The 57,671-nt window shown below is 28.1% G+C and carries 64 protein-coding genes, 1 pseudogene and 1 riboswitch (2 of these 66 cut by a window edge); of the genes and pseudogenes, 55 read left to right on the top strand and 10 right to left on the bottom strand.

Annotated elements, in window-relative coordinates:
* The 4 genes from GOQ27_RS16800 to GOQ27_RS16785 form a co-directional block, all read right to left on the bottom strand.
* A protein-coding gene (locus GOQ27_RS16800; protein WP_203368026.1) for a 2-oxoacid:acceptor oxidoreductase subunit alpha crosses the window boundary here: on the bottom strand, nucleotides 1–403 show its start. Its footprint begins 1,274 nt before the window's first position; 403 of the gene's 1,677 nt are visible here — the first part of the coding sequence; the start codon lies at nucleotides 401–403; the stop codon falls past the left edge of the window.
* A gap of 196 nt (nucleotides 404–599) precedes the next feature.
* Nucleotides 600–1,178, bottom strand: a complete 579-nt coding sequence (locus GOQ27_RS16795; RefSeq protein WP_203368025.1) for an accessory gene regulator ArgB-like protein — start codon at nucleotides 1,176–1,178, stop codon at nucleotides 600–602.
* A complete protein-coding gene (locus tag GOQ27_RS16790) occupies nucleotides 1,141–2,514 on the bottom strand; it encodes a sensor histidine kinase (protein WP_203368024.1) in 1,374 nt (457 codons plus the stop codon). Before GOQ27_RS16790 ends, GOQ27_RS16795 begins: the two co-directional genes overlap by 38 nt.
* Nucleotides 2,515–2,538: 24 nt before the next feature.
* Nucleotides 2,539–2,676 (bottom strand): hypothetical protein, encoded by a 138-nt coding sequence (locus tag GOQ27_RS16785; protein WP_203368023.1) that lies wholly within the window; start codon nucleotides 2,674–2,676, stop codon nucleotides 2,539–2,541.
* 216 nt (nucleotides 2,677–2,892) lie between these two features.
* On the opposite strand from GOQ27_RS16785, the gene rnhA reads away from it, so the two are divergent.
* The 4 genes from rnhA to GOQ27_RS16765 all read left to right on the top strand — a co-directional run bounded on the left by rnhA (nucleotide 2,893) and on the right by GOQ27_RS16765 (nucleotide 6,361).
* Nucleotides 2,893–3,342, top strand: coding sequence for a ribonuclease HI (gene rnhA / locus GOQ27_RS16780; RefSeq protein WP_203368022.1), 450 nt, complete (start codon nucleotides 2,893–2,895; stop codon nucleotides 3,340–3,342).
* Between the two features lie 61 nt (nucleotides 3,343–3,403).
* Complete coding sequence (locus tag GOQ27_RS16775; protein ID WP_203368021.1) at nucleotides 3,404–4,303, top strand: nitroreductase family protein; 900 nt, start codon at nucleotides 3,404–3,406, stop codon at nucleotides 4,301–4,303.
* 160 nt (nucleotides 4,304–4,463) lie between these two features.
* The gene (gene rpsD / locus GOQ27_RS16770) at nucleotides 4,464–5,060 is read left to right on the top strand and encodes a 30S ribosomal protein S4 (RefSeq protein WP_203368020.1); all 597 of its coding nucleotides are present in this window, start codon (nucleotides 4,464–4,466) and stop codon (nucleotides 5,058–5,060) included.
* A 146-nt stretch (nucleotides 5,061–5,206) separates the two neighbouring features.
* Entirely contained in the window at nucleotides 5,207–6,361 is a 1,155-nt protein-coding gene (locus GOQ27_RS16765; protein WP_203368019.1) for a CD0519/CD1768 family membrane protein, read from the top strand.
* 16 nt (nucleotides 6,362–6,377) lie between these two features.
* Here the strand turns inward: GOQ27_RS16765 and GOQ27_RS16760 are convergent, their stop codons facing one another.
* On the bottom strand, nucleotides 6,378–7,760 hold the full coding sequence (locus GOQ27_RS16760) for an MATE family efflux transporter (protein WP_203368018.1): 1,383 nt from the start codon (nucleotides 7,758–7,760) through the stop codon (nucleotides 6,378–6,380).
* 118 nt (nucleotides 7,761–7,878) lie between these two features.
* On the opposite strand from GOQ27_RS16760, the gene GOQ27_RS16755 reads away from it, so the two are divergent.
* The 4 genes from GOQ27_RS16755 to uvsE are packed head-to-tail and all read left to right on the top strand — an operon-like array spanning nucleotide 7,879 to nucleotide 10,819.
* Complete coding sequence (locus tag GOQ27_RS16755) at nucleotides 7,879–8,325, top strand: hypothetical protein (protein WP_203368017.1); 447 nt, start codon at nucleotides 7,879–7,881, stop codon at nucleotides 8,323–8,325.
* A gap of 8 nt (nucleotides 8,326–8,333) precedes the next feature.
* Nucleotides 8,334–8,864 (top strand): DUF2284 domain-containing protein, encoded by a 531-nt coding sequence (locus GOQ27_RS16750; RefSeq protein ID WP_203368016.1) that lies wholly within the window; start codon nucleotides 8,334–8,336, stop codon nucleotides 8,862–8,864.
* Between the two features lie 6 nt (nucleotides 8,865–8,870).
* Complete coding sequence (locus GOQ27_RS16745) at nucleotides 8,871–9,581, top strand: class I SAM-dependent methyltransferase (RefSeq protein WP_203368015.1); 711 nt, start codon at nucleotides 8,871–8,873, stop codon at nucleotides 9,579–9,581.
* Nucleotides 9,575–10,819, top strand: a complete 1,245-nt coding sequence (gene uvsE, locus GOQ27_RS17570) for a UV DNA damage repair endonuclease UvsE (protein WP_350445940.1) — start codon at nucleotides 9,575–9,577, stop codon at nucleotides 10,817–10,819. The genes GOQ27_RS16745 and uvsE overlap by 7 nt, the downstream gene beginning before the upstream one ends.
* Before the next feature lie 19 nt (nucleotides 10,820–10,838).
* Here uvsE and GOQ27_RS17385 read toward each other — a convergent pair.
* A pseudogene (locus GOQ27_RS17385) lies at nucleotides 10,839–11,024 on the bottom strand (Rdx family protein); the annotation flags it as partial.
* A gap of 185 nt (nucleotides 11,025–11,209) precedes the next feature.
* On the opposite strand from GOQ27_RS17385, the gene GOQ27_RS16730 reads away from it, so the two are divergent.
* Nucleotides 11,210–12,337, top strand: a complete 1,128-nt coding sequence (locus GOQ27_RS16730; RefSeq protein WP_203368012.1) for an aldo/keto reductase — start codon at nucleotides 11,210–11,212, stop codon at nucleotides 12,335–12,337.
* 37 nt (nucleotides 12,338–12,374) lie between these two features.
* On the opposite strand, the gene arcA is transcribed toward GOQ27_RS16730, so the two are convergent.
* Entirely contained in the window at nucleotides 12,375–13,598 is a 1,224-nt protein-coding gene (gene arcA / locus GOQ27_RS16725; RefSeq protein WP_203368011.1) for an arginine deiminase, read from the bottom strand.
* A 156-nt stretch (nucleotides 13,599–13,754) separates the two neighbouring features.
* Between arcA and GOQ27_RS16720 the strand changes: the two genes are divergently transcribed.
* From GOQ27_RS16720 to aroA, 8 genes are all read left to right on the top strand, one after another.
* A complete protein-coding gene (locus tag GOQ27_RS16720; protein WP_203368010.1) occupies nucleotides 13,755–13,922 on the top strand; it encodes a hypothetical protein in 168 nt (55 codons plus the stop codon).
* A gap of 169 nt (nucleotides 13,923–14,091) precedes the next feature.
* Nucleotides 14,092–14,712 carry a DedA family protein gene (locus GOQ27_RS16715; RefSeq protein WP_203368009.1) on the top strand — a complete coding sequence of 207 codons (621 nt, stop codon included), beginning with the start codon at nucleotides 14,092–14,094 and terminating at the stop codon, nucleotides 14,710–14,712.
* A 13-nt stretch (nucleotides 14,713–14,725) separates the two neighbouring features.
* A complete protein-coding gene (locus GOQ27_RS16710) occupies nucleotides 14,726–15,394 on the top strand; it encodes a TIGR01906 family membrane protein (RefSeq protein ID WP_203368008.1) in 669 nt (222 codons plus the stop codon).
* A 43-nt stretch (nucleotides 15,395–15,437) separates the two neighbouring features.
* Nucleotides 15,438–16,430: a restriction endonuclease gene (locus GOQ27_RS16705; RefSeq protein ID WP_203368007.1), complete on the top strand. Its 993-nt coding sequence runs from the start codon at nucleotides 15,438–15,440 to the stop codon at nucleotides 16,428–16,430.
* Nucleotides 16,431–16,456: 26 nt separating this feature from the next.
* Nucleotides 16,457–16,548, top strand: a riboswitch (THF riboswitch).
* A gap of 69 nt (nucleotides 16,549–16,617) precedes the next feature.
* A complete protein-coding gene (locus tag GOQ27_RS16700) occupies nucleotides 16,618–17,334 on the top strand; it encodes a folate family ECF transporter S component (protein ID WP_203368006.1) in 717 nt (238 codons plus the stop codon).
* A gap of 49 nt (nucleotides 17,335–17,383) precedes the next feature.
* On the top strand, nucleotides 17,384–18,526 hold the full coding sequence (gene aroC, locus GOQ27_RS16695; RefSeq protein WP_203368005.1) for a chorismate synthase: 1,143 nt from the start codon (nucleotides 17,384–17,386) through the stop codon (nucleotides 18,524–18,526).
* Nucleotides 18,527–18,532: 6 nt separating this feature from the next.
* Nucleotides 18,533–19,606: a 3-dehydroquinate synthase gene (gene aroB / locus GOQ27_RS16690; protein WP_203368004.1), complete on the top strand. Its 1,074-nt coding sequence runs from the start codon at nucleotides 18,533–18,535 to the stop codon at nucleotides 19,604–19,606.
* Between the two features lie 3 nt (nucleotides 19,607–19,609).
* On the top strand, nucleotides 19,610–20,890 hold the full coding sequence (aroA, locus tag GOQ27_RS16685; RefSeq protein WP_203368003.1) for a 3-phosphoshikimate 1-carboxyvinyltransferase: 1,281 nt from the start codon (nucleotides 19,610–19,612) through the stop codon (nucleotides 20,888–20,890).
* 17 nt (nucleotides 20,891–20,907) lie between these two features.
* On the opposite strand, the gene GOQ27_RS17565 is transcribed toward aroA, so the two are convergent.
* Both GOQ27_RS17565 and GOQ27_RS16675 read right to left on the bottom strand, forming a co-directional pair.
* Nucleotides 20,908–21,090 carry a thioredoxin family protein gene (locus GOQ27_RS17565; RefSeq protein ID WP_350445939.1) on the bottom strand — a complete coding sequence of 61 codons (183 nt, stop codon included), beginning with the start codon at nucleotides 21,088–21,090 and terminating at the stop codon, nucleotides 20,908–20,910.
* Nucleotides 21,091–21,157: 67 nt separating this feature from the next.
* Entirely contained in the window at nucleotides 21,158–21,388 is a 231-nt protein-coding gene (locus tag GOQ27_RS16675; RefSeq protein ID WP_203368002.1) for a thioredoxin family protein, read from the bottom strand.
* A gap of 260 nt (nucleotides 21,389–21,648) precedes the next feature.
* Between GOQ27_RS16675 and pduL the strand changes: the two genes are divergently transcribed.
* The 5 genes from pduL (at nucleotide 21,649) to GOQ27_RS16650 (ending at nucleotide 25,621) form a co-directional block, all read left to right on the top strand.
* On the top strand, nucleotides 21,649–22,221 hold the full coding sequence (pduL, locus tag GOQ27_RS16670) for a phosphate propanoyltransferase (RefSeq protein WP_203368001.1): 573 nt from the start codon (nucleotides 21,649–21,651) through the stop codon (nucleotides 22,219–22,221).
* Between the two features lie 13 nt (nucleotides 22,222–22,234).
* Nucleotides 22,235–22,900 (top strand): deoxyribose-phosphate aldolase, encoded by a 666-nt coding sequence (deoC, locus tag GOQ27_RS16665; RefSeq protein WP_203368000.1) that lies wholly within the window; start codon nucleotides 22,235–22,237, stop codon nucleotides 22,898–22,900.
* Nucleotides 22,901–23,005: 105 nt separating this feature from the next.
* Nucleotides 23,006–24,892, top strand: a complete 1,887-nt coding sequence (locus GOQ27_RS16660) for a transcriptional regulator (protein ID WP_203367999.1) — start codon at nucleotides 23,006–23,008, stop codon at nucleotides 24,890–24,892.
* Complete coding sequence (locus tag GOQ27_RS16655; protein ID WP_203367998.1) at nucleotides 24,889–25,179, top strand: EscU/YscU/HrcU family type III secretion system export apparatus switch protein; 291 nt, start codon at nucleotides 24,889–24,891, stop codon at nucleotides 25,177–25,179. Before GOQ27_RS16660 ends, GOQ27_RS16655 begins: the two co-directional genes overlap by 4 nt.
* A 10-nt stretch (nucleotides 25,180–25,189) precedes the next feature.
* The gene (locus GOQ27_RS16650) at nucleotides 25,190–25,621 is read left to right on the top strand and encodes a YaaR family protein (protein ID WP_203367997.1); all 432 of its coding nucleotides are present in this window, start codon (nucleotides 25,190–25,192) and stop codon (nucleotides 25,619–25,621) included.
* A gap of 38 nt (nucleotides 25,622–25,659) precedes the next feature.
* Here the strand turns inward: GOQ27_RS16650 and ychF are convergent, their stop codons facing one another.
* Nucleotides 25,660–26,751: a redox-regulated ATPase YchF gene (gene ychF / locus GOQ27_RS16645; protein ID WP_203367996.1), complete on the bottom strand. Its 1,092-nt coding sequence runs from the start codon at nucleotides 26,749–26,751 to the stop codon at nucleotides 25,660–25,662.
* A gap of 206 nt (nucleotides 26,752–26,957) precedes the next feature.
* Here ychF and GOQ27_RS16640 point away from each other — a divergent pair, with 206 nt between their 5' ends.
* The 33 genes from GOQ27_RS16640 to GOQ27_RS16480 all read left to right on the top strand — a co-directional run.
* The gene (locus GOQ27_RS16640; RefSeq protein ID WP_203367995.1) at nucleotides 26,958–27,932 is read left to right on the top strand and encodes a PstS family phosphate ABC transporter substrate-binding protein; all 975 of its coding nucleotides are present in this window, start codon (nucleotides 26,958–26,960) and stop codon (nucleotides 27,930–27,932) included.
* 257 nt (nucleotides 27,933–28,189) lie between these two features.
* Complete coding sequence (pstC, locus tag GOQ27_RS16635; protein WP_425475021.1) at nucleotides 28,190–29,116, top strand: phosphate ABC transporter permease subunit PstC; 927 nt, start codon at nucleotides 28,190–28,192, stop codon at nucleotides 29,114–29,116.
* Nucleotides 29,116–29,976: a phosphate ABC transporter permease PstA gene (gene pstA, locus GOQ27_RS16630; protein WP_203367994.1), complete on the top strand. Its 861-nt coding sequence runs from the start codon at nucleotides 29,116–29,118 to the stop codon at nucleotides 29,974–29,976. Before pstC ends, pstA begins: the two co-directional genes overlap by 1 nt.
* Before the next feature lie 16 nt (nucleotides 29,977–29,992).
* Nucleotides 29,993–30,748: a phosphate ABC transporter ATP-binding protein PstB gene (gene pstB / locus GOQ27_RS16625; protein WP_203367993.1), complete on the top strand. Its 756-nt coding sequence runs from the start codon at nucleotides 29,993–29,995 to the stop codon at nucleotides 30,746–30,748.
* Nucleotides 30,749–30,759: 11 nt separating this feature from the next.
* Nucleotides 30,760–31,407 (top strand): phosphate signaling complex protein PhoU, encoded by a 648-nt coding sequence (gene phoU / locus GOQ27_RS16620; RefSeq protein WP_203367992.1) that lies wholly within the window; start codon nucleotides 30,760–30,762, stop codon nucleotides 31,405–31,407.
* 98 nt (nucleotides 31,408–31,505) lie between these two features.
* Nucleotides 31,506–32,063, top strand: coding sequence for a YhcN/YlaJ family sporulation lipoprotein (locus tag GOQ27_RS16615; protein ID WP_203367991.1), 558 nt, complete (start codon nucleotides 31,506–31,508; stop codon nucleotides 32,061–32,063).
* Nucleotides 32,064–32,184: 121 nt separating this feature from the next.
* Nucleotides 32,185–33,366 carry a hypothetical protein gene (locus GOQ27_RS16610; RefSeq protein ID WP_203367990.1) on the top strand — a complete coding sequence of 394 codons (1,182 nt, stop codon included), beginning with the start codon at nucleotides 32,185–32,187 and terminating at the stop codon, nucleotides 33,364–33,366.
* Between the two features lie 15 nt (nucleotides 33,367–33,381).
* On the top strand, nucleotides 33,382–34,647 hold the full coding sequence (gene yfmF, locus GOQ27_RS16605) for an EF-P 5-aminopentanol modification-associated protein YfmF (RefSeq protein WP_203367989.1): 1,266 nt from the start codon (nucleotides 33,382–33,384) through the stop codon (nucleotides 34,645–34,647).
* 22 nt (nucleotides 34,648–34,669) lie between these two features.
* The gene (yfmH, locus tag GOQ27_RS16600) at nucleotides 34,670–35,962 is read left to right on the top strand and encodes an EF-P 5-aminopentanol modification-associated protein YfmH (protein WP_207751333.1); all 1,293 of its coding nucleotides are present in this window, start codon (nucleotides 34,670–34,672) and stop codon (nucleotides 35,960–35,962) included.
* A gap of 90 nt (nucleotides 35,963–36,052) precedes the next feature.
* Nucleotides 36,053–36,784 (top strand): prolipoprotein diacylglyceryl transferase, encoded by a 732-nt coding sequence (gene lgt, locus GOQ27_RS16595; RefSeq protein WP_203367988.1) that lies wholly within the window; start codon nucleotides 36,053–36,055, stop codon nucleotides 36,782–36,784.
* Nucleotides 36,785–36,974: 190 nt separating this feature from the next.
* Nucleotides 36,975–37,133: a Spo0E family sporulation regulatory protein-aspartic acid phosphatase gene (locus tag GOQ27_RS16590; RefSeq protein ID WP_207751332.1), complete on the top strand. Its 159-nt coding sequence runs from the start codon at nucleotides 36,975–36,977 to the stop codon at nucleotides 37,131–37,133.
* A 240-nt stretch (nucleotides 37,134–37,373) separates the two neighbouring features.
* Entirely contained in the window at nucleotides 37,374–37,805 is a 432-nt protein-coding gene (gene mraZ / locus GOQ27_RS16585; protein WP_203367987.1) for a division/cell wall cluster transcriptional repressor MraZ, read from the top strand.
* Between the two features lie 38 nt (nucleotides 37,806–37,843).
* Nucleotides 37,844–38,776 (top strand): 16S rRNA (cytosine(1402)-N(4))-methyltransferase RsmH, encoded by a 933-nt coding sequence (gene rsmH, locus GOQ27_RS16580; protein WP_203367986.1) that lies wholly within the window; start codon nucleotides 37,844–37,846, stop codon nucleotides 38,774–38,776.
* 30 nt (nucleotides 38,777–38,806) lie between these two features.
* Nucleotides 38,807–39,271, top strand: coding sequence for a cell division protein FtsL (locus tag GOQ27_RS16575; RefSeq protein WP_203367985.1), 465 nt, complete (start codon nucleotides 38,807–38,809; stop codon nucleotides 39,269–39,271).
* Between the two features lie 18 nt (nucleotides 39,272–39,289).
* Nucleotides 39,290–41,497, top strand: coding sequence for a stage V sporulation protein D (locus GOQ27_RS16570; RefSeq protein ID WP_203367984.1), 2,208 nt, complete (start codon nucleotides 39,290–39,292; stop codon nucleotides 41,495–41,497).
* A 154-nt stretch (nucleotides 41,498–41,651) separates the two neighbouring features.
* A complete protein-coding gene (locus GOQ27_RS16565; protein ID WP_203367983.1) occupies nucleotides 41,652–43,112 on the top strand; it encodes a UDP-N-acetylmuramoyl-L-alanyl-D-glutamate--2,6-diaminopimelate ligase in 1,461 nt (486 codons plus the stop codon).
* Between the two features lie 40 nt (nucleotides 43,113–43,152).
* Nucleotides 43,153–44,127: a phospho-N-acetylmuramoyl-pentapeptide-transferase gene (mraY, locus tag GOQ27_RS16560; RefSeq protein WP_203367982.1), complete on the top strand. Its 975-nt coding sequence runs from the start codon at nucleotides 43,153–43,155 to the stop codon at nucleotides 44,125–44,127.
* A gap of 13 nt (nucleotides 44,128–44,140) precedes the next feature.
* Entirely contained in the window at nucleotides 44,141–45,517 is a 1,377-nt protein-coding gene (murD, locus tag GOQ27_RS16555) for a UDP-N-acetylmuramoyl-L-alanine--D-glutamate ligase (RefSeq protein ID WP_203367981.1), read from the top strand.
* Nucleotides 45,501–46,601, top strand: a complete 1,101-nt coding sequence (gene ftsW / locus GOQ27_RS16550) for a putative lipid II flippase FtsW (protein ID WP_203367980.1) — start codon at nucleotides 45,501–45,503, stop codon at nucleotides 46,599–46,601. Before murD ends, ftsW begins: the two co-directional genes overlap by 17 nt.
* A gap of 6 nt (nucleotides 46,602–46,607) precedes the next feature.
* Nucleotides 46,608–47,711: an undecaprenyldiphospho-muramoylpentapeptide beta-N-acetylglucosaminyltransferase gene (gene murG / locus GOQ27_RS16545; protein WP_203367979.1), complete on the top strand. Its 1,104-nt coding sequence runs from the start codon at nucleotides 46,608–46,610 to the stop codon at nucleotides 47,709–47,711.
* Between the two features lie 81 nt (nucleotides 47,712–47,792).
* A complete protein-coding gene (gene murA / locus GOQ27_RS16540; RefSeq protein WP_203367978.1) occupies nucleotides 47,793–49,046 on the top strand; it encodes a UDP-N-acetylglucosamine 1-carboxyvinyltransferase in 1,254 nt (417 codons plus the stop codon).
* 51 nt (nucleotides 49,047–49,097) lie between these two features.
* Nucleotides 49,098–49,850, top strand: a complete 753-nt coding sequence (locus GOQ27_RS16535; protein ID WP_203367977.1) for a cell division protein FtsQ/DivIB — start codon at nucleotides 49,098–49,100, stop codon at nucleotides 49,848–49,850.
* Nucleotides 49,851–49,866: 16 nt separating this feature from the next.
* Complete coding sequence (locus GOQ27_RS16530; RefSeq protein WP_203367976.1) at nucleotides 49,867–50,592, top strand: DUF881 domain-containing protein; 726 nt, start codon at nucleotides 49,867–49,869, stop codon at nucleotides 50,590–50,592.
* Nucleotides 50,593–50,611: 19 nt separating this feature from the next.
* Nucleotides 50,612–51,328 carry a DUF881 domain-containing protein gene (locus tag GOQ27_RS16525; RefSeq protein WP_203367975.1) on the top strand — a complete coding sequence of 239 codons (717 nt, stop codon included), beginning with the start codon at nucleotides 50,612–50,614 and terminating at the stop codon, nucleotides 51,326–51,328.
* A gap of 1 nt (nucleotide 51,329) precedes the next feature.
* The gene (locus GOQ27_RS16520; RefSeq protein ID WP_207751331.1) at nucleotides 51,330–51,674 is read left to right on the top strand and encodes a small basic family protein; all 345 of its coding nucleotides are present in this window, start codon (nucleotides 51,330–51,332) and stop codon (nucleotides 51,672–51,674) included.
* Nucleotides 51,675–51,925: 251 nt separating this feature from the next.
* Complete coding sequence (gene ftsZ / locus GOQ27_RS16515) at nucleotides 51,926–53,029, top strand: cell division protein FtsZ (RefSeq protein WP_203367974.1); 1,104 nt, start codon at nucleotides 51,926–51,928, stop codon at nucleotides 53,027–53,029.
* 178 nt (nucleotides 53,030–53,207) lie between these two features.
* Nucleotides 53,208–54,107: a sigma-E processing peptidase SpoIIGA gene (spoIIGA, locus tag GOQ27_RS16510; RefSeq protein ID WP_207751330.1), complete on the top strand. Its 900-nt coding sequence runs from the start codon at nucleotides 53,208–53,210 to the stop codon at nucleotides 54,105–54,107.
* A gap of 15 nt (nucleotides 54,108–54,122) precedes the next feature.
* The gene (sigE, locus tag GOQ27_RS16505) at nucleotides 54,123–54,857 is read left to right on the top strand and encodes an RNA polymerase sporulation sigma factor SigE (RefSeq protein ID WP_203367973.1); all 735 of its coding nucleotides are present in this window, start codon (nucleotides 54,123–54,125) and stop codon (nucleotides 54,855–54,857) included.
* A 203-nt stretch (nucleotides 54,858–55,060) separates the two neighbouring features.
* Complete coding sequence (sigG, locus tag GOQ27_RS16500) at nucleotides 55,061–55,834, top strand: RNA polymerase sporulation sigma factor SigG (protein ID WP_203367972.1); 774 nt, start codon at nucleotides 55,061–55,063, stop codon at nucleotides 55,832–55,834.
* A gap of 102 nt (nucleotides 55,835–55,936) precedes the next feature.
* Nucleotides 55,937–56,212, top strand: a complete 276-nt coding sequence (locus GOQ27_RS16495) for a YlmC/YmxH family sporulation protein (RefSeq protein WP_203367971.1) — start codon at nucleotides 55,937–55,939, stop codon at nucleotides 56,210–56,212.
* A 96-nt stretch (nucleotides 56,213–56,308) separates the two neighbouring features.
* Nucleotides 56,309–56,764 (top strand): transcriptional regulator NrdR, encoded by a 456-nt coding sequence (gene nrdR / locus GOQ27_RS16490; protein ID WP_203367970.1) that lies wholly within the window; start codon nucleotides 56,309–56,311, stop codon nucleotides 56,762–56,764.
* Between the two features lie 41 nt (nucleotides 56,765–56,805).
* Entirely contained in the window at nucleotides 56,806–57,624 is an 819-nt protein-coding gene (gene pgeF / locus GOQ27_RS16485; RefSeq protein ID WP_203367969.1) for a peptidoglycan editing factor PgeF, read from the top strand.
* Between the two features lie 11 nt (nucleotides 57,625–57,635).
* Nucleotides 57,636–57,671, top strand: partial view of a response regulator gene (locus GOQ27_RS16480; RefSeq protein WP_203367968.1) — the 5' end (the start) only. 651 nt of this gene lie beyond the right edge of the window; the window shows 36 of its 687 coding nt (coding positions 1–36); it begins with the start codon at nucleotides 57,636–57,638; its stop codon lies beyond the right edge, outside the window.

The raw sequence follows: 57,671 nt of genomic DNA, 5'->3' as shown, positions 1-57,671 counted from the left end.
TTCCCAATATTTTAAGTACGGCACCCATTCCAACAGTACCAAATACTCTAGCATGACCGATTTCTTTAGCTATTTTAAGCATAGGGATAGTTATCGTTCTATTATCTTCCCATTTCACATTTTCATCACATAAGAATACGCCATTTTCCTTTAGTTTATCTGAATGGAAATTGACTGTATTTTGATCGAACCCAATTATAATATCTAATTCATCATCATAAGAATAGACAGGTTCTGTACTGAAGCGAATTTGAATAAAATTATGACCACCTCTAACTCTTGACATATAGTCCTTATTAGAGAATACATAATAGCCTTTTCTTTTCAGAATTTTTTCTAATAGAACACTAAATGTATCCATACCTTGACCAGCAGATCCGCCAATTAAAATATTATATCTCATATATTCCACTCCTTTAACTTAATAACTTATTTTAACTATACCCATGATTAAATAGGGTATTCTCTATAATATAAAACCATGTATTGAACATTGTATACAAAGCATGATTAATATATATCCACTAATTAATTTATTAAACATATAAATGAAAATGATTATCATTTATATTTGAATATTAAAAATCTCAGTATACTTATTAAGTATGCTGAGATTTTTTTAACTTTATTTTTCCTAATAGTAGAGTAAGGGATTGTATAAATAGAGCTACTAAGCCTATATTAGAAAAGGTATTTGGTAAATTCACAACAATTAATAATAAAAAACTGTATAAAAAAATGGAAACTATCTTTAGTTGTCTTCTTCGTTTAAGGGAGGGGATAGGTTTATTAGGATGATCCATAGGAGCGAATATAATTATAAGAGTGTAAGCAAGAAATATTAATGTTAATTTACTTATATATTCAATATTTATAATATAGGGAATTTTAATAATCAGTAAAAGTATAACAAAGGAGGTTAGTAGACAACCAAAATAGGTTTTTTGATGAAAACCTCCTGTGAATATCCTTAAGATACTAAAGAATAAAGTTGCTACAATAAATTCTTTAGTTAAATTTAGAAAACTAAAGACAGCTAAATATAGAATAAATTTCGATAACTCACTTAAAATACATTCTAATCCATATTTTATTTTTATAACTTCAAGAGAAGTATATTCTTTATCAGCAGTTATTTGATTAGTTAGATATAGAGATACTCTTTTTATCAATTTCATTTTTCACCTCAAGATATTCAAATATTAATTGAAATTCTGTTTCCAAGTCATTACTATGAACTTTAATTATGCCATTATTATTTTCTGTTATATTTTTTACTATATATAATCCTAATCCATGGTCATCTTTTTCCTTTACTTTTGTAGAATAACCATTTTTAAAAATCTTTTTTAAATTACTTTCTGATATCTTAGGACCGTTATTAGTTATTGAAATTATATATTTGTCATTCTCTAAGTAAGTCCAAAAGGAAACTATTGGACTTTCAATTATAGAATCAGAAAAAAGTATAGCTTCAAAGGAATTATCTAAAATATTACTAATAATACTTATCAAATCAGTATCATTAATACTTAGTTTATCAATTGAAATTTCAAAGTTAACATCGAAAATGATATTATTCTCATATGCAAAATTACTTTTAATGGCAAGTAAGCCATCTATATAATCATTTCCACTATTATAAATATGATAAGAGTTTTTAAGATTTTCTGAAATTTTACTTAAATACTCTTTAATTCTTTCCACTGTATTTGGTTTATTTATGGTACACATAGCATAAATAGTATTTATATGGTTAGAAAAATCATGTTTTTCTCTTCTAACAATATTTATTAAGGTCTCTAAATTTTTGATATAATCATCCTGTACCTCATACTTTTTTTGAATACTAATTAATTTGATTTTTTCTTTATAATCCAAATAGCCAATCATAATGTATAAGGCAAATATTATGGATATTAAAATTTCATAAATAATAATTTTTTCTGGCTGATATATTATATATCTTATACTAAGAATCAGTCCTCCCATAAGGAATATACCAAAAAACCAATAGTTTATAAGAGAGTACTTAAATTCTTTATGAAAGGATTTAATTATAGGACTTTCTATTTTAGATAACATGGTAATAATTATGATTTCATTAAACTTAACAAAGATAGAAAATGCTATTTTATGTATAGGATTAGTTAATATTGTTTGAGTAGATTCTTTTATCATTAAGGATAAAAGTTGTAAAGAAATCATCTCTATTATCATCATACCTAGTAATATAAAAATAATAGTAGCAATAGTCAAAGGATATCTCGTATTAGTAATAAATGATAAACTTAGTATTAAGAACAAAATAATTACAACAGTATGATAGCCAGGAGGAAGGGATAAGGTTGTCCAATAAGAAAAAATAGTATAAGTAATAATGAATAGAAAGTTTATTATTTTTTTATCCATGAATAAATCTCTTTTATTAGAGATAAATAAAAATAGATAAAGTAATATAAATCCTTCTAAGAATGACATGATTATTTCGTTAATTAATATGTATGATTGCATCTCTCATCCCTCATCCTTTTCTAATTAATGAATTAACTCTTTAGGGCATTTAATTTGATTAGTATAAAATATGGAAGTAGTAATAGGTGCGGTAGAACTAACCATAATTGCTAAAAAAGCTAGTGGTGATAAAATAAGTTTAGCTAACTTTTTATAAGACATAAAGAACTCTCCTTTTCTAGAATATTTTGATTGAATTCGTTATGATATGATTATAGATATATTATATCAAAAAAATAGGCATTGGTAACTATATTTACTGCATTAAATTTAAATTTATTTATATAATAGATTAAATATTGAAGGATTATACTTTTTATAATATAAAAGTGTATAATTTGATAGAATTAGAATTATAGAAAAGAGGTTATATTTAAAATGAATAAAATTATAATTTATACAGATGGAGCCTGTTCTGGAAATCAACACAAGGAAAATGTTGGAGGATATGGGGCTATATTGATTTATGGAGATCATGAAAAAGAAGTATATGGTGGAGAAAAGAATACTACTAATAATAAAATGGAGTTAAAGGCACCAATTGAAGCTTTAAAGTTAATTAAGAAAGATAATATTCCAATTGAAATATATACAGATTCAGCTTACCTATGCAATTGCATAAATCAAAAATGGTATGTTAATTGGAGGAAAAATGGATGGGTTAACTCTAAGAAAAAACCAGTAGAGAATAAGGCATTATGGGTAGAATTATTAGATTTGATTGAGAGATTTAATAATATAAAGTTTATTAAAGTAAAAGGACACTCAGGTGTGGAATTAAATGAAAAAGCAGATCAACTAGCTAATAAAGGAATGGAAGAAATCTAGATTAATTATATAGTATTTGGGTATTAATAAAATACATTATTTATTTTAAGGGAGGAAGATTATGTTATTTAGTAAATTTTTAGAAAATAGACGTTCTACTAGGGAGTATAGTGATAAGATGGTTGAAAATGATAAATTGGAGATGCTTATGGATTTTGCTGAAAAGCTACAATCTGGATACGGTAATGATGGAATAAGATTTATTCTTTACGAAGATGGTGAAAAAATCTATGAGAATTTAAAAGGAGTAGCAGGTTATGCAGGTGTTATGATTAATAGTCCTCATTATATCGGTCTCCAAACTGATAATGAAGATAAAGAAACTATTATTAAAGCAGCTTATGCTATGGAAACTTTATTAACAAAAGCCTATCAACTAGACTTAGGGAGTTGTTGGATAAATATAATGGATACACCCTATGATTCAAAAGAGATACTTTTTAATGGGAAAAACAAACATATTAATTACATAGTAGCTATTGGTTATTCAAAAGACAAAAGTAAGATTTCACAAATAGCAAATTCTAATGGGTTAGAGAATGAAGACATAGGTTATTTAAATACAATAAGACCTTTTAAAGAAAAAAAGTATTTTGTTGAAAAGTCTACCAGTAGTAGATTATCAGTAAAAGATATTGTTTTTGATAGTAAATTTGGGAAGTCAATAGATCCAGATGAACTAGATAAGAGAGGGCTAGATGAGTTATTTTATTATGTTAGATATGCCCCTTCTAATAAGAATAAACAACCATGGAGATTCATACTAAAAAATAATAAAGTGAATTTGGCAGTTATAGATCCTAAAGATAAAAATAATTTAACAGATGCAGGTATTATGATGTATTACTTTGAAGAAATGGCAAAAAGTATTGGTTTCAAAAGCAGCTGGGATTTTATAGAAGGAGATATTCAAGAGGAAGATGGTATAACTTTCAGTATTTTAGGAGAATATAAACTATAAATTATAGAGATATGAAATTCTTATAATTAGTTATATATATCTTTGTAAATGATAATATTTATCATTTACAAAGATATATAAATATGCTACAATATAATTGGCAATTCGTTACAGAATATATACCGCGGCCAAATATATTCTTAATACGGAGGTATTGAAAATGGCAAAAATGATGGGACCACGTTTTAAACTAAGTAGAAGATTAGGTGTAAATGTAGTAGGACATCCAAAAGCAATGAAGCGTGCACAAAGAGGTACAGGTAGAGCAGATAGAAAACTATCAAACTATGGTATTCAGCTACTAGAAAAACAAAAGCTAAGATCATATTATGGAGTAATGGAGAAACAATTTAAGAAGAGATATGTAGATAGAGCAATGAAAACAGATGGAATACCTGGTGAAGTATTGATAGAACTACTTGAAAGAAGACTAGATAACATGGTATATAGAATGGGATTCGGAAGTTCTATAAGACAGGCTAGACAGATGGTGAACCATGGACATATGTTAGTTAATGGTAAGAAGGTAGATATTCCTTCTTATGAAATAATCCCAGGAGATGAGATTACACTAAAAGAGAAAGCAAGAAATATAGATATGTTTAAAGAAAACTTTGAAAATCCATCTTTCCAATTAGATTATATAGACAGAGACGAAAATAATATGTCTGCTACATTAACTAGATTACCTAAAAGAGAAGAGATTCCAGTAGAAGTAGATGAGCATTCAATCATCGAATTCTATTCAAGAAAATAATATATTAAAAAGATCCCTTAGGGGATCTTTTTTTGTTAAGAATTATTAATCTATTTAAGTTAGAATTTCATTTAAAAATTATTGATACTATACCTATCACTCTAGTATAATGAATATTAGTTAATTAAATGAAGGGGGGAGTTTAAATGGATAGCATAAACAACAAGAAGAAAACATTTGCCTATTTTGATACTATTATTTTTATTGCAATCATTTCTTTATTCTTTGGATACATTGGATTTAAGATGGGTGTAGGCAATATGTTTTCTACAATAATGAATACAGCATATAAACTTTTACTTGAAACTGTATTTTATATTATGGCTATTGCTGTTTTGGCAGGAGCTTTTGGTAGGTTGGCTACTGAGTTCAAACTAGTACAAGTATTAAATATGATTTTTGCACCTTTTATGAGACCGTTATATAATTTGCCAGGAGTTAGTTTCTTGGGGATTATTACTACTTATTTATCAGATAATCCAGCTATTATTTCTTTAGCTAAGGATAAAGGATATCTGAGTTATTTTAAAAGGAATGAAGTGCCTTGCCTATGTAATTTAGGAACTGCTTTTGGTATGGGTTTAATTGTTACAACATTTATGATAGGACAAGGGTACTTTAAAGAAGCCTTAATAGGTAATTTTGGAGCGTTAATAGGTAGTATAATAAGTGTAAGACTTATGGCCTATAGAAGTAAAAAAGTTTTGGGAAGTTCTAAAATTCAAGGAAATGAAGATTTTGATTTAGAAGAAATGTTAAATACTTCAGAAGACGAAAAAGTGAGCTTCTTTGAACGGTTTTTAACTGCTTTTCTAGAAGGTGGGAAAATGGGTGTAGATATTGGATTGAGTATTATACCTGGTGTATTAATTATATGTACTATAATAATGATATTAACCTTTGGTCCCTCTGATGCTATCCAAGGATATCAAGGTTTGGCTTATGAAGGAGTAGAATTACTTCCATGGATTGGAGAGAAGCTATCTCCAATATTAACTCCTTTATTCGGCTTTAAGAGTCCTGAAGCTATAGCTTTTCCAATTACAGCATTAGGTGCTGTAGGAGCTGCCCTTAGTTTAGTACCAACATTCTTAGAGAGTAATATAATTGGTGGAAATGAAATTGCAGTATTTACTGCAATGGGAATGTGTTGGAGTGGATTTTTAAGTACTCATGTTGCTATGTTAGATGCTTTGGGACATAGAAATTTGATTTCAAAAGCTATAACAAGTCATTTAGTTGGGGGTATCCTCGCTGGGGTTACAGCTCATTATACTTTTTTATTAATAAGCATATTTTAAGCTAGACATTTAATGTCTAGCTTTTTTTAGTATTGTTCATATCTTCAAATATATTTTTAAGGGCCCTTCTCAACCAAAACACCATAACAAGAGATGATATAAATTCTGATAATGGAAAGGAATACCATATGTTATTTACTCCACCTATTTTACCTAATATATATGCTAAAGGTAATAGCAAAATTATTTGCCTTAGAAAAGAAAGTGTAAGACTAGGCAACCCTTTACCTATAGCTTGAAAGGTAGTAGAGCCAATAATTGCCGGTCCAATTATTGGAAAAGCTATGCTAATTGTAGTTAATGCTTTAGATCCTAATAGTATCAGTTCCTCACTATCTTCTGAATTAGAAATGAACAATTTGATTAAATGAGTTGGTATGGTTTGAAATAAAATGAAACCTAAAGTTGTAAAAGTGAAAGCTACAATAAAACCATATTTAATTGCTTTTTTCATTCTCTCAGGATTATTATGCCCATAATTATATCCTATTATGGGCATATACCCTTGGTTAAGTCCAAATACAGGCATAAACACAAATGATTGCAATCTAAAATATATGCCTAAAGCAGCTATAGCTGTTTCGTTGTATGTACCTACAATAATATTTAATCCACCTATCATAAAGGATGCTAAAAATTGCATTACCATAGCAGGAAATCCTACTATATATATATCCTTAATTATATTTATATTAAATACAAATTTATTGAAATTAACATTTATTTCATTATCTGCTTTGAAAATCATAAAAACAATAAATATACCACTTAGAAGTCTTGAGACTACAGTAGCTACTGCAGCACCTTCAATACCCCATTCAGGGAATATTCCTATACCAAAAATCATAAATGGGTCTAATATTATATTTATTATTGATCCAATTAACATTGAAATCATAGGTACTAAAGTATTGCCTTCTCCTCTTAGAATATTATTAGCTATCATAGGAACGAACATGGCAGTGGATCCAATAAGAATAATTCGTATGTATCGAGTACCATAATCTATAATATCTACATTATTAGTAAAAATGGAAATAATATTTCTAGAAAATAAAGACCCTAATATGGCTAAAACTATTCCATAAACAATAGAAAGCAATAATACATGTTCTGCTGCATTTGATGCTTTTTTTCTATTACCTTTTCCTAATTCTCGTGAAATTAATGAACTAGTTCCTATACCAGTTCCTACTGCTATAGCTATAAGTATCATCTGTATAGGAAAAGCTATAGACAAACCTGTTAAAGCTTGTTGGTCATAATTACCTATATATATACTATCCACTATATTGTATAGGGCTTGAATAGCCATTGACAAAATAGATGGAATTGATAACTTGAATAATAGTGGTACTATGGCTTCAGTACCCATTCTATTTTTATTTTCTCTATCCATTTAATTACCTCCATATATAATTAATATATCACATATACCATAAAAAAAATAAGTTAATCATTTTAACTTTATTAAAAATATATAGTATAATTAAATGAGTAATAGAAGGAGGGTACATATGAAAAAATTTAAAACAACAGATATAGCTATTTTATTATTAGGATTAGGAAGTGGCATTATACTAACAGCTTCAATTTTCTATTATAATCCTACTATACAGTATAAGGAATATACAGATGAGGAGATAGTAGCCAAGTATACTGAAATAAAATTAAGAGACGAAAGAAAAAATGAATCTTTAGAAGATAATAATGAAGATGAATCAAAAGATAAAACAGAAGATATGGAAGAAGAAGCTAAAGAAGTAAAATTCATCATTAATAAAGGAGAAACAATAACAGAAATTATAGATAGATTATATGAACTTAATATAATAGAAAGCAAAGAGAGTTTTTTAGATAGATTAAAAGTAAGAGAAGCTACTGGAAAAATACAGTATGGAGAATTTGATATTGAATTGCCAATTAGTTATGATGAATTGATAAATAAACTAATAAGTAAGTAGGTGGAAAAATGCTAAATAATAATGACTATATAAGTAGAGGAATAGAAATATATGAAATAGAGCCTAGTGAAATAATATTTGATGATTCAATTAGAGATTATTGTAAAGAAAATAAATGTGGGAGATACAATAAGAATTTTATGTGCCCTCCTAGAATTGGAACGGTAGAAGAATATAAAGAAATAATTAAGTCTTATAATAAAGGATATATATTATTAATAAAGGATATTATTAATAAGCCTAATATAAATGATCATTATAATTCTCAAAAAAAATTACATCAAATAGTATTAGAAGTGGAAGAGAAATTGATTTCAAATGGATATAATAAATCCTTGGGCTTTATTGCAGGAGAATGTAAGCTTTGTAGTCCTTGTAAATTAGTAGAAGGATATAATGAATGTATTCATCCTAACAAAGCAAGAACTTCACTAGAAGCAGTAGGAGTAAATGTAGTAGAAACTATGAAAACAAAAGGTATAGAGATTATTTTTGGAACAAAAAATATAACATGGGTTGGAGTTGTATTGATGAAATAGGAGGGCTTGGAAATTACTATTCGTAAAAAGCATAGAAAACTTAATCATTATAAAACAAGAGGGTGTCCTTTATGTAGATCAATAAATACTAAATTCTTTTATAAAGGGAAAAAGAGAGATAATTACAGATCTTATTTCTGTTGTAATAATTGTGATTTAGTATTTGTTGATAAATGGCAACAGTTAAATAAATTTGATGAACTCAGTAGGTATAAAGAACATAATAATGATCCTAATGATAAGGGATACAGAAAATTTCTTAGTCGATTAATAAAGGAATTGATACCATATTTAAATGAGGGTATGTTAGGTTTAGATTATGGATGTGGACCAGTGCCAGCTTTATCTATGATAATGAGAAATAAGAGATATAATATGAAAATTTATGATCCCTATTTTTATAGAAGAAAAAGAGTATTAAATGAAAGATTTGATTTTATTACTTCTTCTGAAGTAATTGAACATTTCAACAATCCTTATGGTGAATTTATAAGGTTAAATAAGTTATTGAAGAAAAATGGTTATTTAGCAATAATGACTAATTTATTAAATGACAAGGAGAATTTTAAAAATTGGCATTATAAAAATGATTTAACTCATATAAGCTTTTATAGTAAAGAAACTATGAGATGGATTGCAAATAAGTTTAATTATAAAGTGTTTTTTCCAAATAGAAATGTTATTATATTTAAAAAGATAAGAGGTGGTCAATTATAAGATTAGGATATGCTTGTTTAAATAAATCAATTAATAAAACAAATTTTAAAACCTGTAGATTAAAGAATGCATCGGAAGATAGATTAAAAGAGTTAATAAAGTATAACTTAGATAGTCTAATTTATATATTACTATATAATAAAAACGTTGGAATCAATTTTTATAGGATTAGCTCTGATATAATTCCTTTTGGCTCTCATAAAATAAATAATATAGAGTGGTGGAAAGAATTTAAGAATGAACTTGATAATATTAAGAGTATAATAAAAGAAAATGATTTTAGAGTCTCTATGCATCCAGGTCAGTATACTGTATTAGATTCTAATAATAGGACTGTAGTAGATAATGCTATATCAGAATTAGAATATCATGGTAAATTTTTAGATGAGATTACAGATGATTATACTCATAAAATAGTTTTACATATCGGAGGTATCTATGGGGATAAATCAAAAGCAATCGAAAGATTTATTGAAAATTTCAATAATTTATCTAATAATGTAAAGAATAGATTGATTATAGAGAATGATGAAAAAAATTATACAATAGAAGATGTATTATATATAAGTGATATAATTAATATACCTGTGGTATTTGATAATTTACACAATCAGATAAATGGAAATTATGAAATTAATGATATTTTAAATAAGGTTTATAAAACTTGGGATGCAAAAGATGGTAATCCTAAGTCTCATTATTCTCAGCAAGCACCCTATAAAAGGATAGGTTCTCATACAAAAACTATAGAGCCCTATAGTTTTTTAAAATATATTAATAACATGAGTAAAGATGTAGATATAATGCTAGAAGTAAAGGATAAAAATATTTCTACAGAAAAATTAATGACATTAATGAATAATGATATTAATGTCTTAAGAAACGAATGGGGAAAGTATAAATATAATATCATGGAAAAGTCCTATTATGATTATAAGACTATAAGTAAATATATAAATTCAGATTCCCCTGAATTACAGAAATTTATATATATGTTAGACAAGAGCCTTAATAAAGAAAAATCCATAGGAGACGAAATTAATACAATAAATCATATATGGGGATATTTTAAGAAAGATTCTACAAAAGAGGAAAGAGAAAAACTATTTAATATTGTAAGAGACTATAAACAAAAGGATATTCATATATCAGAAGTTAAGAAATATCTTTATGAATTAACAGTAAAATATAGACAAGATTATTTACTCAATTCTTATTATTTTAATAAAATATACTAGGATATCCTAGTATATTTTATTATTTTTCTCTTATTATTTTTTCAACTTCATCTTCAATAGGAAATCTATCTAATTCTTTTTTAGAGAATATCAACTCATCATTCAATTTAACTTCAAATACTCCTCCAGAAGAAGGTATCAAGGTTAAATTTTCAATATTGTTAGTGTGTTCTGCTAATAAGCTTTGTGTAAGACCCACGGCCTTAGGTAAATAGTTTCATGAAGTACAGTACTCTATGCTTAGATTTTTTTTCATAAATAATTCCTCCTCGTATTATTACGTATAACAACAATATGTATACATATTTATTATACCTTAAAATTTAATATTTAATCAATTGCACTTTTGACTATAAGGAGATACAATTATTAATATTAGGGGGGATTAAAATGAATTATAAAGAATATGGAACTACCGGTAAGATGATATCGAGATTAGGATTTGGTTGTATGAGATTACCGAGAATAGACGAAGAAAATATGCAATCTGATCTTGATGAAGAAAAATCGATAGAATTATTAAGACGGGCTTATGAATTAGGAGTTAATTATTTTGATACAGCACCCTTTTACTGTAATAGTCAAAGTGAAGAAATCGTAGGAAAAGCACTAAACCCTTTTAGGGAAAATGTATATATATCTACTAAAAATCCTATCGAAGATGGGAGTGTTGAAACCTTTAGAAAGTATTTAAACCAATCTCTCAAACGATTAGATACAGATTACATAGACTTTTATCATTTATGGGGGATAAATCTTAAAATGTATCAAGAAAAAATTGATAAGAAAGATGGAGCTCTATATGAAGCTATAAAAGCAAAAGAAGAAGGACTAATTAGACATTTAAGCTTTTCCTTTCACGATGCACCAGAAAATTTATTTAAAATTATAGATACAGATAATTTTGAATCAATGTTGGTACAATACAATTTACTTGATAAGAAAAATGAAACAGCTATAAAATATGCTAATGAAAAAGGAATAGGGGTTGCAATAATGGGTCCTATAGCTGGTGGGAGGCTAGGAACTCCTTCTGAAGTAATTCAAAATTTATTACCAAAAAAGTTATATAGCAGTAATGAGATAGCATTAAAATTTGTATTGGCAAACCCATATGTTACATGTGCTTTATCTGGAATGGAAAATATAAAAATGCTTGAAGAAAATGTGAGAATTACAAATGAAAGTAATTATTTAAACAATGAAGAATTAGATATAGTAAACAAGTCAATGAAGGAAATGCAAAAGTTATCAGATCTTTACTGCACAGGATGTAAGTATTGTATTCCTTGTCCTAAAGATATTAATATACCTAGGGTATTTGAATTAATGAACTATTATAAACTATATGATATTAAAGATTATTCAAAAGAGGAATATAAAAAATTAAATGGTGAAAACAATAGAGGACATAATGCTTCCGTATGCATTGAATGTGGGAAATGTATCGAGAAATGCCCTCAAAAAATACAAATAATTCATCAACTTAAAGAAAGCCATAAAGCATTATCTCTATAAAAATATCCTAGCATATCAATGCTAGGATATTTTTATATTAATTTAAGTCTTCTCTTACCAATGGCATACTCATACATCTTGGGCCACCTCTTCCTCTAGACAATTCGTAGGATGGCATTTCTATTACTTCTATCCCGTTTTTTCTTAAGGCTTCATTTGTAACATAGTTTCTATCATAACATAATACTTTGCCAGGGGATATAGCTAAAGTATTAGAACCATCACTCCATTGTTCTCTACCTGCATCAATAAAATCTCCACCTCCACATCTTATTAGATTAACTGATGGAAGATCAAGGTATTTACTTAAAATTGTTGATAGCTCTTCTTTTTCGAATTTAATAGATAAAGAATTATCTTTATCCATTCTGATACTATACAGTTCTAATGGACCTTCTATTCCTGGATGTATAGTAAAGCTATCATGATCTACCATTGTAAAAACTGTATCTAAGTGCATATAAGCTCTAGCTTTTGGAATATTAAATGCTAAAATTGTTTCAAAAGATTCTTTACCTAAAATTCTTTTAGCAACTGATTGAATAGCTTTAGCAGTTGTTCTTTGACTTATTCCGATAGCTAAAACTTTATTTGATAAAACTAATTCATCTCCACCTTCTAAAGCATACTTTTCATTTCTATCATACCATTTATGAACACCTTTAAATCTAGAATGATAATCAAAGATATATTTAGCAAAGATTGTTTCTCTATTTCTTGTTATTGTGCTCATTCTATTTAATGTAATTCCTGACCCAATTGTAGCAAATGGATCCCTTTGAAAATAAAGATTAGGTAATGGATCTAAATAAAATGGATAGTCTTCTCTTTCATTTACCATATCAACTAGAGACTTATTTTTAATCTCAGGTATATCCTTTGTTCTAATTCCTGATATAATTTTTTCAACCATATCTTTAGTCTCAAAATTTTTTAGATATTCTATTAATGTCTTCTTTAGTTGTACAGAGGAAACATTTCCTTCATCAATAAATTCATCTAAAAACTTATTTTTTATTTCTTCATTCTCAAGAACTTCTGAAACTAAATCAGATAAATACAATACTTCTGCACCATTTTTTCTTAATAAATCAGCAAAAACATCGTGCTCTATTCTTGCTTGTTTAATGTATGCTATATCATCAAAAAGTAATCTTTCTAAATACTCTGGAACAAGATTTTCTATTTCATGATATGGTTTATGAAGCAATACAGTTTTTAATTGACCTATTTCGCTATATACATGAACTTCATTTTTCATAGTTTACCTCCTAAAAGTTATATAATCTTAGGATATGTAATTTTATAAAAAATATTTTATATATTATATATTGGTAAGAATAAATTTATTTATTATGACTTAAACTAAATTATAGTTATTAATTATTATGACTATACAATGAAGGGAGTAGAGAAAATGAAAAAAACCTTTGAACAAGTTAAAAATGACTTTAAAAATGCAAATCTAGAGGAAAAGATCAATATTTATACTACTACCAGTGGTTTGACAGTAGATCAATTTAAAGAATTACTAAAAATGTTTCCAGTTCAACATTTGAGTAAATTAGAAAAAGCTATGGCATAGTATCAGATAAAGTATACTTTAATGATATAATTTAGCGGCGGACTGATTATAATTTGTCCGCCTTTTTATTTTACAGATTTAAGTAATATGATATTATAATAAATAATATAAAGTAATATTTTATATGTAGGGTATATTTATTATATTCACTTAAGTAAGGAGTGCTAGTATGGAAGAATTAATTATACAATTTTCAAAAAATCTTGTTTCTAAAAATATACTACTATCATATATTTTCTTTTTTTTATCTCAAGCATTACAAGTATTATTTCCACCCTATCCGGGTGATATGGTATTGATATTAGAGGGATACTTATCAGAAATAGCAGGAGTAAATATTATTTTAGTGATTATTAATGCCATTTCTGCAACCTATTTTTCATCTGTTGCTTTATACTTATTAGGAAATAAAGAAGGAGAAAAAATTTTACATTCAAAAATAATTAATAGATTATTTGAAACTGACAAAGTACTAAAATTAAGAAGATTATTTGATAGATTTGGATCAGTTGTTATTATAGTAAGTAAGTTTATACCTGGTATATATTCAATAGCTGTATTATCAGCTGGAGTTTTTAAGGTGGAAAGGAAAGTAGCTTATACTTCTATATTTATAATTACAAGTATTCATCATATTGCTTTGATTACATTAGGTAAGGTATTAGGAGAAAATTGGACTTATGTATTTAGGAAGATTGAGATGTATAATAAACAAATGTTGATGTTAATTATACCACTAATATTTATTTATTTAATTATTATGAAGATAAAGAAAAAAATATTTGATTAATGGGGGAAAAAGAATGAAGAGAATTTTTATAAGTATAATTTTTGTAATTTCTTTAATAATAACTATTTTATTTATTGATGTTCAAATATCAACTTTTGATAAAGAATTTTATTCTAATAAATTTGATGAGTATAATATACAAGGAATAACAAAAATAGAAAAAGATACTTTAATGGAAGTAACTGATGAATTACTTAAGTACATGAAAGGGAAAAGAGATGATCTGATTATAAGAGCAGAAGTAAATGGAAAAGAAGAAGTTGTGTTTGAAGAACGAGAAAGACTACATATGGTTGATGTAAAGGATTTATTTGAAAAAGGTTTTATCATTAAAAATATAGCAATAATAATCTTAATAATAAGTCTTTTTTTCATAATTAAATTTTATCCTAAAATTTTATATAAGCTTTTGATGATATCTTCTATTGTACCGATATTAATTCTTGGATTATTTGGCATAGCAATAAGCATAAATTTCAATAAATATTTTACTATTTTTCATGAAATTTTATTTACAAATGATCTTTGGCTACTAAATCCCAAAACAGATATTCTTATTCAAATGCTTCCTTTAGACTTTTTTTACAGTATTTCTATGAGAATATTAACATATTTTATATTACAATTGATAATACTATTTCTTTTAGGAATTGGTTTAAGAGAAAAGCATAAAATGGAATAAAAGTATGAGTTAATGTCTATAATACCTCAAAAAGGAGGATATTATGGACATTAATTTATTATGGAGTAAAACAAAAAAATATATTTTTAAGAAAGCTAATAAATATAAACTAAAATCTTTTTATATTAGTCAAACTAAAGGAGGTAAAACATTAATAGCTAGAGAAGTAGATAGACTTTTCTTATCGATAATAATATTTATCAGTTTATCAATGTTTTTTATAGTTAAATCAAAAAATATCTATTTATCTGTAATTATAAGTCTGCTTATTACTATATCGTTCTTTATTCTAATAAAAATAAAAAAATATAAAGAATTAGAAAAATCTAAAGTATGGATTAAAGAAAATATAGTTATAGATATGATTTATAATGAATTGCTAAATAAATCTCCTGAAGAGTTTATGGAATATTTTTTTAATATGTTTAAGGATTTAAAATTTGTTAATTTATTTAAATCACAATTAAAAGATTTTAACATAGAATTAGAAAAAGACTATAAAAAGATAGCAGTCAAAACATTACAGTATACTAGGGGATACGATGTAAATGAAGAAATAGTTAGAGAATTTTTTATGGATCTTAGAAGAAATAATTTTGATGAGGGAATAATAATAACTACTACTGATTATACTGAGGAAGCTAATAATTTATTGAAAAAAATAGATAAGCATATGAAAATTTATTTGATTAACATGAGAGATATAGTGAAAATTTTAAAAGAAACTTCGATGTTTCCTAAAGAAAAGGATATAGAAGGTTATATTTTGAATAAACTTAGTAAAGAAAAAAAGAATATAAGTGAATATAGCAATAATTTGATATCACCATCTAAATGGAAAAAATACTTTGTAAGTGGATTAGTTTTGTGGATATTTGGACAGTTTACTAATTTTTATATTTATTATCTAATAGTATCCATCATATTGATTTCTTTAGGACTGGTATCTTTAATTAAAAAAATTATTTTATCAACTAATGGGTATAAAAAAGAAGAAGATAATAAATATGCTTATGATTTTATTTACAAAGAATAATATATGTAATAAAATAAGCATGTAATGTCAGAGTAGGTAAGGTGCGTTAAGTGTTAAGGGATGGGAAGTAGCCCTTAAACGAAGGTTATAACCGCGATATCTTACTGCATCCGCTGATCATTAAAGGTCTCTTTTTTCTTTAGTGTGATGCAACTCCATTATCATACTAAAAAAAGGAGGTGTACATATGAAAACAAGTAAAATAAACACAAGACATTTAGTCGCTGCAAGTTTACTTACTGCTATAAGTATTATTCTTACAAGAATGTTCTCATTAATTATTCCTATAGCAGGGGTACAAGCTTTAAGAATAGGTTTTGGAGGAATCCCTGTTATGATTTCTGGTATCTTATTTGGACCTATTATAGGTGCATTAACAGGAACTGTAGCAGATTTAATAGGGTTTATGCTTAATCCCATGGGAGGTCCGTATTTCCCAGGATTCACTTTATCTGCCGCTTTAAGTGGTTTTATACCGGGATTATTTTATCATTATATCTTTAAAAAGGATTCTAAATTAAATTTTAATATCATCAATGGAATTATGGTTGTATTACTCTCTTCCATTTCTGCAATAATATATTTACAGGCAGGAAACAATATATCTTTTGAATTTTTTATAGTATATATGATAGGAATATTAGGATTTATATTAATTCCTTTTAGATTAAATAAAAAATATAAAAAGAATAATGATGGATATAGATTTGACAAACTAATTTTCACTATATCTATAACTACAATTATTACGTCATTGATACTTAATACCTTATGGTTGATTATTATGTATAAATTAGGATTTATAGTTATATTTCCATTTAGAGTATTAACAGCTTTAGTTACTATACCAATGGAAACAGTATTGATTTTTATATTTTCAAAATACTTTAAATATACCAAATAAGGCTGCCGGTGGCAGCCTTATTATATATAAATATAAAGGAGAAAAAATTATGCTAAGATATTTAAATGCAGGAGAATCCCATGGGAAAGGATTGATGGGAATCATTGAAGGATTGCCTTCTAATCTATATATTGATATAAAATTTATAAATAATGAATTAAAAAGACGGCAAAGAGGGTATGGTAGAGGTAAAAGAATGGACATCGAAAAGGATAATATCGACATCTTAGCTGGGGTAAGAGGTAGTTATACCATTGGTAGCCCTTTATCTCTATATATTGAGAACAAAGATTATGAAAATTGGGAAGAAAAGATGAAAAGTATTGGGAAAATAGATGAAGAAATAATAACAAAACCACGACCTGGCCATGGAGACTTTGCTGGTGCTATTAAATATAGACAGAATGATATAAGAAATATTTTAGAAAGAGCAAGTGCTAGAGAAACAGCAATGAGAGTAGCTGTGGGTGCTATAGCTAAACTTATATTAAAAGAATTTAATATAGAAGTATATAGCTATGTAACAGGAATTGGTGATATAGAAGATTCTAAAGAGCATAGTTTAGAGGAAATAGCAGAAGCAGATAATTCCTCTATAAGAGTATTAGATAAAGAAATGGAAGATAGAATAATAAAGAAAATTGATGAATGTAAATTGAAAGGAGATACCTTAGGAGGATCCTTTAAAGTTGTTGCTAAGAATATTCCTATTGGATTAGGAAGCTATAGTCATTGGGATAGAAAATTAGATGGGAAATTAGCTCAAGGGCTTATGAGCCTACAGGGAATAAAGGCCGTTGAAATAGGTGAAGCAATAATTTCAGCTAAAAATTTTGGATCTACGGTACATGATCAGTTATATTATGATGATGGATACTATAGAGAAACAAATAATGCTGGAGGTATTGAGGCTGGCATATCTAATGGAGAAAATATTGAATTAAAGGGTTATATGAAGCCTATACCTTCTTTAAGAATTCCTTTAAAGAGTATAGATATGAAAACAAAAGAAGAGTTTTTAGCTCATAAAGAACGAGCGGATGTATGTGCAGTACCCTCTGCTAGTATTGTAGCAGAAAGTACTTTAGCATGGATAATTGCTAGTGAAATTATAATAAAATTTGGTGGAGATAGTATCGAAGAGATGAAGTTTAATTATGATAAATATAGCAACTACATTAAAACGAGGTGATATTCTTTGGATTTGAATATAAGAACTCTGAGAGAAAACTATCCAGTTTATATAGAAAAAAATCTTTTAAAGGAATTACCAGCTTATTTAAAAGAGTATAAAAAAGAGAAAATTTTAATTATCACTGATGAGAATGTAGCTAGGCTATATCTAGGTTCAGTCTTGAAGAGGCTGAATGACTTTCCCGTATATTCATATATAGTTCCAATAGGTGAAGAAAGTAAATCAATAGATATGTCAAAAAATATCTATAATAAATTATTAAAAGAAAAGTTTAATAGAAAATCACTAATCATCAGTTTAGGTGGAGGAGTAATCGGGGATCTATCAGGATTTGTTGCATCTACTTATATGAGAGGTATTGATTTTATACAAATTCCCACAACAATTTTATCCCAAGTAGATAGTAGTGTAGGAGGAAAAGTAGCAGTTAATTTTAATAATATAAAGAATATTATTGGTAGCTTCTATCAACCTAAAAAAGTATTAATTGATATAGATACATTAAGTACATTAAAGGATAGAGACATAGACTCAGGATTAGCTGAGGTTATTAAATATGGAATAATTAAGGACTATAAGTTTTTTCAATGGTTATCAAAGGAAATAGATAATATAAAAAACTTAGAATATGAAAAGATTAAGAAAATCATAAAAAGATCACTAGAAATAAAAGAAGAAATAGTTTATTTGGATACATATGAAAAAAGTATTAGAAAGATATTGAATTTTGGACATACAATAGGTCATGGAATTGAATCATTATACGGGTTTAGTAAGTTTAAACATGGTGAGGCAGTAGCTTTAGGAATGATAAGTGAGGCATACATAGCAAAGGAAATAGGATATATATCAAAGGAATACTATGAAGAAATAAAAAAATTAATACTTAGAATTATAGATTTAGAAAAATTCTCAGAAAAAGAGAAGGAAGATATTCTTAATAGTATAGAAAATGATAAGAAAAATGTAAATGATAATATAGTTATAATTTTACCTACAAACCATGGAGAGGTTAACATATTTGATAAAGTAATTAATAGAGATTTAATCATTAAATCTTTAGGAGAGGATAGATGACACATGAATATAAAAGGTGGAAATATTTCATTGAATGGAGAAATAGATGCACCAGGAGATAAATCTATATCTCATAGAGCTATAATGTTAGGAGCTATTTCTGAAGGAAAAACTGTAATTTACAATTTTCTCTTAGGAGATGATTGTATAAATACAATAAACTGCTTCAAAGATATGGGAGTAAACATTGAAGTAGATAATACTAAAGTAGTAATTGAAGGAGTAGGACTTAATGGTTTGAAGAAACCAGTAAAAGAATTATATGTAGGAAATTCAGGAACTACAATTAGAATAATTTCTGGAATCCTTTCAGGACTTGATTTTAAAAGTACTATAACTGGTGATAAATCCATTCAAAAAAGACCTATGAAAAGGATCATAGAGCCTTTAAGTCAGATGGGGGCAAATATAAAAGGGAAAAATGGTGAATATCCACCTTTGATAATAACTCCCTCAGAAAAAATACAACCTATTACTTATTATCAAAAGATAGCAAGTGCTCAAGTAAAGTCATCCATTATGTTTCTAAGCTTATATACAAAAGGAGAGACAAGAATAGTTCAACCAATAAAATCTAGAGACCATACTGAGAAAATGATGAAATATTTTGGTGTAAATGTAAAGGAAGAAGAGAATAGTGTAATTATTGATTCCAAAGAGAAACCAATAGGAAAAGAAATATTTGTCCCAGGAGATATTTCCTCTATAGCATTTTTCATGGTGGGAGCATTAATACTTAAAGATTCCCATGTAATAATAAGAAATGTAGGGTTCAATGTGACTAGAATAGGTATAATAGATGTTTTAAAGGATATGGGGGGAAACATTAAAACATATAATTTTAGAGAAGTAAATAATGAGCCATTAGTAGATATAGAAGTAAAAACAACTAAACTAAAAGGTGTTGATATTGAAGGGGATATAATTCCACGATTAATAGATGAGATACCTATAATAGCAGTGGCAGCAGCTTGCGCTGAAGGAATAACTGTAATAAAAAATGCAGAGGAGCTTAAAGTTAAAGAAAGCAACCGGTTAAAGGCAATGGTTGATAATCTATCCTCTATGGGAGTAGATATAATGGAAACAAAAGATGGAATGATAATCAATGGTACAACTGAATTAAAAGCTTCAAAAATAGAAACATATACGGATCATAGAATAGCAATGTCCATGATAATTGCTGGGTTAAAAGCAGAGGGAGTAACAGAAATAGATGATATATCATCTATTAAAACATCCTATCCAGATTTCTTTAAGACTTTAAATGAATTAATAAATTAAAAGATATAGGCAAATGCCTATATCTCTTTTAACTTCTCAACTAATTCTTCAACTGTAGGTATATATCCTTCAACTACCACTTTATCATTAATGGTTATTGCTGGTGGCTTATTTATTCCTGACTTAGCGATTAATTGAATATCAGAGATTATATCAAAATCAAAGTCATAATTTAACTTTTCTAAAGCCTCATCAACGATGGGCGCAATTTTACTACCACCTCAGCATACCATTTCATAAATTTTAATATCCATTATATTACCTCCTTTATTTTAATAATTTTTTCAGATCTTTTTTAGAAGGAACTTTTCCAGAAAATTTAACGTTTTCATCTATTACTAAAGCTGGAGTTTTCATGACTCCATAGGAAGCAATATCGTTAAAATCTGTTACTTTAGTAATGTTGGCTTGTTTTTCAAGTTCATCTAAAACTTCATTAGTAAGATTATAAAGTTTCTCACATTTTTTACAACCTGGACCTAAAATTTTAATATTCATAATTACCTCCTAGTATAATATTGATTTTGCTTAATAACCTCTTTTAATAGTATCACTTTAAGAGAGAAGAAATCAATATTATATTTATATTATAAAACAGAAAGTATAATGATTTGATTTTTACAATAAAAAGTTTTATAATGTAAGTTATGAAAAAAGAAGATACTCAAAATAATATAAAATATTTGTTACATAGATAAATTAAATTGTTTTTTGGGTAAACAATAAATATAGGAATAAAAAACTAGGAGGAATTTAATATGAAAAAGGAATTACCAATAGCATTATCTAACAGACATATTCATCTATCCCAGGAACATATAGACAAGCTTTTTGGGGAAGGATATGAATTAAATAAATTTAAAGATCTCTCTCAACCAGGACAATATGCTTCTCAAGAAAAGGTTGATATTGTAGGACCAAAAGGTACATTAAAAGGAGTTAGAGTATTAGGACCAGCAAGAGGAAATACACAGGCAGAAATATCTTTATCAGATGGATTTAAAATTGGAGTTGTACCTCCAGTTAGAGATTCTGGAGATGTAGAAGGTTCTCCAGGAGCAAAAATCATAGGACCAAAGGGAGAAGTAGAAATAGAAAATGGTATAATAGCAGCATTAAGACATATCCATATGCATACTGATGATGCAGAAAAGTTCGATGTAAAAGATAAGGATAGAGTTAAAGTTAGAGTTCCAGGAGATAGAGGTGTTACTTTTGAGAATGTATTAGTAAGAGTAAGCCCTAGTTATGCTCTTGAAATGCATGTAGACGTAGAAGAGGGAAATGCATGTGGAGCTAAAAATGGTATGAGTGTAGAATTAATTAAATAATGGAGGTTATATAATGAATAATATAGCATCAATGATTGACCATACTATTCTTAAACCTGATACGACTAAAGAACAGGTTGAAAAAGTTTGTAATGAAGCTAGGGAGTATAATTTTGCTTCAGTTTGTGTTAATCCTTCATATGTGGAGTATGTAGCAGAACAGTTAAAGGGTAGTAATGTTAAGGTAACATCTGTAGTGGGATTTCCTCTAGGAAGTACTCTTCCAGAGGTTAAAGCTTTTGAAACTAAAGAAGCTATTAAAAAAGGCGCAGATGAAATAGACATGGTTATAAATATTGGAGAACTAAAAAATAAAAATTATGACTTAGTTAAAGAAGACATTAAAGCGGTAGTAAGTGCTTCAGGAGATAAGTTAGTAAAAGTAATTATAGAAGCATGTCTTTTAACAGATGAAGAAAAGGAAATAGCATGTAAATTATCTAAAGAAGTAGGAGCAGACTATGTTAAGACTTCCACTGGATTTTCAACAGGGGGAGCTACATTTGAAGACGTTGCCCTTATGAGAAAAACTGTAGGTGAGGGATTAGGTGTAAAAGCTTCTGGAGGAGTTAGAGATATAGAAACAGCTAAAAAGATGGTTGAGGCTGGAGCAACAAGAATAGGAGCCAGTTCTTCAGTAGCTATAGTAAAAGGTGAAAAAGGAAATTCAGATTATTAATATATTTAGTCAGGTCTTTAGACCTGACTATTTTATTTTATATATACTAAACATAATACCTAAATTTGTCGATATATTTAATGAAGCAAATTAGGGAGTGAAGACATGAATATAATGAATTTATTAAATAACAAATATCAGAAATTAAATACCGATACTAAACTTAAAACTGGAAGTATAGTAAGCTTTACTTTAAAAGAAAAATTATCCAAGGATACCGCTATAATTAATATCAATGGAAAGGACATAAAAGCAACTTTTAACAAAGGATTAGAAGGAGTAAATGATAATAGAGGGAAGATACAAATTACTAATATTAACTCAGACAGCATATCTGTAGATTTTGTGGAAGTGAATAAGGTAGAAAATAACACTGAAGTATTGGATAATCTTGAAGGAATAGATAAAAAGGAATTAGAAGTAATAATTAAAAATCTTAAGAATAAGGGAATTAATCTTACTAAAAAAGATATTGAGCATATTAAAGAGTTTATAAGAAAAGATTCATTGCCTTTAAAAGAAAAGATAGATATAATCAATAGATTAATTAATAAAGATATAGATATAACTTTTAAAAATATAATTGCCATTAAGGAAGCATTATATGGAGAAGGTATAGATGTAAGTTTAAACAATATTATAGAAGAATTAAGCATTCCTATAGATACATCTATAACAGAGGTAGAAGAAGAAAATATAATAGACTTAAAATCAGTTAAAGAGGTTAGCGATGATATAAGCAATCATATAATAGAAAAAATTGTAGAGGATAATGATGAAAATTTTTTAGATAATAACATATTAACCAAAGACTTAGAAGTAAATATAGATAATAGTATAGGTATGAATTCAATACCTAAAAACATAACTAATATGGAAACGAATAGACAAAACAAAATAATAATGACTGTAGTTACTGAAAAAATGAATCTTATAACTGAGAATTTTAAAGAATTAAAACAAACTTTAGTAAGAAATATGGATACTGTCTTATTTGATAATACTATTGCAAAAGAGGAAGTAAAACAAAATCTAGAAAACAGTCTAGATCTTTTAAATAGAAAATTACTTAAAAGTGATATTACCCTATATACAGATATGATGACCGAGAAAAAATTAATAAAAATAAGTAGCAAAATTGATATGGCAAAAATTTTAGTATTACAAAATAATATAAATGATGCAAAAACTCTAATAGGAGAAATAAAGAAAGATTTAAATGGATTAGAGTTTAAAGCCTCTGAAGAGAAAGTTGTATATGGGATTACAAATGAAATAAACAAAAATTTTAGTGATGAGAAAAATATTATTAGTTCTTTATATGATTTTATAAAGAGTCCTCCTACAGGATCTAGAGAAGCCTATGATTATATAAAAGGACTAGGATTAAATTATGAAAATGATATATTGAATGAAGAATTATTTAATTTAAAAAATAATAATTTAGAAGATAATTTAAAAGGAAATTTATTAAAAATTATCAATCAGAACAATAAAAGTATTAAGGATATATCAAGTATAGTAAAAGTATTAGACAACCTTAATGGACAACAACTATTAAACAAATCAGAAAACAGTAATCCCGTGCAAACTATGTTTTTTGATATACCTATTAATTTAGTAGGTAAGATTGAAAATATTAAATTACTTATTAATTCAAATAAAGAAAATGAAAAATTAGATTGGAAAAATAGTAGTTTATACTTTTTAATAGAGACTAATAAATTAGGAGAAACTGGTATATTAATAAATTCAAAAAATAGGAACTTGGAGATAACCATAAGAAATGATGATAATAAAATAAAAGATAAGATAACACTTATAGAAGATGGATTCATAGAAAAATTAAAAGATATAGGATATAATGTAGGAAGAATTAGATATGAGAAATTATCAAAGGTACAGAAAGAAGAAGATAAATCATCAATGTTACCTACAAGCATACAGGATGAATATAATTCCTCTAGAAAGGGGTTAGACATAAGAATATGAATAATAAAAGGTTTAATTTTAAGAACAATTTTAAAGAGAAAAGAGCCATTGCAGTCCATTATGATAATGCCACTGATTCCTTACCGGAAATTGTTTCAAGAAGAAAAGGAAAAATGGCAGAAGAACTTATAGAAATTGCCAAAATAAGAGATATTCCATTGGAAGAAGATATATCTTTATTAGGAAATTTACTTGACATGGATTTAGGAGAAAATATACCTCCTCAATTATATTCTGTAATAGCAGAGGTGTTTTTATTGTTACAGGATTTAGAGGGAGAGGCATAGGAGTGATATAGTGAAAGTAGATAGAGTGGGAATGAAAAATATAGATGTAATTAATAATACAAAGAACAATACTGGGATTTCATTTCAAGAAGTTATAGAGAAAAAAACTAATGATGCTAGTTTAGAACGTATATATAAAATCATATCAGAGATTACAGAATCAGGAAAACAATTGGCTCAAAAAAGAACTATTGAAAATCTTTTTGATTATAAAAAAAAGATTAAAGCTTTTCTAGATGAAGCAGTAGAGTCAGGCTTAGACTTAGATAAAAGAGGTGGGTTTAGGCGAGGTGGGAGATCTAGGATATTAAAGATTGTATCTAAAGTAGATGATAAATTAATGGATTTAACTGATGATATGTTAGAAGGAGAAAATAAAAGATTAAATCTATTGAAAATAGTTGGTGAAATAGAAGGTTTATTATTAAATATATATGTATAAAAAAATTCCCTCTACAATTAATTGTAAAGGGAATTTTTTTATACATTAAATCTGAATACTACTACATCGCCATCTTTCATTATATATTCTTTGCCTTCAAGTCTAACAAGTCCTTGTTCTTTTGCTTTAGCCATATTTCCTGCATTATCTAAGTCTTCAAAGCTTACTATTTCGGCTCTTATAAACCCTTTTTCCATATCAGTATGGATTTTCCCAGCAGCTTGAGGTGCTTTCCACCCTTTTTTAATGGTCCATGCTCTAGATTCCTTTGGTCCAGCTGTTAGGAAGGATATTAATCCTAGTAAATCATAGCTAGCTTTTATTAATCTATCTAGTCCAGATTCTTTAAGTCCTAATTCCTCTAAGAACATCTCTTTTTCATCATCTTCTAGTTCAGCTATTTCTGATTCAATTTTACCACAGACTGTTATTAAGCCAGATACTTCGTTTTTAGCATGCTCTTTTAAAGCTAATAGATGTTCATTTTCACTACCACTGATTATATCTTCTTCAGATATATTAGCAGCATACAATACTGGTTTATTTGATAAAAGATTTAAATGCTTAACAAAAATACTATCATCATCATTGAAATCAATACTTCTTACTGGTTTTCCTTCTTCTAGAACTTCAACAATTTTTTTTGTTATGTCTAGTTCTTTCAATAATGATTTATCACTTTTGGCTAATTTTTCTGTTTTGAATAATCTTCTACTCATTATTTCTAGATCAGATAAAATAAGCTCTAAATCAATTATTTCAATATCTCTTAATGGATCAATACTTCCTTCTACATGAGTTATATTTTCATCTTCAAAGCATCTTACCACGTGTACTATTGCTTCTACTTCTCTAATATGGGATAAGAATTTATTACCTAACCCCTCACCTTTACTTGCTCCTTTAACTAGTCCTGCAATATCAAAAAACTCAATAGCAGTAGGTAGCTTTTTTTGTGATCCAAACATTTCAGTTAGTCTATCAAGTCTTTCATCAGGGACTGATACAACACCTACATTAGGCTCTATTGTACAGAATGGGTAATTAGCAGATTCTGCGCCTGCTTTTGTAATGGCATTGAATAATGTAGACTTTCCTACATTAGGCAATCCAACTATACCTAATTTCATATATAAATCTCCTTTCAATTAATTCCTTCAATACATATAAATTAACACTAGTGTAAATTATACAGTATATACAGATTAACTTCAATACAAACCCAATTAACACTTAATTAACATCCCATTAACTTGTACACAACATATAGGGAAAAATAAGGTGTTATAATTCTTAATGTCAGATAAAAAAATAAATGTTGAGAGGAGTTATTTAAATGAGAAAAGTATTAAGTTCAAAATTAATTGCATTATTTTTAGTATTACTATTATCAGTATCAATATTCGCAGGATGTGGAACTGATGAGGGGGAGGAAACACAAGACACAGGAGATGGTGAAACAACAGATAAAGAGGAAACAAATGGTGATTTAAGTGGATCAGTAGAAGCTGATGGTTCCTCAACAGTTTATCCAATAACAATGGCTATAGCAGAAGAATTCCAAGCTGAAAATCCTGAGGTACAAGTAACAGTAGGAGTTTCTGGAACAGGGGGAGGAATGAAAAGATTTACAACAGGAGAGACACACATAAGTAATGCTTCTAGAAATATGAAAGATGAAGAAGCTGCAAAGGCTGAAGAAAATGGTATTGAATTTGAACAATTAACAGTAGCTCTTGATGGTATTTCTGTAGTAGTTAACCCTAATAATGACTGGGTAGATGACATCTCAGTTAAAGAATTAAACAAAATCTGGGAACCTGACAGTGATGTGAAGTTATGGAGCGATGTAAGATCAGAATGGCCAGAAGAAGAAATTAAATTATACGGTCCTGGAACTGACTCCGGTACATTTGATTACTTTACTGAAGCAATAAATGGAGAAGGAGGAGCAGTAAGAACTGACTTTACTGCAAGTGAAGATGATAACGTGTTAGTACAAGGTGTTGCTGGTGATGAATATGCAATGGGATATTTTGGATTTGCATATTATGAAGAAAATCAAGATAAGTTAAAAGCACTAAAAATAGATGGAGTTGAGCCTACTCCAGAGAATATAGGAAGTGGAGAGTACACTCCCTTAGCAAGACCAATATTTATCTATGTAAATACAGAACATTATAATAATGAATCACAAGTACAAGCATTTGTAGAGTACTATATGAACAATGGTCCAGACATAGTACCTACAACAGGATATGTTGCTTTATCTCCTGAGAGATATAAAGAAGAATTAGATAAATTAAAGTAATTAGTTAGCAAGAAGAACCCAGTTGGGTTCTTCTTTTATTTGTTTAGAAAGTGGTAGGATTACATACAATATAGTTAACAATTAAAAGAGTATTTTTAAGTTTATTCTATATATATTTACTTTTTTTATAAAGAATATTCATTCATATTCAGTACTTTACCTAGAATTAACACATCATTAACCTTCAGTAAACAACAAGAGCAATTAAATAAAATATAATAAGGTTGTATCTTGATGAGATAAGGGAGGATTTAAATATGGCTACTTATGAAGAGAAGTCAAATATGACAGATAATAAAGAGAAAAAAAGAAGAAGAATGAAAGAAAAATCAATATCAACGATTTTATTAGTATTAGCATCTCTATCTATTTTCACTACAATAGGTATTGTAGCTACTTTATCTAAAGAAACAATAGCATTTTTCGGAGAGGTTTCAATTATAGACTTTTTAACTGGGACTGAATGGACTGCATTATTTGCAAATCCTAAGTTTGGAGTACTACCCCTAGTTGCAGGAACTCTGATGATTGCAATATATGGTAGCGTTGTAGCAATACCAATAGGATTAGGAAGTGCTATATATCTTAGTGAATATGCTTCTGATAGAACAAGGAAAGTTATTAAGCCTTTACTAGAAATATTGGCAGGTATTCCTTCTATAGTATATGGATATTTTGCTCTGACATTTATCACACCAATATTAAAGATTTTTTTCCCAACTATTAATATATTCAATGCGTTAAGTGGTAGTATTGCAGTAGGAATCATGATTATTCCAATGATTTCATCCCTAAGTGAGGATGCTATGAAAGCAGTCCCAGATGAAATAAGACATGCTGCATATGCATTAGGATCCACCAAGTTTGAAGTGTCTACAAAGGTAGTTATACCAGCGGCTTTATCTAGTATAATATCTTCTTTTGTATTAGCAATTTCTAGAGCAATCGGAGAGACAATGATAGTTACATTAGCAGCAGGTTCTACACCAAAATTAACATTAAACCCCTTAGAGAGTGTTCAAACAATGACAGCTTTTATTGTACAGGTAGCTAAAGGAGATGTTACTCATGGTGGACTTATATATAAAACTATATTTGCTGTAGGAATGCTATTATTCTTAATGACATTATTTATGAACATTATTGCTCGAATGATAATTAAGAAGTACAGGGAGGAATATTAATGACTAATCTACAGAAAAGAAGATTAATGGATAATTTTTTTCACGGCTTAGTATTCTCGGTAACTTTATTTGCTTTGATTATACTGGGTATATTATTATTTGATATATTTAAGGATGGATTTAAATATTTAAGTATAGATTTTTTTACTAATTATACTTCGAGATTTGTAGAAAAAGCTGGAATAAAAGCTGCATTATCAGGAAGTATATGGATTATAGGACTTACAATTATCTTTTCATTACCAATAGGTGTAGGTTCAGCCCTTTATCTAGAAGAGTATTCTGATGATAGAAATTTATTAACAAGAATTATAAAACTAAATATTGCTAATCTAGCAGGAGTTCCATCTATTGTTTTTGGTATATTAGGATTAGGAATATTTGTACATTTATTTGGGTTTGGAAGAAGTATTTTATCTGGAGCTTTGACTTTAACACTTCTTATATTACCTATTATTATAGTAGCAGCCCAGGAAGCTATAAAAAGCGTACCTAAAGAGTTAAGACATGGGGCCTATGCCTTAGGATCAACTAAATGGCAAGTAATTAAAGGCGTAGTATTACCTTATTCATTGCCTGGAATTTTAACAGGATCCATATTAGCTATTGCTAGAGGTTTAGGAGATACTGCTTCAGTACTAATGGTAGGAGCAGTTTCATTTATAGCATTTACGCCTAAAAGTGTTTTTGATAAATTTACTATATTACCAATTCAGATTTATAACTGGTCAAGTATGCCTAAAGCTGAATTTCATGATTTAGCAGCAGGAGCTATAATTATTTTATTAGTTTTATTATTAGGAGCCAATGCAGTAGCTATAATTCTTAGAAATAAATATCAGAATCGTATTAAAGGATAGAACAGGAGGATTAAGGATGAGTGTTAAAATAAACGTTAAGAATTTAGATTTTTATTATGGAGATTTTAAAGCTTTAAATGATATAAATATTGAGATAGAAGAAAAGAAAGTAACAGCATTTATTGGACCTTCAGGTTGTGGTAAATCTACATTTATTAGAACGATGAATCGTATGAATGATTTAATAGATGGAACTAAACACACTGGAGAAATAATATATGATGGTCAAGATATATATTCTCCCAAAGTAGATGTGGTTGAATTAAGAAAAAAAGTAGGGATGGTATTTCAAAAACCAAATCCATTTCCTAAATCTATATATGAAAATGTAGTATTTGGGCCAAAAAGACATGGTATTAAAAAGAAATCAGAATTAGATAAAATAGTTGAAACTAGCTTGAAGGATGCAGCTTTATGGGAAGAAGTAAAAGATAGACTTGATTCTTCAGCATGGTCATTATCTGGAGGACAACAACAAAGACTATGTATAGCTAGAGCACTTGCTATGAAACCTGATGTTTTATTAATGGATGAACCTACATCCGCATTAGATCCAGTTGCTACATCAAAGATAGAAGAATTGATTGAAGAACTAAAAGATAAATACACTATAGTAATAGTGACTCACTCAATGCAACAAGCAGGAAGAATATCAGACAATACAGCTTTTTTCTTAATGGGTAATTTAGTAGAATACGGTGAAACGTCAAGAATATTCTCGAGTCCAGAGGATAAAAGAACAGAAGATTATATTACAGGTAGATTTGGTTAAGGAGGGTTTATATGAGAAAATATTTTGATAAAGAACTTGAAAATTTACATGACTCTTTGCTTAAGATGGGAGTTATGGTAGAAGAAATGATTGATATTTCTATTGATTCATTGTTAAAACAAGATGATGTATTAGCTGATAAAGTTATAGAATTAGATGATAGAGTTGATGAAATGGAAATAAAAATAGAAAAGAAATGTTTAGAACTTATAGCTTTGCAACAACCTATGGCTAAAGATTTAAGAGATATCAGTGCTATTCTAAAGATAATCACAGATCTTGAAAGGATAGGAGATCATGGAGTTAATATAGCAAAAGTTACTAAAAAGTTAAGTAAAGAAGATTATATTAAACCTTTGATAGATATTCCTAGAATGGCTAATATATCTAAAAAAATGATAAGGAAAAGTCTTGATAGTTTTGTAAAAAAAGATATAGAATTAGCAAAAGAAGCTGCTAAAATGGATGATGAGATAGATGATATATATGAAAAAATTTATTTAGAATTATTAGAAATGTTAACACAAAACAAAGAAATAATGACTCAAGTTGTTAATTTATTGTTTATAGGTAGATATATTGAAAGAATTGCAGATCATACTACTAATATATGCGAAAGAATAATATATATGGTAAGTGGAATTAGGGTTGAATATTAGACTTTACTTTAAAAGTAGAGTCTTTTTTTATACTCTGATTTTAAAATACAATAATAAATTTTAGAAATTATGAAATAATAATTACAGGAGGTGTAAATATGAAAATAAAATTTAATAAATTTAGTATCATACTTTTAATTATACTTATGGTTACAGCTATAAGTATAGGTTGTCAACCAGAAGAAGAAGAGCCTGAGGATAATGACAATGTAGATTCATATGATGATCCAGAAACTGATGATGATATGAATGAAGGCGTTGATGAAGGCATGGAAGATAACGACATGACGGATGATACTGAGGAAGATATGGATGGAGCTATGAATGATAATAGTGAAATGATAGCAGACAGTATAGTAGAAATGGAAGGTATTAATGATGCAACTGTAGTTGTAAGAGACAATACAGCATTTGTAGGGATTGATGCTGCAGATACTACAGATGGAGAAGTCTCTGATCAAATGAGGCAAGATATAGAAACTAAAGTAAAAGAGGAAGATGAAAATATTACAGAAGTTTATATATCTGCTGAAGAAGATTTATTTGATAGGATTAATGAAATAGCACAAAACGTTAGACAAGGAGATCCTATAGAAGACTTTGGGGATGATCTAGAAGATTTAATTGATAGATTAACTCCTAATGGAGCAGAATAAAAATAATAATCCAAAACTAAAAAGCTTTTATGAAGAAAATCCAGCGATTTCGCTGGATTTTCTTCATAAAAGCTTTGTTTCATAACATAAATATAAGTATTAGATATTTTGGAGGAATAGTATGGATGAGAATAGAAAATATTATAAATATACGTTGATATTTCTTATTGTATTATCTTTATTAATGTATATGTGTTACAAAGACCCGATTGAAAATTTCTTCATTTTGACTTTCATGTTCTCTGTAACTAAACTATTACAATTTTTAAAGGAAAAGGTGTATTTTTCAATAATAAAATCTATATCAATATTTCTATTAGTATATTTGTTAATCTTTATTATACTATTTATTAATGCTTATAATATATCTGATAAAATTGAAGAGTCAAATGAGAAAAGAGATAAAACCGCTGTATTAATGGTTTACTCAGGGGAGGCACCTAGGTATTCAATTGATAAAGAAATGAGAAATATTATTTTGAGAAAACAAAAAAAAGATATATTAATTTATCCTTATAGGTTATATAAGACAAAACAATTATATAAAGACTTAGGAAAAAGCGACTATAAAAAGAAAAGTATAATTATGTATAATAAATTAGAAAATATTTTAAAGGATAATTATAAATTATATCTAACTTATCTATATGATGATAATTACTTAGAAAATGAAATATTAGAAATATTAAAAGATGGGTATAAAAAAATAATAGTTGTTCCAATGTTTTTGGTTGAAGATGATAATATGATAAATTTACAAGAAAGAATATCTAAATTAAAATTATATAATTATGATGTGGAAACCAAATACACAGAGACATTGTGGTCTAGTGAGTCGCTTATTCAATCTTATGTAAACTTAGTTCAAATTAATTCTGAAAATATGAACAAAGTAGGAATTAATTTGATAGGAATAGATAAAAATATTAATAATAAGATTGATAATGTAGATGCTATAAAGCAAAACATAATGTTTCGTAGTAAAATTAAAGAAAAGCTGATTCAAGAATTAAAGATCGATTCTTCTAAAATAAAACTATCATGGTATAATAATTTAGATCCAGACTTCATATCTGAAAGTAATGAATTATTTGAATATGGAATTTCTGAAATGGTATGCGTAGTAGTAGATCCTCAATTAAATGAATTAGTAAAGATAGATATATACAATGAAATAAAGGATCAAATTGAATTCCCTGAGGGAGTAGAAGGAAAGGTAATAGATGGTTTTCTTGTAGATAATAACTTGTTAAATGAGATAGTCAGTAGAATTGAATATGTTTATATTCAAAACTGGAATTAAATAGGAGGGTTAATTTTGTTAAATAGAACTAGAGAAAAGATAAATGATGGAGTATATTTGAATGTTATTAATACGGATAAGTTTAAAACTGAATTAATTAGTTTTTATTTGATACTACCATTAGATAAAAATGAAGTAACTAGTAATACACTAGTGCCCCTAATTCTAAAAAGAGGTACAAAAAAGTATAAAACCTCATTGGATATTGAAAGAAGATTAGAGGAGTTATATGGATCAGATATGAGTGTCAGTGTTGCAAAAAAAGGAGAAAAACACGCTATAAGATTTTCAATAGAAGGACCACTGGAAGATTTTGTTTCATCTGATGAAATATTAAAAAACAAATTAGAAGTTCTAAAAGAAGTAATCTATAATCCTTTGTTAGAGGGAGATGGATTTAATAAAAATTATGTGACTCAAGAAGAAAAGAATCTTAAGGATAGGATTTCTTCTAGAATAAATGATAAGAAACAACATGCAGTTACTAGATGTATTGAAGAGATGTGTAAGGATGAAGCTTATAGTATCTATAAATTTGGATATATTGAAGATTTAGATAATATTACTTCAACAAGTTTATATAAACATTATTTAGATATTTTAAAGAAAGCTAGGATTGAAATTAGTATCGTAAGTAATGTAGATAATAATATGATAAAAGAAATGATTAAAGGATTCTTTCCCTTCAATGAAAGAAAGAGCTTAACTTTAAAAAGAGAAAAAGTGGTATTTGAAAATATTGAAGAAAAGATAGTTCAGGAAGAAATGAATATAAATCAAGGAAAACTCACATTAGGTTATAGAACAAATATTCCTTATGAGGATGAATTATATAGTGCTTTTCTTGTAGGCAATTATATTCTAGGAGGAGGACCTGATTCTAAGCTATTTATAAATGTAAGGGAAAAAGAAAGCTTAGCATATTATATTTATTCTAAAGCATATAAGTACAAATCTTTAATGTTAATTTCTGCTGGTATCGAATTTGATAAATATGAAAATGCATTAAGAATAATAAAGGAACAAGTACTGTCTATGAAAAGAGGAGAATTTGAAGAAAAAAATATAGAGCAATCTAAAAGGGCAATAATTACATCTATAAAAACTGTCGGAGATGATACATTCTCTATATCAGAATTTTATTTAAGTAAAGTATTATCAGGAGATGATAAAGATATAGATGAGCTTATAGACTCTATTAATAAGGTGAACAAAGAAGATATAATAGCTGCAATGAATAAGATAATGTTGGATACTGTTTATTTCTTGAAAAATCAGTAAAGTAACTATAGGAGGTATTTAATTGGACAATATAAGTACTATAAAAAACGAAAATTTGAAAGAAGAATCTTTTTTACATGTATTAGAAAATGGATTGAAAGTATATTTTGTACCCAAAAAAGGCTTTACTAAAAAATATGCTGTATTTGCTACAAATTATGGTTCGAACGATAATGTTTTTGTTCCTATTGGAGAAAAGGATCCAATAACAGTTCCTGAAGGTATAGCTCATTTTTTAGAACATAAATTATTTGAAGAAAAGGAAGGTAATATATTTAATAGGTTTTCCGAATTAGGATCCTATGTAAATGCTTATACAAATTTTAATCAAACAGCTTATCTGTTTTCTTGTACAGATAAATTCTATGAGAATCTTGAACTATTAGTTTCTTTTGTTCAAAGTCCATATTTCACAGATGAGAATGTAAATAAAGAGAAGGGGATAATAGCTCAAGAAATTAAAATGTATGAAGATAATCCTAGCTGGAAGGTGTTCTTTAATTGCTTAAGGGGTATGTATCAAAACCATCCTGTTAGAATAGATATAGCAGGTACTGTGGATAGTATATCCCATATTGATAAAGAAACATTATATAAATGTTATAACACTTTTTATCATCCTTCTAATATGGCTCTATTTATAGTGGGAGATATAAATTTCGAGAAAGCAATTAAAATAGTGGACGATACTATAAAGAGAGATAGAAATAATGATATTCAAGAGATTGATAGACAATATCCTATTGAACCTAAAGAAATAAATGATAGGTATATTGAAGAAAATCTTAGTGTCTCTACTCCCTTATTTAATATTGGATTTAAGGATTATGACATCGGATATGATGGAGATAAATTAGTAAAAAAGGAAATAATGACAAATCTATTATTAGATATGCTTTTTGGTGCAGGAACAAAATTTTATGAAGAAATGTATGAGAGTGGAATTATTAATAATAGTTTTGGTGCTCAATTTATAGCAAGCAAAACATACTCTCATTCAATTATAGGAGGTCAATCCGATAATCCTAAAGAAGTAGCAAAGAAAATAATAGAAAATATTACTAATTTAAAAGAGAAGGGTCTAGATGAAGAGGATTTTATTAGAATTAAAAATAAAATGATAGGTCATCATATCATGAATTTTGACTCTTTGGAATATATAGCAAATAGTTTTATAAAATATACGTTTAATAATACAACTTTATTGAATTATTTAAATATATTAAAGGATATTAAATTTGAGGATATAGAAAATAGATTTAAAACTCACTTTACCAAGGATAATTATACTTTATCTGTTATAAAACCTAATTAAGGTGGATTGACTTTAATATAAAAATATTATAATTTATTAGTAGCTACTAGTTAAGACTGGTAGCTACTAAATATTAGGGAGGGTATATATATGAACCCCATAGCGTTTGAAATATTTGGAGTGGGAGTTAGATGGTATGGTATTTTTATAGCCACAGGGATGGTTCTAGGTACTATTCTAGCTATTAAAGAATCTAAGAGGGTTGGATTTGATGAAGAAGAATTAATAAACATGTTATTGTTTGCAATACCTATGGCAATTGTAGGAGCGAGGCTTTATTATGTAATATTCCAATGGGATTACTACCAAGGTGATATTATGAAAATGATAAATATAAGATCTGGTGGGTTAGCAATACATGGAGGAATAATAGGGAGTGTATTAACTGCTATTATTTTTTGTAAAGTAAGGGGTATTAGTTTTTGGAAAGTAGCAGATATAACCGCTCCTAGCATAATATTAGGTCAAGCTATAGGTAGATGGGGAAATTTCGTGAATCAAGAGGCATATGGTAGAGAAACAGATTTACCTTGGGCTATAACAGTAGAGGGTGTTAATGTTCATCCAACATTTCTATATGAATCAATATGGAATGTACTGGTGTTTATATTTTTACTATGGTATCGTAAAAATAAAAAAGAAGTTGAGGGAGAAGTATTTTTACTTTATTTAGCTTTTTATTCAGTAGGAAGATTTTTCATTGAAGGATTAAGAACTGATAGTTTGATGTATGGTCCTTTTAGAGTTGCTCAATTAATAAGCATAGGACTGATAGTTGTTTCGTTAGGCGTTTTTTTTGTAAAAAGAAAAAGAAAGATGTAGATAACTGTCGATTTTTGTAAGCAATGGATCTTATTATAGAATATAGGTAGAAAAATGAAAGAATATGAAGTATATTGAAGATACTTTATGTTTTTATAATAATATTGAATAATTTTGACGATAAATGAAATTGACAATATATTATTTCAGTAATAAAATGAAGTCACCTTTAAAATTGGTGGGTGATAATATGACAATTGACGACAAAATTGACTATTTAAGGGACGAGCTTAATAGACTTATATTAAATAATGCAAACTATGACGAAATATACAGATTAAGTGTTGCCTTAGATGATTTAATCATAAAATACTATGCTAACTATAAAAAAAATAATATAAAGAATTAAAGGATATTTTGATAGCTATCAAAATATCCTTTTTTTATTGTGTGTAAAATTCAATGGTAAATAAAAAAATCTGAATTTTTTATTTATTAAGGTAAATTGGTTATTTAGTACTAAAGACTCATAAAAAAATTAAAAAAATATTAAATAATTAAAAGGATTTTACAAACAATTATAGAAGTAATATAAAGTGGTATAAAGTGGAGAGATGTGGTGTAAAAATCATAAAAGTGGGGTAAGAGTATGTTTATAGGTGAATATAATCATTCTATCGATAAAAAAGGAAGAATAATAATACCCGCTAAATTCAGAGAGAATTTAGGAACGTCCTTTATTTTAACCAAAGGATTAGATAATTGTCTCTTCGTATACCCTCTAGAAGAATGGAATATTCTTGAAAATAAATTAAAAACATTACCATTAACAAGGAAAGATGCTAGAGCTTTTGTAAGGTTTTTCTTTTCGGGAGCAACAGAATGTGAATTAGATAAACAAGGAAGAATATTGATTCCTAGCAATCTAAGAGATCATGCTAAGCTAGATAAAGAAACTACAATTATTGGAGTTTCAAATAGAGTTGAGATCTGGAGTAGTAGTGAATGGGAAGACTATAATGATGATGATGATTTAAGTTATGAAAATATAGCTGAAAAAATGGCAGAACTAGGGATATAGATAAAATAGTTGAGAATAATATACTTGAGGTGAAATAGATGAAATTTAAGCATATATCGGTGTTGCTGGATGAATGTATAGAAGGATTAAATATAAAGAAGGATGGAATATATGTAGATGGCACTATGGGAGGTGCAGGACATTCCAAAGAAATAGTAAAACATCTTGATAATGGTAAGCTCATAGGAATAGATCAAGATATGAATGCAATAAATAAGTCTAGAGAAGTTCTAAAGGAATATGAAGATAAATCTATTTTAGTACATAATAATTTTAAAAATATAAAAGATATATTATTAGAATTAAATATTGATAGAATCGATGGAATGTTACTAGATTTAGGGGTTTCTTCTCATCAATTAGATACAGGGGAGAGAGGGTTTTCCTATCATCAAGATGCTCCTCTTGATATGAGGATGAATAAAGAAGAAGAATTATCAGCTAAAGAAGTAGTAAACAATTACAGTTTAGATGAATTAAATAGAATAATTTCAGATTTTGGAGAAGAAAGATGGGCGAAAAGAATAGCTGAGTTTATAGTAGAAGAGAGAAAAGAAAAAGAGATTAGAACAACAGGAGATCTTGTAGATATCATAAAAAAAGCTATTCCTAAAGGAGCAAGAAAAGATGGGCCTCACCCTGCAAGGAGAACCTTTCAGGCTATAAGAATTGAAGTTAATAAAGAGTTAGACATATTAAAGGATACTATAAATGATATAGTGGAATTCTTAAACCCAGGTGGTAGATTGTGTATAATAACATTTCATTCTTTAGAGGATAGGATTGTAAAAGAAACATATAAACATTTATATAAAAGATGTGTCTGTCCCAAAGAATTTCCAGTATGTAAGTGTGATAAAAGAAGAGAAATTAAAATAATAAATAAAAAACCTATAATAGCATCAGAAGAAGAATTAGAAAATAATCCAAGGTCAAGAAGTGCAAAACTTAGAATAGCAGAAAAGATATAGGGTTCTAAAAAAACAAAGGGGTGAATAAAATTGGTAGTAGCAAGAAAAGAGTTTCAAAACTATGAGTATAAAGAAGAAAAGATTAAAAAGCCACAGCGGAATAAAAAACCCAAAAAAAATAATACCCTTATAAAACTGAAATTATTTTTATATGCTTCTGGTTTACTAACTATAGCAATAGTGGTATTACTAAGATTTGCACATATATCAAAACTACAATATGATTTTTCTTCTTTACAAACTGAAGTGACTAATCTAGAAAAGGAAAAGCAAAACATTACAATAAACTTGGAAAGAGTTAAAGATTCTAGATGGATAGAAGAAGTTGCTATAAGTAGTCTAAATATGAATTATCCTAGTGAAAATCAAAAGGTATATATAGATGTAAATGAGGGTAGTACTATAGCTTTAGCTAATACAACAGAAGAGAACCTCCAAAACACAGCTGAAAATAATAACCTAATAGGTAAAATTATAAATAATATAGTTAATTAATCAAGGGGGTCTTCTTAAGTGTCTTCACCAAGTGTAACTACTAAAAAAAGATTGGTATTTACTTTGTTCTTTTGTTTGATTTCATTAATTTTATTAATGGGTAGATTAGCACAAATACAAATAATTAAAGGTGAAAAACTTAGAGAAGATGCATTAGAGCAATGGACAAGAGATATACCAGTTCCAGCTAAAAGAGGTATTATATATGATAGGAATAATAATGTTATTGCGACTAGTGTAAGTAGTTATACAGTATGGTGTAGACCAGCAGATATTGAAAATCCTGAGAATATATCTAACACATTAGCAAATATATTAGATATGGAAAAAAATGATATTTATAAATCTATAACCAAAAAGCAAAGCCTTGTAATTATTAAAAAGTGGATAAGTAAAGATGTAGCTGATGCATTAAGAACCAAAAAAATCAAAGGCATAGAAATTGTTGATGATAATCAAAGATATTATCCTATGGGGAATTTTGCTGCTCATATTTTAGGATTTACGGATATTGATAGTTTTGGATTATACGGAGTAGAAAAAATATATGATAAGTATCTAACTGGTATAAATGGACGATGGATAAAGACAGTTGATGGAAAACAAAGAGAGTTACCCTATGACAATCAAGGTTTTTTTGAACCACAAAAAGGCATGAATCTAGTATTGACTATTGATGAGACTATACAACATTTAGCTGAAAAAGCAGCATTAGAAGCTTTGGTAAAAAATAAAGCAAAAAAAGTATCTGTTATTTTGATGGATCCTAGCAATGGGGAATTATTAGCCATGGCAACAAAACCAGATTATGATCCGAATGATAGAAATACATTAATTTTTGATCCTGAGGAACCCTGGAAGCCATTACAAGATTTTGAAAAAGAAAAATATGATAAAATTCCATGGGATACAAAATCTAATTTGCTCTACGAAAGCTGGAGAAATTTCCCTATAAATGATAACTATGAACCTGGCTCTACCTTTAAAATAATAACTTCTGCTGCTGGATTGGAAGAAAAAGTCGTAACAAATAATACTGAGTTTTATTGTGATGGATTTGCAAGACAGATAAAGGGAGCACGGATAAAATGTTGGAGATATTATAATCCTCATGGAAGTCAAAGTTTTGTAGAAGGAGTATTAAATTCATGCAATGAAGTATTTGTAAGTGTAGGTTTAAAATTAGGTAAAGAAAAAATGCATGAATATGTTAAGAAGTTTGGATTTGGCAGTAAAACAGGAATTTCCTTGACTGGAGAAACATCTGGAATTGTAAGAAGTCTTGAAAGCATGAAAGAAGTTAATTTAGCAACGATATCGTTTGGGCAAGGTATATCTGTTACTCCAATACAAATGGTAACAGCCATATCTGCAGTAGCAAATGGAGGAAATCTAATGGAACCTAAGATTGCTAGAAAAATTACTGATAATGAAGGAAATGTAATACATCAATTTCAAGATAAAGTAGTTCGAAAGGTTATATCAGAGGAAACTTCACAAAATTTACTCCAAATATTAGAGTCCGTAGTATCTGAAGGTACTGGTGGTAAAGCCTATAAACCAGGGTATAAAATTGGAGGGAAGACTGGTACAGCTCAAAAAGTAGTAGATGGAAGATATGCACCAGGTAAGTATATTGCATCTTTTGCAGGGATTGCGCCCGTAGATAACCCAAAGGTTGTAGCGTTGGTAGTTATAGATGAACCTAGTGCTGGGGTTTATTATGGGGGTCAGATAGCGGCGCCAGTGGCTGGTCAGATACTTCAAGAAACTTTAGACTACTTAGACTATCAACCTGTATTAACTGAGGAAGAAAAGAAAGAATTTGAAGTTAGCTTAATAGAAATACCCGATATGGAAGGTTTAAGTATATCTGAAGCCTCTAAAAAATTAAATGAAATAGGATTAAAACATGTAACAGATATAGTAACACCTAAATCAGAAGATATTGTTAAGGATCAATTACCTAAAGCAGGTACAAAAGTTAAAAAAGGTCAAATTATTGAATTATATATAGAGTCAACACCTATTGAAAAAAGTAGCAGTATAGTACCTAATTTAATAGGTAAAGATCAAAATGAAGCAATAGAGATACTAAACAGTATTGATATAAACTTTAAATTTGATGGAAAAGGTAATGTAGTTTCGCAATCACCTAAAGCTGGTACAATTGTGGATTATAATACAGAGGTTAGAATAAGTTTAGAAGAAATTAATTTAGATTAAAAGCTTAGGCAACTTCAGACGGATGTTTGATAGTTGCCTTTTTTAAAATATATGGAAATTTTCATTATTATAAATATAATTTAATAATGTTATAATAGAATATAATCATTTTTTTTGATATTATTTATTTAGTATAATTTAGAGAGGTGTAATCATGAACCTATTTGAAATTATTAGAAATATGGACTATACAAAAATAAAGGGAGATACAGATGTAGAAATAGATAGAATAGTTTTTGATTCTAGGCAAGTAAAGGAAAATACTTTATTTGTAGCTATATCAGGTTTTAAAGTAGATGGACATGATTTTATAGAAGAGGCAGTAGCTAATGGAGCCAAAGCTTTAGTTGTAGAGAATAGTATTGAATTAGATAGAGATATACCTATCATAAAAGTTAAAAATTCAAGGAAGGCGTTGGCACATATATCTGATTCCTTTTATAATAATCCTTCCAGAAATCTAAACGTTATTGGTATTACAGGAACAAATGGCAAAACTTCTACAACATATTTTATTAAATCTATTCTAGAAGAAAAAGATAGAGTTGGTATTATAGGTACTCTAGGAAGTAATATAGAAAATAAAACAATTAAAACTAATAATACTACTCCAGAATCCCTACACCTCCAGAAGTTTTTTAATAATATGATTAAAGAGAAAATTAGTAATTGCATAATGGAAGTTTCTTCTCATTCTATTGAATTAAATAGAGTAGATTTAATAAATTTTAATATTGGAGTATTTACCAACTTATCTGCAGAACATCTTGATTTTCATGAGACTATTGAAAATTATATGAGAGCAAAGCTTAAATTATTTTACATGACTAAAGATTTTAATATAATTAACTCGGATGATATATATGGCAAGCAAATGATTAAAGAACTTGAGAATGTAGATACTAAACTAATAACTTATGGTCTTCAATCTGGAGATATAAGGGCTGAAAATCTAGAGCTTTCAGTAAAAGGAATTAAATTTGACATACAAACCCCTAAAGGCACCATAGATATTAACATGACAACCCCTGGACTTTTTAACATTTACAATGCATTAGCTGCTACTAGCTGTGCTGTAGCAATGGGGGTTAGTTTAGAAACTATTAAAAAAGGGTTAGAAAAAATAAAAGGGGTAAAGGGCAGATTTGAAGTATTACCTATAAATAGAGAATTTGATGTTATAATAGATTTCGCACATTCTCCTGACGGATTTGATAATGTACTAAAGACTGTAAAGGAATTTGCACAAGGAAGAATTGTTACTGTATTTGGTTGTGGAGGAGATAGGGATAAGACTAAAAGACCGAAGATGGGAGAAATTGCTTCATATTATTCAGATCTTTGTGTATTAACTAGTGATAATTCTAGATCGGAAAAAACTGAAGATATTATAGAAGAAATCCTTATAGGGCTAGATGAAAAATCCTGTATATATGAAATAATCCCAGATAGAAGAAAGGCGATTGAATATGCTATAAAAAATGCTAAACCCAAGGATATTATATTACTTCTTGGAAAAGGACATGAAACCTATCAAATAATTAATGGTGAAACCTATGAATTTAATGAATTTAAAATTGTTACACAGATACTTAATAAACTAGATAAAAATTAGAGACATAAAAAACTGAGATAACTTGAGAGGAGAAACAAGAATGATAGACTATTTAGATATAATTAGAATTATTGCGATTTCATTTATAATAACATTAATATTAGGACCTATTACTATTCCATTATTAAGAAGGTTGAAGGTAGGACAAAGCATAAGAGCTGAAGGACCAAAAAGTCATATAAAAAAGAGCGGAACTCCAACAATGGGAGGTTTGATGTTTTTAATAGCAGCAATTATTACTTCTTTAACTTCTGGAATAGTGAATCAAGATTTAATTATTTTAATTTTTGCTACTTTAGGATTTGGAGCTATTGGATTTATAGATGATTTTATAAAAGTTGTACTTAAAAGAAATTTAGGATTAAGGGCATATCAAAAATTATTAGGTCAAATTTTTATAGCAGTGATTTTAGTTATATATCAAACTAGAACAGCATCAGAAGGAACTGAGGTAATAGTACCCTTTTTAAATAACTTTTATTTGGATTTAGGGATTATTTATCTTCCTTTTATAGTATTTGTAGTAGTTGGAACAGTTAATAGTGTTAATTTAACTGATGGATTAGATGGTTTAGCAACGGGAGTAACCTTAATAGTATTATCATTCTTTAGTTTAGTTGCATTAAAAATGGGTTACAGTACAGTTACAGTATTTAGTGCTGCTTTAGCTGGAGGATGTCTTGGATTTTTAAAATATAACTCCCACCCAGCAAAAGTTTTTATGGGTGACACAGGGTCATTAGCATTAGGTGGAGCTATAGCTGCTATATCAATTATTATGAAGATACCTCTTATACTACCAATTGTTGGAGGTATATATTTTGCAGAGACCTTATCAGTTATTCTTCAAGTACTAAGTTTTAAATTAACAGGCAAGAGAATATTTAAAATGAGTCCTCTTCATCATCACTATGAATTATCTGGTTGGAAAGAAACTAAAGTTGTTACGGTGTTTTGGTTGGCGACTGTAGGATTATGTTTAGTGGGTTTATTAGCACTAAGATATTATATATAGAGTAGGTGATACTATGAATATAAAGAATGAAAATATTTTAATATTAGGTTTAGGTATAAGTGGAGTAGCTACTGCTAAAGCATTGAATAAATTGGGAGCTAATATTATAATAAATGATTCTAAAAATGAAAAAGAATTAGAAAAGTATATAAAAGAATTAGAATATATAGACATTAAATATTATTTAGGCTGCAATGAAATAAATTTAGACAATATAGATTTAATTATTAAGAGTCCAGGTATAAGGAGTTCAGTTCCAATTATTAAGAATGCAATTAAAAATAATATTGAAGTAATTACTGATATTGAACTAGGATATAGACTATTCAATAATAAATTCATTGCAATTACAGGTACTAATGGGAAGACAACTACTACCACATTAGTTGGAAAAGTGTTTAAAGAAGATAATAAACCAACTCATGTAACAGGAAATATTGGAGTAGGAATTCTATGGGAACTAGTTAATTCAAATGAAGAAGATTATTTTATTATTGAAACTAGCAGTTTCCAATTAGAAAATACTGTTGAATTTAAACCTGACGTTAGTGCTATAATAAATCTTAAACCTGATCATATTGATTGGCATGGTAATTATGAGAATTATATAATGTCGAAGGCAAAAATCTTTCAAAATCAAGATGAAAATGATTTTACAATATTGAATTATGATGATGAAGATGTGAAAAAACTGAAAGATAAAATTCATTCTAAAATTATTTGGTTTAGTCAAAATAAAAAGTTAGAAAAAGGTATTTTTATAGATTGTAATAATATTGTATATAGTGACGGTATTAAGAATATTAATATAATAAACATTGATGATATCAAGATACCTGGTAAGCATAATATACAAAACATAATGACTACAATAGGTATATCCTTAGCTATGGATATAGATATCAATAATTTGAGAAACTCAATTTCTTCTTATGAAGGAGTAGAGCATAGGTTAGAATATGTGGAAAAGATTAATGGAGTTAAATATTATAATGATTCTAAAGGAACTAATCCAGATGCATCTATTCAGGCTGTGAAGGCACTTGATTCACCTATAATACTCATAGCTGGAGGATATGATAAAAACTCAGAGTATGATGAGTTTGTTGATTCTTTCAATAATAAAGTTTCATCATTAATATTATTAGGAGAAACAAAAGATAAGATTAAAAAAATTGCAAAAGTAAAGGGGATAGAGAATATTTACTTGGTTAATAACATGAAAGAAGCAGTAAATAAGGCTTATGCTATAGCTACCCCGGGGAGTAATGTATTATTATCTCCTGCATCTGCTAGTTGGGATATGTATAGTAATTATGAAATAAGAGGAAATGAGTTTAAAAATCTTATACATGATATAAGGAGGATTCACAATGCCCAAAAAGGCTAGTGATTTTACATTAATGATTACTACAATCATTTTAGTGTTTATAGGGATTGTAATGGTATTTAGTTCTAGTTACCCCGATGCCGATTATAAATTAGGTAATCCTTATCATTATCTAATAAAGCAGTTGGTTTTTGCTGTTTTAGGTTTTTTTGTTATGATTTTTTTTATGAATTTTAAGTATTGGATATTAAGTAGATTATCGAAAATAATATTTCTAGGGTGTATAGTTCTAAATGCTCTTTTATTTACACCTTTAGGGTTTGAAGCTGGTGGTGCTACAAGATGGATTAAAGTTTTTGGATATACTTTAATGCCTTCAGATGCTATAAAGTTAGGTTCAATAATTTTAATGGCCACTTTTTTAGCCAAGAAAAAAGATGATATTAGAAAATTTAAAAAAGGTCTTTTGCCTGCTCTAATGTTAATTTCTTTTTCTGCTGGACTAATAATAATACAACCAGATTTAAGTACTAGTGCCACTTTGGCAGTTACATTAATAGCAATGTTATTTATTGCAGGAGCTAAAATGAGTCATTTAATAGGATTGGGAATGATTGGAGTAACTGCTTTAGGTTTTGCAATTATAGGTGAAAGTTATAGAATTAGAAGAATGACAGTGTTTTTACATCCATTTGAAGACCCTACAGGAGACGGATGGCAAGTAATTCAATCATTGTATGCATTAGGTTCTGGAGGATTGTTTGGAGCTGGATTAGGTCAAAGCAAACAAAAGTTTTTTTATTTATCAGAACCTTATAATGACTTTATTTTTTCTATAATTGGAGAAGAGTTAGGGTTTATAGGTAGCGTAATAATAATATTACTTTTTTTAATTATTATTTGGAGGGGAATAAAGATAGCACTATCAGCAAAGGATTTATTTGGATGCTATTTAGCCTCAGGAATAACTGCATTAATATCCATACAAACTTTAGTACATATCGGAGTTGTTACTAGTTCATTACCACCAACAGGAATACCACTACCCTTTGTTAGCGCTGGGGGAACATCTCTATTGGTATTTATGGCAGGAATTGGAATATTATTGAATATTTCTAGACATACAAAGTTAGATAGGAGTTGAAACTAGATGAAATTTTTAATTACAGGAGGAGGAACAGGAGGACATATATCTCCTGCCTTAGCCATTGCTAAAAAGATAAGAGAAAAAAACTCTGAAGCGGAGATCCTCTATGTAGGAACACATAATAGTATGGAGTCAGAATTAGTACCGAGAGAAGGTTTTAATTTTAAGGGAATAAGAGTTAAAGGGTTTGAGAGAAAGCTATCTATAGATACTGCCAAGTCGGTAAAAGAACTATTCTTAGGCTTAAATGATGCTCGAAAAGTAATAAAAGAATTCTCTCCTGATGTAGTTGTAGGTACAGGTGGATATGTATGTGGTCCAGTGGTGTTTATGGCATCTTTAAAGAACATACCTACCCTAATACATGAGCAAAATGCGCTTCCGGGAGCTACAAATAGAATTCTTTCTAAATTTGTTGATAGAATTGCGGCAAGTTTTGAAGAAAGTAAAAAGTACTTCAAAAATAGTGAAAAAGTAACAATCACAGGAAACCCAGTAAAAATAGATTTTTTTAATGTTAATAAAGATGAAGCATATAAAGAATTAAATATAGATAAACATAGGAAGTTCGTAATTTCACTAGGAGGTAGTGGAGGACAGAAAAGTTTAAATGATTCAGTAGTAGGAATTATAGAGAAAAATATTAATAATCATGACATTCAACTACTTCATATTACGGGAAAAAGACATTATGAAACTTTTATGAAACAGTTAAGAAGTAAAGGCATCAAAACATTACCAGAAAATATAAAGGTTCTTCCATATTTTTATGACATGCCAAAAGGATTAAGTATAGCTGATTTAGTGATAACTAGTGCAGGAGCTATAACTTTAGCTGAAGTTACAGCAACCGGTATACCAAGTATAATAATCCCAAAAGGTTATACTACTGGTAATCATCAAGAGTTTAATGCTAGAGCTATTGAAAAAGCTGAGGCAGGAATAATGATTTTAGATAGTGAAGTTACTGGAGATAAATTAAATTATGAATTGACTACATTATTGCAAGATGAAGATAAATTAGATAAAATGGCTATTAATAGTAAAAAGTTAGGAAATAGGGATTCCACTGACAGAATATATAATATAATTTTGGAACTTATATAGTCAATGTCACACCTCCTTAAGATATGCATAAAATATATATATAGTTTACATAGAACTATTGCATATTATGGAGGTGTAATGATGTCTAAATATATAATAGAAGGCGGAAAAAAACTGGCAGGAGAAATAGCAGTAAGTGGTGCAAAAAATTCTGTGTTACCTATTTTAGCTGCTACAGTATTAAATAACGATATAAATACTGTGTTCAATGTGCCTGATATTAGTGATTTAAAGGTAATGATAAAAATATTAAGAGCTGTAGGATGTAAAGTGGATAGAGTAGATAATATAGTAACTGTAGATTCTAGAACATTAAATACAGTAAGAATACCTGAGGAACTTGTAAGAGAAATGAGATCTTCAATTATACTAATGGGTGCAATGCTAGCTAGATGTCAAGAGGTTGAAGTAAGTTATCCTGGTGGGTGTGAAATAGGACCTAGACCTATCGATTTCCATCTAAAAGCTTTAAAAGAATTAGGTGCAGAGATAGAGGAGTCTCATGGGTTCATCTATTGTAAAGGAAATAACTTAAAAGGTGCCGATATTCAACTAGATTATCCTAGTGTTGGAGCTACAGAAAATATTATGTTAGCAGCCATTAAAGCAAAGGGTACTACAATAATTAGAAATGCTGCTAAGGAACCTGAAATAATTGATTTGCAGAATTATTTAAATGCTATGGGTGGGAAGATATATGGTGCAGGAACAAGTATAATAAGAATAGATGGAGTTGATCACTTAAATAGTGTAGAACATACCATAATTCCTGATAGAATTGTTGCTGGAACATATATGGTGGCATCAGGTATAACCGGTGGAGAAGTTGTGTTAAAAAATATTGAAGTAGATCATATCCAATCAATTATAGCAAAACTTAGGGAAGCTGGATGTCTCATTTATAATAACTGTACTACTCTAAAGATTATAGGACCAAAAATAATAAGTCCTATTGAGTCTTTACAAACTATCCCTTATCCTGGCTTTCCCACAGATATGCAAGCTCAGGTTATGTCTTTATTAACTATAGCCAATGGTACTAGTATCATATCAGAGACGATATTCGAGAATAGATTTAAGCATGTTCCAGAATTAGTTAGAATGGGAGCAAATATAAAAACTGTTGGTAATGTAGCTGTCATTAAAGGCGTTAGTCAATTAACAGGAGCAAAAGTAACAGCTAAGGACCTAAGGGGTGGAGCATGTTTATTATTAGCTGGATTGGCGGCTAAAGGTACTACAATTGTCGATAATATATATCATATTGATAGAGGATATGAAAAATTAGAAGAAAATCTTACTTCCATAGGAGCTAATATTAGGAGGATTGAATAAGCAGCTTTTAGCTGCTTATTAGATTATGTACAAGCCATAGGGGGATTTAACATGGGAAGAGAATCTAGAGTTGATAGAAAAGTTAAAAAGAAAAAAAGGTTAACGTTATTAATATTGTCACTACTTTTATTAGCTATATTATTTATTATTGTATTAACCCAGACAACTTTTTTTCATATTAAAAATATAGATATTGAAGGCAATAATGTATTAAATGATGAAAAGGTATTATTGGCTTCTGGTTTAAATATAGGAGAAAATGTTTTTAAAATTGATATAGATACAGCAGAAAATAATTTATTAAGACATCCTTATATTAAAGATGTTGAAATTAACAGGAGATTTCCTGATCGAGTCAATGTAGAATTAAAAGAAAGAAAAGAAACATTAGTATATAATAATAATGGAACTTATATATATATTGACAATGAAGGTTATGTGCTCAATATCTTATCAGAATTGAAAGAAAAACAGTTACCAATACTAAAAAGTGATGAGAAAATAATTGTTAAAACTTCTGAAAAAATTAATTTTGAAAAATTTGCACCTATAAAAAAGATTCTACAAATGTTAAATTTATGTAATAAAAACAAATATTCCTTTGTAATTCAGAGCATAGTACAGAAAGAAGATGATATTACATTAGTACTAAATAGTGGAACAAATATTGCATTTGGTAGGTTAAATGATATAGAATATAAATTAAGACTTATAGATGAAATAGTTAATGATTTACAGAAAAAAGAAATTTTAGCTAAAGAAATTCATTTAAATAAGGGGAAGAATCCTATTATTGTAAAATAGGACTAGGAGGTAATTAATGAAAAGTTGGATATCTAAGGGATTAATAATAGCAGTATGTATATTATTAGGAGTAATAATAGCTATACAATATAAAACTGTTAATAGTATTGTAGGGCAAGGATTTATTCCGACTCAAAAAAATAGAGAGTTAGTCGAAGAATTGACAAAACTTGAAAGTGAAAAGGAAACTTTGATGAATGAGTTAACCAATTTAGAAAATAAGGTAAAGAAATATGAAAATGAGGCATCTCAAGAAAGTGACTATGTAAAGGAGCTTTCAGAGTCATTACTTAAATACAAGATGTTTGCTGGATATAAGAAAGTTGAAGGACCTGGAATAGAAATAAAAATAAATAATCCAGAGTATAATGGTGAACAGACAGAGTATACAACTATAGTAGATTATTACTCATATTTATTAGATATTATCAGTTACTTAAATGTTTCAGGTGCAGAGGCAATTTCTATTAATGATTTAAGGTATACATCATTTTCTGAGATGACAATTGCAGGGGATAACATTAATTTTAATAATAAAGCAATTGGAGTACCTATAGTAATAAAAGCTATAGGACCTGTAGAAAACTTTGAGTCAACATTAGGAATGTCTTCATCTCCAATTGATTTAATGGAATGGTATGGTTTTAAAATAGAAATGACTAAAAAGGATAATATTACTATTCCAAGATATACAGAAATAAAAGAATTTAAATATGCTCGACCAGTATCTTCAGAAGAATAGGCCTTAAGGAGGTCTTAGGATGAATAAATATGTTATCAATGGAATCATTTTTATTATGTGTATTGCCTTAGGGATAATAATACCCTATCAGATTAGAAATAATATTGGAGAAAATTCATATGTTCCTTTATCAACTATAAAGGAAACTCAAGCAGAAGTTAATAAAACCAAAAGTGAAATTGAAAATATTCAAATATTAATTAATGAACAAGACAAGAAGTTAGATCAGCTAAAAGATGCAGATACTAAAGATGTTGTAGAAATCTTAGAAAAAGATATTGAAAAAATAAAAAACTTTGGTGGATTTAATGATTTAGAAGGTCCAGGTTTGATATTAACAATTAATGATAGTGATAAGAAATTTAATGAAGAATGGGATGATAGTAGTATTGTACATGAGGGAGATATACAAAATATAATAAATGATTTAAAGGTAGCTGGAGCTGAGGCCATGAGTGTCCGAGGTGAGCGGTTAATACACACTTCTGCTGTTCAATGTAACGGTCCAGTATTGAGAGTTAATAATAAAAATCTACCGGCTCCGTTTACTATATATGCTATTGGAAACCCTAGAAAACTATCTGCAGCAATTAATGCTCCAGGGACCTATGGTAGATATTTAAAAGATGGTAGAGGTTTAAGGGTAGAAAGTGAAGAAAGAAATTATATTGTTATTCCAAGATATAATAATAGTTTAGATATAAAATATATGCAACCTGTAGAAGAAGGTGAATAGTATGATAATTGCTTTAATCGGTATTATTGTAGGAGTCATTGTTGGTTTATATGTTCCAGTAACATTTTCATTAAGTTATTCTACTTATATGTCAGTAGCAATTTTAGCTTGTATGGATTCTGTTTTTGGAGGAGTTAGAGCATCATTAGCAAATAAATTTAATGCAGGGATATTTATTTCTGGATTTATTGGAAATGCTATTTTAGCAGCTTTACTAGCATATATAGGTGATAAATTAGGAGTACCTTTATATTATGCTGCTATATTTGCTTTTGGTATGAGGTTATTTAATAATTTTGCTATTATAAGAAGATATTTTTTCAACAAAAACCATTTGAATGACTAGTAAAACACTGATATAATATTATCAGTGTTTTACTAATTGCTAAAATCTTCTAGTTTTAAAGTCATTTAAATGGATAAATGTATGGTATGATAAAAATTAAATATAGGTTTTTTAAACTATATTGATAATCTAGCAGGAAAATAGAAATATATGTAGAATATATGTATGTTAAAAGGTATTTTTTTATACACAGTGAAAATTCTAACAATGTAATAAAAATGACAATTTATCAGTAATAAGGGGGTTAAATCGTGTTTGAATTTGATGTAGATATGGAACAATTCGCTCAGATAAAAGTAGTCGGAGTAGGTGGTGGAGGAAATAATGCAGTTAATAGAATGATAGAAGAAGGCGTTAAAGGAGTAAACTTTATTGCTGTTAATACTGATAGACAAGCCCTTCATTCATCAAAGGCTGATACCAAAATTCAAATTGGTGACAAATTAACTAGAGGTTTAGGTGCTGGAGCTAATCCTGAAATAGGTAAAAAGGCTGCTGAAGAAAGTAGAAATGAAATACAAGAAGCTCTAGAAGGAGCTGATATGGTATTTATCACTGCTGGAATGGGTGGTGGAACAGGGACTGGTGCTGCTCCTGTAGTTGCAGAAGTAGCAAAAGAAATGGGTATATTGACAGTGGGAGTTGTAACTAAACCTTTTATGTTTGAAGGCGGAAGAAGGATGACTCATGCTAATAAGGGTATTGAAGATTTAAAAGGTAGAGTGGATACTTTAGTAACTATACCAAATGATAGATTATTACAAATGGTTGAGAAGAAAACATCAATTATGGCTGCATTTAAAATAGCAGATGATGTTTTAAGACAAGGTATACAAGGTATATCTGATTTAATTGCAGTACCTGGGTTGGTTAATCTTGACTTTGCTGATGTAACTACTATAATGTTAGACCAAGGATTAGCTCATATGGGAATTGGTAGAGCTAATGGAGAAAATAGAGCTACTGAAGCTGCTAAACAGGCAATACATAGTCCGCTATTAGAAACTTCTATAGAAGGAGCTAAAGGAGTATTATTAAATATTACTGGCGGATCAAATTTAGGTTTATTTGAGGTAAATGAAGCAGCGGATTTGATAAAACAATCAGTTGATCCAGATGCTAATATAATATTTGGAGCAGTTGTAGATGAGAGTCTAAAGGATGATATTCAAATTACTGTCATTGCAACTGGTTTTAATAATAATCCTAAAGAAAATAGTTCTTTAAATCCTATTAATAAACAGATTCCTAAAAAAGAGGAATTTAAAGAAGATTTGAAGAATAATAATACCGAAGATAACTCTAATGATGAATTAGATATACCAACTTTTTTAAGAAGAAGGACAAATAAATAAGAAAAATTGGGGCCCATTTCATTTTCTATGAAATGGGTCTTTTTTCGACTTCAACTTCTGACATATTTCTGAGTAAATATTTAATATAATAATCATAAGAATAATATTGATTGAATAGAAGTTTATATAGGCATGTTTAATATGCATAGATAAAAAATAATTTCAAGGGGGCTTTCGGTTGTATATCTATGCTGAGTATTTATTATTAGAAAACTTTATAATAAATTTCATAATATTATATGTTACTAAAAGATTTACACGAACTGATACATCAAATATAAGATTGATAATATCAGCATTAATAGGAGCTATATATACACTTTTGGTATTTGTTCCGAGTTTATATTTTATGTCTAATTTTATTGCTAAAATATGTATATCAATTTTATTAATTATAGTAGCTTATAATCCAATTAAATTGAAGAAATTCATTAAATTATTCACAACTTTCTATACTGTATCTTTTGTATTTGCTGGAGGATCCTTTGCCTTATTCTATCTAACTAATTCAAGAATATATTTTGGAAAAGGAATTTTTTATATAAGAGATATTGCTGGATTTAATCCTGGTTTTTTAGTTGTTGGAATAATTATCTCATTACTATTTTTTAAGATAGCTTTTCAATATATTTATAGTAAGTTGAGTAAACAGAATATGTATATAAACTTAACTGTAAAGCTACAGAATAAAAAAACAAAATTGAAAGGTCTTGTAGATACAGGTAATTCATTAATGGATCCTATAACTAATATTCCAGTAATAGTTGTAGAATTCAGTGCAATTAAAGAAATATTACCCATATCAATACAAGAAATTTTCACACGATATAGTGAGAATGATTTAAACTTAATTTCAGAAGTAATGTATAAAGAGGATGAGATACTTAAATTTAGGTTAATACCATTTAAGTCTATTGGTATGGATAATGGTATGTTGTTAGGATTTAAACCTGATGAAGTTATATTAGAGAGTGATGAGGATAGAAAAATATCAAATATTGTCATAGGGATATATAATAATCATCTAACTAAGGATAATGATTATGTGGCTTTATTACATCCTGAAATAATAAACTAAGTGGGGGCGTTTGGATTGAAAAAGTTTTGGAGAATATTAAAGATTAAAATAAAAATTAAATACATCAGATTTTTGAAAAAAATTGGATTATTTGATTCTGAGGAGATTTTTTACATAGGTGGAAGTGAAGTATTACCACCACCTCTAGAGCCAGAAGAAGAAAGATATCTTGTTTCTAAATTAGAGGATGATGATTCTATAAAAACAATATTAATAGAAAGAAACTTAAGATTGGTGGTTTATATAGCAAGAAAGTTTGAAAATACTGGAGTTGGTATTGAAGATTTAATTTCTATTGGCACTATTGGACTTATAAAAGCTGTTAATACATTTAAACCTGACAAAAAAATTAAACTAGCAACTTATGCATCTAAATGTATAGAAAATGAAATACTTATGTACTTAAGAAGGAATAATAAAACAAAATCTGAAATATCTTTTGATGAACCATTAAATATTGATTGGGATGGAAATGAATTATTATTGTCCGATATTTTAGGCACAGATAGCGATATAATATTTAAATTATTAGAAGAAGAAATAGATAAAGAATTATTATTTGAAGCTATGGAGAAATTAACTAAGAGAGAACGTAAAATTATGGAACTCAGATTTGGACTTAAAGCAATAGGACAAGAAAAAACTCAGAAAGAAGTAGCTGATATTTTAGGAATATCACAATCATATATTTCCCGTTTAGAAAAAAGAATAGTAAGAAGGCTCAAAAAAGAAATTAGTAAAATGGTTTAACATACAGATATATCTGTATGTTTTTCTTTTATTTATAAACAATAAGATTAGTATTATATTATTTACATTTTTAACTTAAATTATGCCATTTAAATATATTTAATAAAAGTTCATGTAATTACATTAACCTAAGTATAAAATACATTGATAAGGTAATAATTGATAATGAAAGGGGTAGATCATCAAGAAGGGAATGAACATAAGTGTACATTAATAAAGTCGAAATTTGTGGGGTAAACACAGCAGAATTACCTGTATTAACTAATAAAGAAATGAGAAAATTATTTGACAGAATTCATAAAGGTGATATGTCAGCTAGAGATGAGTTCATTCAAGGGAATTTAAGATTAGTGTTAAGTGTGATACAGCGATTTAATAAAAGAGGCGAGCATGTTGATGATTTGTTCCAAGTTGGATGTATAGGACTAATTAAAGCTATAGATAATTTTGATTTGAGTCAAAATGTTAAGTTTTCCACATATGCAGTACCTATGATTATTGGAGAAATAAGAAGGTATTTACGAGATAATAATTCAATTAGAGTTAGCAGATCTTTAAGGGATATTGCATATAAAGCATTACAAGTGAGAGATCAGTTAATAAATAAAAATTCAAAAGAACCAACAATTTCTGAAATAGCTAAGGAATTAGATTTACCTAAAGAAGATGTGGTATTTGCTTTAGATGCAATTCAAGATCCTATATCTTTATTTGAGCCTATATATCATGATAGTGGAGATGCTATATATGTAATGGATCAAGTAAGTGATGAAAAGAGTGAAGATGAAACTTGGTTAGAAGGAATAGCTTTAAGAGAAGGTTTAAGGAGATTAAATGATAGAGAAAAACTAATATTAAACTTAAGGTTTTATGAAGGAAAGACTCAAATGGAAGTGGCGGAAGAAATAGGAATATCTCAAGCACAAGTATCAAGATTAGAAAAAACTGCTTTAAAACATATGCAAAAGCTGGTGTAGAATATATATTCTACACCAGCTTTTTATTCTTTTATATTTTATTTAGGAATATTTTAAGACAAGTTAATATAAATATATATAAAAAGATAAGAAGGTGAAAATATGATTAAAGCATCTGAATTGAGAGAAAAAGAGATTGTAAATGTAGTAGATGGGTCTAAATTAGGTCTAATTAGTGATATTGAAATAGATTTAGCAGAAGCAAAGATAAAAGCTATCATAATGCCTAAACCCGGAGGAATAATGAGTTTCTTTAGTAAATCAAACAATATAATTATTGAATGGAAAGATATTGTTAGAATAGGTAGAGAAGTAATATTAGTTAATATTAATTCTGAAGAGTATAAAGATTTTATAGATAATGATCAAAGAAGGTAATAAACTGAAAATAATTAGACAATCATATTAATTTAAACTATAATTAATGTATATTAAATAATTTAGATAAATAATATACAGTTTGGAGAGGATTATATGAGATGTCCCTATTGCGATTATTATGAAACAAAAGTTGTAGATTCTAGACCTACAGATGAGAATCAGTCAATAAGAAGAAGAAGAGAATGTATTAAGTGCAATAGAAGGTTTACTACTTATGAAAAAATTGAAGAGATACCTATAGTGGTAGTAAAAAAAGATGGAACTAGACAGCCTTATAATAGAAATAAACTATTAAATGGTATTATAAGAGCTTGTGAGAAAAGACCTGTTTCTATGAAAGATATGGAAAAAATAGTTGATGATATAGAGAAAAATATAAATAATTCTTTGGAAAAAGAAATATCTGCTGATTCGATAGGTCAAATGGTCATGGAGAGTTTAAAGAATATTGATGAGGTATCATATGTTAGGTTTGCATCAGTATATAGACAATTTAAAGATATCAATACATTTATGGATGAATTAAAGAAATTGTTAGATGAAAAATAGGCTCATTTTTGAGCCTATTATTTTAATGGTGGAGGTAAATTATGTCAGGATTTAGTTTTAAAAAGAAAAATAAAATTAAATATTTTACTATAGATAGATTTGAAGATACAGGTGTAGTAGATCATCTATTTACAACTAAAGATGGTGGCATGAGTGAAGGACCATTTACTAGTCTAAATTTTGGATTAAATATAGGTGATTTAACAGATAATATAATTGAGAACTTTACTAGAATTTCTCATGTTTTGGATACCTCAATTGATAAGATGGTATTATCAAATCAAATTCATGAAACTAATATTAGGATAGTTAAACAAGAAGATATGGGTAAGGGTCTTATTAAAGATAGAGATTATAATTCGGTAGATGGATTAGTCACAAATATAAAGGGAATTGCACTAGTAACTTTTTTTGCTGATTGCGTACCTTTATTTTTTCTAGATCCTAAAAATAAAGTTATAGGATTAGCTCATGCTGGTTGGAGAGGCACAGTTGATAAAATTGGTGGTAAGATGTTAGATATATTAATAAAGAATTTTGGTTGTGAGTTAGATGATATATTAGTTGGGATCGGCCCATCAATAGGACCTTGTTGTTATACAGTAAATGAAGATGTAGTTAATAGATTTAACACAAATTTTACAAACCTTAATAACGTGATAAAATCAACAGATGAAGACAGTTACCATTTGGATTTGTGGCAGGCTAACAGGGAAGTCTTGAAGGAAAAAGGAATTAAGGGTAGAAATATTATAATAAGTAAAATTTGCACTAGTTGTAACAATGAAATTCTATATTCATATAGAAAAGAAAATGGTAGTACTGGAAGAATGGCTGCAATAATTAAATTGAAAGAGTAGGAGGATCAGATATGAGTTACGGGAAAATACTTGTTGTAGATGATGAA

This window comes from Anaeromonas frigoriresistens (assembly GCF_016820655.1).
GTDB classification, from domain to species: Bacteria; Bacillota; Clostridia; order Tissierellales; family SIT17; genus Anaeromonas; species Anaeromonas frigoriresistens.
Note: the sequence above shows the minus strand (reverse complement) of the source record. Positions and strands in the feature narration are given on the sequence as shown.

Excerpts from the sequence above, each read along its gene's own strand:
- GOQ27_RS16795 (WP_203368025.1), bottom strand. The coding sequence starts at position 1,178 with ATGAAATTGATAAAAAGAGTATCTCTATATCTAACTAATCAAATAACT.
- GOQ27_RS16790 (WP_203368024.1), bottom strand. The coding sequence starts at position 2,514 with ATGCAATCATACATATTAATTAACGAAATAATCATGTCATTCTTAGAA.
- GOQ27_RS16785 (WP_203368023.1), bottom strand. The coding sequence starts at position 2,676 with ATGTCTTATAAAAAGTTAGCTAAACTTATTTTATCACCACTAGCTTTT.
- rnhA (WP_203368022.1), top strand. The coding sequence starts at position 2,893 with ATGAATAAAATTATAATTTATACAGATGGAGCCTGTTCTGGAAATCAA.
- GOQ27_RS16775 (WP_203368021.1), top strand. The coding sequence starts at position 3,404 with ATGTTATTTAGTAAATTTTTAGAAAATAGACGTTCTACTAGGGAGTAT.
- rpsD (WP_203368020.1), top strand. The coding sequence starts at position 4,464 with ATGGCAAAAATGATGGGACCACGTTTTAAACTAAGTAGAAGATTAGGT.
- GOQ27_RS16765 (WP_203368019.1), top strand. The coding sequence starts at position 5,207 with ATGGATAGCATAAACAACAAGAAGAAAACATTTGCCTATTTTGATACT.
- GOQ27_RS16760 (WP_203368018.1), bottom strand. The coding sequence starts at position 7,760 with ATGGATAGAGAAAATAAAAATAGAATGGGTACTGAAGCCATAGTACCA.
- GOQ27_RS16755 (WP_203368017.1), top strand. The coding sequence starts at position 7,879 with ATGAAAAAATTTAAAACAACAGATATAGCTATTTTATTATTAGGATTA.
- GOQ27_RS16750 (WP_203368016.1), top strand. The coding sequence starts at position 8,334 with ATGCTAAATAATAATGACTATATAAGTAGAGGAATAGAAATATATGAA.
- GOQ27_RS16730 (WP_203368012.1), top strand. The coding sequence starts at position 11,210 with ATGAATTATAAAGAATATGGAACTACCGGTAAGATGATATCGAGATTA.
- arcA (WP_203368011.1), bottom strand. The coding sequence starts at position 13,598 with ATGAAAAATGAAGTTCATGTATATAGCGAAATAGGTCAATTAAAAACT.
- GOQ27_RS16720 (WP_203368010.1), top strand. The coding sequence starts at position 13,755 with ATGAAAAAAACCTTTGAACAAGTTAAAAATGACTTTAAAAATGCAAAT.
- GOQ27_RS16715 (WP_203368009.1), top strand. The coding sequence starts at position 14,092 with ATGGAAGAATTAATTATACAATTTTCAAAAAATCTTGTTTCTAAAAAT.
- GOQ27_RS16710 (WP_203368008.1), top strand. The coding sequence starts at position 14,726 with ATGAAGAGAATTTTTATAAGTATAATTTTTGTAATTTCTTTAATAATA.
- GOQ27_RS16705 (WP_203368007.1), top strand. The coding sequence starts at position 15,438 with ATGGACATTAATTTATTATGGAGTAAAACAAAAAAATATATTTTTAAG.
- GOQ27_RS16700 (WP_203368006.1), top strand. The coding sequence starts at position 16,618 with ATGAAAACAAGTAAAATAAACACAAGACATTTAGTCGCTGCAAGTTTA.
- aroC (WP_203368005.1), top strand. The coding sequence starts at position 17,384 with ATGCTAAGATATTTAAATGCAGGAGAATCCCATGGGAAAGGATTGATG.
- aroA (WP_203368003.1), top strand. The coding sequence starts at position 19,610 with ATGAATATAAAAGGTGGAAATATTTCATTGAATGGAGAAATAGATGCA.
- GOQ27_RS16675 (WP_203368002.1), bottom strand. The coding sequence starts at position 21,388 with ATGAATATTAAAATTTTAGGTCCAGGTTGTAAAAAATGTGAGAAACTT.
- pduL (WP_203368001.1), top strand. The coding sequence starts at position 21,649 with ATGAAAAAGGAATTACCAATAGCATTATCTAACAGACATATTCATCTA.
- deoC (WP_203368000.1), top strand. The coding sequence starts at position 22,235 with ATGAATAATATAGCATCAATGATTGACCATACTATTCTTAAACCTGAT.
- GOQ27_RS16660 (WP_203367999.1), top strand. The coding sequence starts at position 23,006 with ATGAATATAATGAATTTATTAAATAACAAATATCAGAAATTAAATACC.
- GOQ27_RS16655 (WP_203367998.1), top strand. The coding sequence starts at position 24,889 with ATGAATAATAAAAGGTTTAATTTTAAGAACAATTTTAAAGAGAAAAGA.
- ychF (WP_203367996.1), bottom strand. The coding sequence starts at position 26,751 with ATGAAATTAGGTATAGTTGGATTGCCTAATGTAGGAAAGTCTACATTA.
- GOQ27_RS16640 (WP_203367995.1), top strand. The coding sequence starts at position 26,958 with ATGAGAAAAGTATTAAGTTCAAAATTAATTGCATTATTTTTAGTATTA.
- pstC (WP_425475021.1), top strand. The coding sequence starts at position 28,190 with ATGGCTACTTATGAAGAGAAGTCAAATATGACAGATAATAAAGAGAAA.
- pstA (WP_203367994.1), top strand. The coding sequence starts at position 29,116 with ATGACTAATCTACAGAAAAGAAGATTAATGGATAATTTTTTTCACGGC.
- pstB (WP_203367993.1), top strand. The coding sequence starts at position 29,993 with ATGAGTGTTAAAATAAACGTTAAGAATTTAGATTTTTATTATGGAGAT.
- phoU (WP_203367992.1), top strand. The coding sequence starts at position 30,760 with ATGAGAAAATATTTTGATAAAGAACTTGAAAATTTACATGACTCTTTG.
- GOQ27_RS16615 (WP_203367991.1), top strand. The coding sequence starts at position 31,506 with ATGAAAATAAAATTTAATAAATTTAGTATCATACTTTTAATTATACTT.
- GOQ27_RS16610 (WP_203367990.1), top strand. The coding sequence starts at position 32,185 with ATGGATGAGAATAGAAAATATTATAAATATACGTTGATATTTCTTATT.
- lgt (WP_203367988.1), top strand. The coding sequence starts at position 36,053 with ATGAACCCCATAGCGTTTGAAATATTTGGAGTGGGAGTTAGATGGTAT.
- GOQ27_RS16590 (WP_207751332.1), top strand. The coding sequence starts at position 36,975 with ATGACAATTGACGACAAAATTGACTATTTAAGGGACGAGCTTAATAGA.
- mraZ (WP_203367987.1), top strand. The coding sequence starts at position 37,374 with ATGTTTATAGGTGAATATAATCATTCTATCGATAAAAAAGGAAGAATA.
- rsmH (WP_203367986.1), top strand. The coding sequence starts at position 37,844 with ATGAAATTTAAGCATATATCGGTGTTGCTGGATGAATGTATAGAAGGA.
- GOQ27_RS16565 (WP_203367983.1), top strand. The coding sequence starts at position 41,652 with ATGAACCTATTTGAAATTATTAGAAATATGGACTATACAAAAATAAAG.
- mraY (WP_203367982.1), top strand. The coding sequence starts at position 43,153 with ATGATAGACTATTTAGATATAATTAGAATTATTGCGATTTCATTTATA.
- murD (WP_203367981.1), top strand. The coding sequence starts at position 44,141 with ATGAATATAAAGAATGAAAATATTTTAATATTAGGTTTAGGTATAAGT.
- ftsW (WP_203367980.1), top strand. The coding sequence starts at position 45,501 with ATGCCCAAAAAGGCTAGTGATTTTACATTAATGATTACTACAATCATT.
- murG (WP_203367979.1), top strand. The coding sequence starts at position 46,608 with ATGAAATTTTTAATTACAGGAGGAGGAACAGGAGGACATATATCTCCT.
- murA (WP_203367978.1), top strand. The coding sequence starts at position 47,793 with ATGTCTAAATATATAATAGAAGGCGGAAAAAAACTGGCAGGAGAAATA.
- GOQ27_RS16535 (WP_203367977.1), top strand. The coding sequence starts at position 49,098 with ATGGGAAGAGAATCTAGAGTTGATAGAAAAGTTAAAAAGAAAAAAAGG.
- GOQ27_RS16530 (WP_203367976.1), top strand. The coding sequence starts at position 49,867 with ATGAAAAGTTGGATATCTAAGGGATTAATAATAGCAGTATGTATATTA.
- GOQ27_RS16525 (WP_203367975.1), top strand. The coding sequence starts at position 50,612 with ATGAATAAATATGTTATCAATGGAATCATTTTTATTATGTGTATTGCC.
- GOQ27_RS16520 (WP_207751331.1), top strand. The coding sequence starts at position 51,330 with ATGATAATTGCTTTAATCGGTATTATTGTAGGAGTCATTGTTGGTTTA.
- GOQ27_RS16495 (WP_203367971.1), top strand. The coding sequence starts at position 55,937 with ATGATTAAAGCATCTGAATTGAGAGAAAAAGAGATTGTAAATGTAGTA.
- nrdR (WP_203367970.1), top strand. The coding sequence starts at position 56,309 with ATGAGATGTCCCTATTGCGATTATTATGAAACAAAAGTTGTAGATTCT.
- pgeF (WP_203367969.1), top strand. The coding sequence starts at position 56,806 with ATGTCAGGATTTAGTTTTAAAAAGAAAAATAAAATTAAATATTTTACT.